Origin of the sequence: Phenylobacterium sp. (assembly GCF_041691455.1) — a bacterium.
Lineage (GTDB): Bacteria > Pseudomonadota > Alphaproteobacteria > Caulobacterales > Caulobacteraceae > Phenylobacterium.
Genome location: NZ_JBEPUO010000008.1, coordinates 53,579 through 106,505, shown reverse-complemented (window position 1 = coordinate 106,505; position 52,927 = coordinate 53,579). Strand labels below are relative to the sequence as shown.

Here is a 52,927-nt window from a genome sequence, read left to right as displayed (position 1 = left end):
TCGCGGCAGCGGCCTCGGCGTTCGCCTGCATGTCGCGGGTGTCGAGCCGGAACAGCAGCTGGCCCCGCTTCACATATTCGTTCTCGTGGACGTAGATGTCGGTCACCCGCCCGGCGATCGAGGGCGCGACCGGCGCCTTGGCGATCTGAACGTAGGCGTTGTCGGTGGTCTGGGTGCGGCCGCCGGTGACGATGAAATAGGCGACGACCAGCAGGATCAGCAACGGGCCGCCGACGATCAGCGGCCAGCGCCAGCGGCGCAGGAAGCTCGGCCTGGGCTTCGCTTCGACCTCGGCGTTTCCGCGAAGGGGGATGACGTCAGGTTCGCTCACGTGGCGAGCCCCTTTCCTTCATAGATGCCGCAAATGGGACAGCGGACGCTGGCCTCGCATGGCCGCGCCGGCGTTCCCGTCGAGACCTGAGATAGGGCTGCCCCGTCGATGATCCAAATGATATGTTGTCACGCAACAAATGAACCTGATTCATGATCCAAGACCTCAATCTGCTGCGGGTGTTCGACGTCCTGCTCGAGGAGCGGAGCGTCACGCGGACCGGCGCGCGGCTCGGCCTGACCCAGTCGGCGGTCAGCCACGCGCTCAACCGGCTGCGCTACATGATGAGCGACGAACTCTTCGTGCGCGGACCGGGCGGCATGCAGCCGACGCCGCGCGCCGTGGAGATGGGGCCGCCGGTGCATGCGGCGCTCAACCAACTGCAGGCCGCGCTCGCGCCCTCCGACTTCGACCCGGCGACCAGCGAGCGGCGGTTCGCGGTGGTGACCGGAGCCTATGCCAGCGCCATCCTGGCGCCGCCGCTGGCGAGCCGGCTGGCCGAGGTCGCCCCGCAGTCGGAGCTGATGATCGCCGAGCTGGCGCTCGACGTGCTGGAGCGGTTGGACGCCCGGCGGGCGGACTTCCTGGTCGGCAGCGTGCTGGCCGCGCCGGAGCGCTTCGCGCGCGAGACCATCCTGACCGAGACCCTGGTCTGGGTCGTGCGCGCGGCTCACCCGGCTTTCCAGGGGGAGACGATCGACCTTGAGACCCTGGTCTCCACGCCGCACGTGGTGATCGCGCGGAACCTGCCGGGCCTGATCGAGGAAGGCGGCGAGCGGCGCCCCTTCGTCAGCCGGGCGAGCTGGGAAGACGCCGGCGCCTTCGAGGCGGCTCTGGCCTCCCGCGGCCTGACCCGCCGCGTCGGCGTCTCGGTGCCCGACACCTATACGGCGCTCGCCGTCGCCAGCCGGACCGACATGGCGACCTTGATCCCACGGCGCCTGGCGATGTTGTCGGCGCAGAGCGGGCGGGTGAGGCTGATCGAGCCGCCCTACGATTCCCCCCCGGTGGACGTCAGCCTGCTCTATCTGACCGAACGCCTGGCCGAACCCGCCATCAGCTGGATGCGCGACCTCATCCGCACCGTCGCCGCCGGCCTCTAGAGGTACAGGATCGCGATGCCGACGCCCTCGCGATCTCGCGGGTAGATGATCTCGAATCCGGTGAGCTCGGCCAGTTGCTCTTCGCTTTCAGGCGAAAAGAACAATCCGATGACCATCTTCTTGCTCGCGCCCAAGCCCATGCGCATCGCGCCCTGGAGCTTCCAGGCGTCGTACCTGAGGCCGTCCACGAAGGCGCGCCAGTTCCTCAGGGACTCGCATTTCATCTCGACGACGATCAGCTCGGACGCGTCGTTCTGGAAGGGGTTGTTGATCAGCAGGTCCGCGCGCGAGCCGTCGAGATAGACCGGCGGCTCGCGGTCGATGAAGGCTTCGGCGACATGGCGGTTGATGTGGCCGGCGATCTCCGCCTGCGCCCACGCCTCCCAGCCGCCCGCCAGCGGCCAGACAACCCGGATCCGGTCCGTGTTCTCGTGGACCCAGCCGATCACCTGATCGCGAAAGTGCTGAACTGTAAGGTTCATAGGCCTGGCTCCATTGGCGAAAATTGGGGCGGACGTCGGCCCGCCGCGACGCGTCTCCGCGCCGGCGAGGCCCGAGGCGGCGTTGCGGCCTTTCGGGCGCTGCGGCTTCGAACGCAGGGACCGTGCGCTCAGCGAGACGCCCGATCCCGGGATGACGGGTCGTCGCATGGATCGGCGCCTCCGCGGCGAGCTCTGACACGCTCGAGTTTGGGGCATGACGCGGCCGAGGCCGGTTTGTGAACGCTCCGCCCGCGGACGCAAAAAATATTCAACCTTTGTTCACAACTTGCCGCCGCGCACGTCGTGGTTGTGGGGTCGCCCTCTCCCGAGGCCACGCGATCCTCGCACCAAAGGGAAGGAGACCTGATGGCTATCCCCACGCCCGTGAACGGTCAGATCACTGACGCGGTCACCCAAACGAACGTTAAGGTCCTGGGCGACGCCCCGGCCATGGCCATGGGCGCGATCTACCAGTCGCTCGCCCATTCCACCGGCATCCTCTTCGAGAACGCGGCCTCTTCGCAACAACAGCTGGCGATCGCGGCGCAAGCCGCGACCAACCAGGGCGTCATCCAGATCTACAGCGTCGACACCATGGCCGGCGCGGTGGCGGCGTCCAAGCTCGCCCAGTCCGACGTCCCCGACAACATGCTCGCGCTGCGCACGGCGCTACAGGCCGTCGGTCCGCAAGGCTGACGCGCCGGGACATTCCCTCCGCGGGCGCCGTCCGCCGGCGCCGAACTCCCCACAATGGCAATTGAGGACACGAAATGGCGCTTCCCACACCCGTAAACGGCATGATCACCGACGCCGTCACCCAAGCCAACGTCAAGGTCCTGGGCGACGCCCCGGCCATGGCCATGGGCGCGATCTACCAGGCCCTCGCTCACTCCACGGGCATCCTCTACGAGAACGCGGCGTCCTCGCAGCAACAGCTGGCCATCGCCGGCCAGGCGGCGACGAACCAGGGCGTGATCCAAATCTACAGCGTCGACACCATGGCCGGCGCCGTGGCGGCGTCCAAGCTCGCGCAGTCCGACACGCCGGACCAGCTCCTGTCCCTGCTCAGCGCCGTGAGGGCGACCTCCACCTGACGGCGTCGGATGTCCGGCGCCGTTCGAGGCGCCGGACATCGGGCCTTCGTGGCGGCGCCGGCAAGCACCTGCGCGGATCAGGCGATTTCAGGGGATGAACATGGCCGACAGAAAGAAATCTGCGGGCGGCGCTTCCCAGAGCTTCGGCTCGATCGAAGACGCCTTGCGGCTGACGATGGAACTCTGCCGGGACCCGAAGATGGCACCCATCGCCGACTCCGTGGCCAGCACGCTGCTGGCGGTGATCGCCACCGGCCCGAGCGTGGCCACGCTGCAGAGTCTGATCGCCGCCAATCAGGCCAGCGGCGCCATGTTCCACAACGCCGTGGCCAACCAGCAGATGACCAATGTGCTGGGAATGGCCGCCACCATGAGCTGCGTGCAGACGCTGCTCGACAGGCCCGGCAACGTGCCTTGGCCGGATATCGCCGAATGGGCCGGGGGGGCATCCGATGACGAAGGCTGAGACCGACTCCAGCCGGCTCGACGTCCTGGCCGAAGCGCTGTTCCTCTGCGCCGGCGCGGGCCTGCTGAGTTCCGGCCTGACCACGCTGATGGCGGCGTCGGACACCTTCTCCGCGCGCCTGGCCAGTTCGGCGGCGCACTCGGCCGAGCTATCGGCCCTGCAGATCCGCAGCCTGGCGGCCTGCTTGGCCGACATGCGCGCGGCGGGACAGGTCTCCAGGACGATGACCCGCACGCGCAGCGGCACGACCGTGGTCATGCCCCCTGGCGCGCCGGTGGTCACCTAGGCTCTCGCGGACGGACAGCAGCTCATGGCCGATCCCAGCATCGTCAATCCGCAGATCACGGACGCCGTAACCCAGACCAATGTGAAGGTGCTGGGCGAAGGGCCCGCCGAGGGCGCCGACATGGCGATCCAGGCGGCCGCCCACGCCACCAGCCTCGCGATGGAAAACGCCAGCCACACCCAAGGGGGAATGCAGCAGATCAACAATGCCGCCGTCGCAGCCCTGATCACCCTGATCACCGGCGTCCAGAGCACATGACCCAGCCCGACCATGACCCACATGACACGCGTCAACCGTCAGATCACCGACGCGGTGACCCAGCAGAACCTCATGGTCCTGGGTTCCGCCTCGGCGATGGCCACGGGCTCGATCTACCAGAGCGCCGCCCATTCCTTGGCGATCGCGTTCGAGAACGCGGTGCAGGCGCAGAAACTGGCGTCGATCTCCGCCCAGGCCGCGACCAGCCAGGGGGTGATCCAGCTCTACTCCATCGGATCGGCCGCGGCGGCGGCGGCGTCAGTGAAACTGGCGCGGCCCGATCCGCTCAAGACGGCCCTCCTCCTGCTCATCGCCTCCAAGGCGCTGAAGCAGTGCTGATTGAATCGGGAAGGACGGTGACAGCATGGCTCTAGTTACCCCGGTCAACGAACAGGTCACCGATGCGGTCACCCAGACCAACGTCAAGGTCCTGGGCGAGGCGCCTGCCCAATCGATGGCTCTAGTCTACCAGAGCATGGCTCATTCGATCTCGCTGGCGATGCAGAACGCGCAACAGGCGCAGGGCGGTCTTCAGCAGATCGGCAACGCCGTGACCTCGAGCGCCGTCACCATGATCATGAACGCGGTTCAGAAATAGCCGCTGACCCGAACCGAAAGGCTCATCGCCGTGTCCGAAGCCCCGCAGACCGCCGTGAACCCGCAGATCGTCGACGCGGTGCAGCTGTCCACGGAATACGCCCTGGGCTTCGGCGCTCTGAACACCCAGGACGCCGATCCTTCCACGGCCGTGTCCGCCGGCGCGGCCATCGCCTACGACAAGGCCGTCCAGGCCGCGGCGCTCGCCGTGCAGGACGCCGCCGACTATCAGCGCAACGTCCTCGCCATCAGCACCGCCGTGCAGGGCAAGGCGATGGCCCTGATCCTCGCCAATCCCGCCGCGGTCGACCCGGACTCCGGCCCGGTCTGGGCCTTCGGCATGGCCGTCCTCAGCTCGCTCGTCGCTCCGGTGACCGCGGGACTCGCGTCCCTCGCCATCACCGAGGCGGTGACCAAGTTCCCCAGGGCCTGAAACCAGGAGACTTTCGATGCCCATCCCCTACCCCCGTCCGCTTCCGCGCCCACTGCCGCGTCCCCGCCACCACCATCGCCCGCTCAGCGAAGCCGACGCCGTCGTCTTCGAAGCCGAAGTGCTTGAGGCGGAGACCATCGCCGAGACCGACCGGCTCGCCGCCTACATCTACGGCGCGGCCTGGCGCGAGATCTTGGAAGCCGAGGAAGAAGAGGCGGAAGAGGCGGAAGACGACGGCGACGACCGCGATGCGCAGTACGTCGTCCTGACCGAGACGGCCGAAGCGCTCGTCGCGGTCAGCGAGAGCATGGCGGATCCCGCGGGGAACGACCCCTATGCGGTCCTGGGCGCCAGGATCCTGAAGAAGGCCGGGCCGCTCCTGGAGGAAATCCGCCTGTTCAACCCGTTGCGGCCGCTCGGGCCCGTGGCGGACGATCCCAAGGCCTGAAGCGGACACCGGCAGATGTCCGTCTTCCCACCCCCGCCGCAATCTCCGCCACCGCCGGATTCCGACGAAGCGCTGGCCGATGCCGAGGCCCTGCTCTCACCCGGCCTCATCGTCCAGGCCGCCTGCAAGACGGTGATCGGGGTGTTCGACACCGTGGCGGCTCAGTTGCCGGAGCTGATCCGCGCCCAGGCCCCGCCGGAGAGCCCGGTTCCGCAGTTCGCCGCCGAGATGGTTGAACTCATGCAGCGGCAACTCCGCCGCGCCATGGGCGATCTGCCTGGTAAGGCGGGGCCGAAATGAGCGAGGCGCCGCCCCCTGGCAGCGGCGCGGAGCCGGTCCCGACGCACCTCTATGACGAGGTGGCCTCGCAACGGGACAAGGTGGTCAGCGGCTTTGCCGAACAGCGCGAGGTGCTGGCCCGCGCGGTGCGGGAACAGCGGCTCGCCGCCATGCCCGAGCACCTGCGCGCCGCCGCCCTCAGCCGGTCGGAGCGCACGAGCGCCGAGATCGTGGCGGCTCTTCAGCAGTTCGTCTCGCGGGAGGTCACGCGCCAGCTCGAACTGGCGATCAAGGCCATGATCGCCAATACAACCCCCAAGGAGTCCGAGGTTCACACCAAGAATACATCGTGATGTAATCGGACGATCGTAAATTCGTCAAAGATAATGTCTGACTTCGTGAAGCGAAAATCTAAGTATCCGATCGCAAAGTCGTAATACGCGCGATAAGCCGTATGCGTCTTTGCCAATACGGGGGCGGCTGCGATCGAATCGCAGTTGCTATGGGCGTGACGAATTCTGGGCCGACGCCACGAGCGGCGGCGGGCTGCATGACAGCCTGCCGACGCGCGCTCCAGTCGTGTCCGTTTTCCTGGCTGCGGGGTTGGGAATGAACGTGGTCAAATTGTTTCCCGCCGCCGCGGATCCGGCGGAAGACGAGGCGGCGGACGGAGCGCTTCCGGCGCCTTGCGACACCGCCGCCTCGCCTGGACGAAGCGCCGCCCGCCAGGAGAAACGGCGCGGCCCGGCCGAGGTCGCCAGCCGCCGTCGCGCGGCCGCGGCGCCGGCGTCTCCGGCGGAAGTCCTGGCCCGCGCGGCGCTCCGCGGGACGGGTCGGCGTCTCGGCGGCGCCCGCCTCAGCCCGGCGGCGGTGATCGCACAGGCGCTGGATCGGCCGGCCCACCTCGAGGGCTTCTGGGCGATGTGGTTGGCGCACCAGGACGTGCTGCGTCATCGCAGCTTCCGGCTATCCGGCGGCAATCGCGCGAACGCCGAAGATGCGCTGGGCAACGCCATGGTGCGCGCCGCCCAGGCCTATCTCAGCCAGCAGGTCCGCAACCCGCGCGCCTGGCTGCTCACCATCCTTCACAACACCTGCATGGATGAGCACCGGCGCGACGCGTCACAGACCGCGATCGAGGACCCGGCGGGGGAAACTGCGTCACCGTCTCCCGCCTGGGCGGGCGTCGCGCTGTCGCCGGAGGAGGAGCTGTCGCAAGCTCAGATGGATCAGGCCTGGCGCCGGGCCATGGGCGCCCTGCCCGGTCTGCTCAGCCATCCGCTGCGCCTGCACCTCGAAGGCTGGTCCGATGACGATATCGCCGAGCGCCTGGAGATCAGCCGCGAGGTGGTCCGCAAGCGCCGACAGCTCGCCAAGGACCGGCTTCGGGCGCTCCTGAAACTCTAGTTTCCTGCCGGACGGAGCCGGCGCGCTCGGATTTCCGCGTGGCGAACGGAGCCGAATCGAGACGCTTTCAGGCCTCGGTCCAGAGGTCCCCAATGCCGACGCGCCTGTCCCTCGCCGCGCTCCTCGTCCGCGACTATGACGAGGCGATCGCCTTTTACGTCGGCAAGCTCGGCTTCACCCTGACCGCCGACACTGACCAGGGCGGCGGCAAGCGCTGGGTGGTGGTGACGCCTTCGGGCGGCGGCGCGGGCCTGCTGCTCGCCCGGCCCATCGACCCGACACAGACGGCTCGGATCGGCGACCAGGGCGGCGGGCGGGTCATGCTGTTCCTCGAGACCGACGACTTCGCCGGCGGCCACGCCCGGATGCAGGCGGCCGGGGTCCGATTCCTCGAAGCGCCGCGCCACGAGCCCTATGGCGTGGTCGCGGTCTTCGAGGACCTCTACGGCAACCGCTGGGACCTGATCGAGCCCCAGGCCTAGGCCGGGACCGTCTGCGGCTGGGCCGGCATCAGGGCGTCGTCGATCTCGCGGGCGCGGACCGCGGCGGGCCGGTTGCTGATCTTCTCCCAATAGGCCTCGAAGGCCGGGCGCTTCTCGAGGGAGCCGAACTGCATGCCCCAGCCGATCTGCGATCCGACATAGACGTCCGCGGCGGTGAACTTGCCGCCGGCGATGAAATCGCGGCCGGAGACCGCGCCCTCCACGGCGTTCATCACGTCGTCCAGGCAGCCGAAGCCAGCCATGCGCCGCTGCTCGGGCTTGGGCTCGAAGCCGAGGCTCCTGGCGGTGACCGCCGCCTCGATCGGGCCCGCCGTGAAGAACAGCCAGCGATAGTAGTCGCCGCGGTCGGCGAGCGGCGGGGCGAGGCCCGCGTCCGGGAAGGCGTCGGCCAGATAGGCGCAGATCGCCGCGCCCTCGGTGATCACGGTGTCGCCGTGCTTGAGCGCCGGGACCTTGCCCATCGGATTGACCGCCAGATAGGCCGGGCTCTTCAGGCCGTGCTCATAGTCGAGGATCTCGGTGCTGTAGGGCTGGCCGACCTCCTCCAGCATCCAGCGCACGATGCGGCCGCGGGACATCGGGTTGGTGTAGAAAACCAGGTCGTTGGACATCGGGGAGCTCCGTCGGCGGGGCCGCGTCGAGCGGCGGAAAACGGACCCTATTGTGAGCCTGCTGACAGCACTCTGTCAGCAGTGCGGTTCGCCATTGCCCGCAGGGCCGTCCAGCTCAGGAACAGTTCGACGACCAGAAGGTTCGACGTCCAGGAAAACCACGAGATGATCCGGTAGCCCTCGAGGAAGCTCATGTGCAGGAACATCGGCGGGATCGGCAGGTAGAGCCTGAGCGTCACCGCCGCGAAGGTCATGGCGAAGGAGCGGATCATCCAGCGGCGGTGCTCGGCGATACGGCCCTGGGTGGCGAGCCAGAAGGCGTAGGCGGTAGCCGAGAACCACAGCACCCCTAGCGTCCCGAAGCCCCACTGGGCGATCGGGCCGGCGTCGGTCCCCCAGGCCAGCAGCAGGCCGGCCGGCGCGGAGGCCAGGCAGGCCGCCACATAGATCTTGCCGATGGTCCGATGCAGCTTCGGCGCGCTCAGGCGCAGCCGCGGCAGGAACTGGAACGGCCCCACCAGCAGGGCGGTGGCCGCGAAACCCGCATGGATCGGCAGCCAGGGCCGGCGCATCAGGTTGGCCAGCACGTCGTCGCCCACCGCCGGCGGATCGGGCGCCAGCAGGCGATAGGAGAAGAGCGCCACGCCCAGGCTGAGGAAGGCGGCCAGGCCCCAGAGGCCTTTGGAAACACGGGACATCGTTGAACTCCGTCGAGGACACCGCCGGGTTGCCAGCCCGGCGCGGACCCCGCGAGCGCCAACCCGCGAACGGCGCGCTTTCTGCGCGAACGGATACGCGGCGCCGTTCGCGCGTGCCAAACTCCACCCGATGCCGAATCCCAGGACCCCGCTGCTCCTGCGCCGCGCCGCCGCCGAGACCGGCTTGCTGCTGGCGGCGGGCCTGTTCATGGCGGTGCTGGGCCCCTTCGGGACCGCGGAGCGCGCCACGCTCGTGCGGATGGCCTATTGGCCGACGGTGATCGTCGGCGGCGGGGTCATCGGCATCGCCATCGACATCCTCGTCCGCCGCCGGGTCGCGGGTTTCTGGCTGCGGCTGGGGCTGGTGACCGCGCTGATGACGGCGCCGGTCGCCGCGCTCGTCTGGGCCGTCTCCTGGGTGATGCTCGGGCCGCAGTCGAACCAGCCGCATCTGGTCGCGCTGTTCTTCCAGGTCGCGGTGATCAGCCTGGGCGTCATGGGCCTGCGCCAGGTCGCCTGGCGGGGCGTCTGGACCGAGCGCGCCGCGACCGACGCCCAGGCCGAGCCGATCGATCCGTCAGGCGTCTTCCGCCAGCGACTCTCCGCCAAGCGGCGCGCGGCGCGGCTCTTGGCCGTCGAGGCGGAGGACCACTACCTGCGTGTCCACACCGACGCCGGCGACGAGCTGATCACCCTGCGCTTCAGCGACGCCCTGCAGGAGCTCGCGGGCCTCGCCGGCTACCAGACCCACCGCTCCTGGTGGGTGGCGGCCGGGGCCATCGAGGCGGTGCGCTGGCGGCGCGGACGCGGCGAGCTGCGTCTCGTGTCAGGGCTGACGGCGCCGGTCAGCCGCACGCACACCGCGGTCCTGAAGCGCGAAGGCTGGTTCTAAGCCTGGGTCGCCACCCACTCCGACACATGCCGCTCCAGTACGGTGAGCGGCATGGCGCCGGAGAGCAGCACGGCGTCGTGATAGGTCTTGAGGTCGAACTTCGGACCGAGCTTGGCCTTGGCGTCGGCGCGAACCTTCGCCCAGACCGTGTGGCCGACCTTGTAGCTGTTGGCCTGGCCGGGGCCGGCGAAATAGCGCTCGACCTCGCGCTGGGCGCGGCTCGGCGTGTTGCCGATGGTGTCGACCATGTACTGGGTCGCCCGGGCGCGGCCCCAGCGCTTGGCGTGGATGCCAGTGTCGGTGACCAGGCGCGCGGCGCGGAACAGGAACGACTGCAGGAAGCCCGCCTCGCCCCACGGGTCCGCGTCGTTGGCGCCCATCTCCTGGGCCAACTGCTCGGCATAGAGCGCCCAGCCCTCCGAGAAGGCCGAGAAGCCGAAGCCGTAGCGGCGCAGCGGCGGGATGAGCGTCGATTCCTGGGCGAGCGCGATCTGCAGGTGATGGCCGGGCACCGTCTCGTGGTGCGCCAGCGTCCACAGATTGTAGCGCGGCCAGTCCGACGTCTCTTTCAGGTTGATGTAGAAGGCCGCCGGGCGCGAGCCGTCGGGGGCCGCGGAGTTGTAATAGCCGTTGGCCGCGCCGTCCTGGATGAACACCGGCACCCGGCGGACCTCGACCTTGGCCTTGGGCAGGGTGTTGAACGCCTTCGGCAGCAGTTTGTAGACCTCGCCGATGTGGTCGTTGAGGTACTTCAGCATCTCGGCGCGGCCGGCGTCGTTGGCTGGGAAGACCTGTTCGGGCTGGTTGTTGAGCGCCATCAGCCGCGCCCCCACCGAGCCCTGGGTCATGCCACGGCCCTTGAGGATCGTGTGGAGCCGGCTGGAGATTTCCGCGACCTGGTCGAGGCCCAGCTGGTGAACCTCCTGGGGGCTGTAGTTGGTGGTGGTCGAGGCCTTCACGGCATCGGCGTAATAGGCGTCGCCGTTCGGGAGGGCCCAGGCGCCCACGTCCGGCCTGGCCTTCGCGCGCACCGCGCGCATCGCGGCGATCTGGCGGTCGAGCGCCGGGAAGACCTCGGCGGTGACGATCTTGGTCGCGCGGCTCTCCCAGTCGCCCGGCAGGTTCGCGGCCTTGGCCTTCTTGACGATCGAAGTGACCAGGATGGTCTGGGCCGCCGGCTGGTCGCGCAGCGCCTTCATCTGGCCGATCGAGAGGTCGCAGATGAAGTCCGGCGGGATCACGCCCTGGGCCACGTCGGCCCTCTGGCGCGCGAGATCCTCGTCCATGGAGCCGGCGAAGGCGTGCAGGCGCGAGAGATAGGCCTCGGCGTCGGCGGCGTCGGCGACCCTATGCTGGCTGTCCAGGAAGTCCGGCACGCTCGAATAGGCGCCGCTCTGCTGGCTGATCACATAGGGCCGGAAGTTGCCGCCGACGTCGCCGAACTTCCACCTGTCGCCGTTCCGGACCGACTGATCCTGCTGGTAGACGACCACGTCGTAGTCGACCTTGGAGGCCGGCGAGAGCTTCGCCCTGTCCATGGCCTTCAGTTCCTTCAGCCAGGTCCGCGACCGCTCCAGCCGGCGCGCCTTGGCGGCGTTGGAGTTGTCGTCGAGCTGAGACTTCAGCGCCGCGCGCTTGCCGTTGTCCTTGCCGAGCGAGGTGGCGAAGCGCGGGCTGTCGTCGACCAGGGTTTCGAAGATGGCGTCGAGCTTGGCGCGCAGCCGGGCGTCCTCGGAGCCGGCCTGGGCCAGGGCCGGGGCGGCGGTCAGCAGCGCCGCGCCCGCGGTCGTCGCGAGGAAACCGCGGCGGTCAAGATCGTTCATGTTTTCCGTCCCCCAGAAGGAAATGCTCAGGCTTTGTGCGAGGCGATATAGCTGTCGACCACGCGTTCCAGCACGGTCAGCGGCATGGAGCCGGCGAGCAATATGGCGTCATGGAACTGGCGGATGTCGAAGCGCGGGCCGAGCGCGGCCCTGGCCTTCTCGCGCAGCCGCAGGATCGTCACCTTGCCCACCATGTAGCTGCAGGCCTGGCCCGGCGTCACCGCATAGCGCTCGATCTCCTGGCCGGCGTAGGCGGGCGGATCGCCCTCGATGCCGCTCAGGGTCTCGACCGCCTTCTCGCGGCTCCAGCGCAGGGCGTGGATGCCGGTGTCGGTGACCAGGCGGCCGGAGCGCAGCAGGGCGTCGTGGATGTAGCCGAGCTCACCCGCCGGATCGTCGGCGTAGAAGCCCATCTCCTGGGCGAGCTGTTCGGAATAGAGCGCCCAGCCCTCGATATAGGCCCCGAAACCGCCGGCCTTGCGGATCATCGGCAGGTCGGCCGCCTGCTGCAGAGTGAGCTGCAGGTGGTGGCCGGGAATGCCCTCGTGGAAGGTGGTGGTCGGCATGTCCCAATAGGGCGCCTCGCCGGTGTCGCGCAGGTTCAGCCAGTAGATGCCGGGCCGCGTCCCATCGAGGCTGCCGTTGGTGTAGTGGGTCGAGGCGCCGGCCTCCGTCGAGGCCGGGATGCGGCGGATCTCCAGCGGCGTCTTCGGCAGCGCGCCGAAGTATTCCGGCAGGCGCTTCTGCATCCGCTGGACCAGCAGATTGAGGTCGGCGACCTCCTTGGCCTTGCCCGCGTCGGTGTTCGGATAGAGGTACTTCGGGTCCTTGTAGAGCGCCGCATAGCGCTCGCCGACCGTGCCCTGGCTCATGCCGATCTTCTTGAAGAGCACGTCGGCGCGGGCGGAGAGGTCCTTGGTGATGTCGAGCCCGAGCTTGTGGACCTCGGCCGGCGTCATGGTCGTCGTGGTCCGCGCCTGCAGCGCCAGCGCGTAGTAGGCCTCGCCGTCCGGCAGGCGCCAGACGCCGGCGTCGTGCACGGCCTTGGGCTGCAGGCTGGCCATCAGCGCCATCTGCCGCTCCAGGGCCGGCAGCACCTTCTGCTCGTAGACGCCGGTCGCCTGGCGGCCCCAGTCGCCGTCGATCCCCTTGGCCTTGGCGCGATCGACGAGGGAGGAAACCAGCGTCGACTTGTCGGCCGGCGCGTGCAGCACCTTCATCTGGGCGATGGCGCCGGCGATGGAGAAGTCCGGCGGGATCACGCCCAGGCCCGCGTCGCGGCGGACCCGCTCGCACTCTTCGTCCATCTCGCGCGCGAAGGCGTCGAGGCGCGCCAGATAGGCCTCGCAGTCGGCCTTGGTGGCGATGGTGTGCTGGCTGTCCAGGAAATCCGGGACCTGGCTCCAGGCTCCGTCGATCTGGCTGATCACATAGGGGCTGCCGGCCCCCGTGCCGCCGTAGACGAACCGCTTGGCCGCCCGGTCGGTGGTTTCGAGGTCGTAGAGCACCGAGTCGTAGTTCACCGCGGCCATGCCGGTGAGCGGCTTGCGGTCGACGCCGTGCAGGCGCGTCAGCTGTTCGGCGTTGAGGCGGCGGCTGTGGTCGAGGGCGGCGATCGAGGCGCGGCTGAGCTTCGACTTGTCCGGGGCGCGGGCGCCCACGTCGAGGCCGAGCGAGGTCGAGACCTCGGGAACCTCGTCCAGCAACTGGGTGAAGAAGTCGGCCAGCGCCGTGTCGAGCTGCGCCTCGGGGCCGGCGGCGGCCCCGATGGCGGAGGTTGCGGCGGAGGTTGCGGCGAGCGCGGCGGTCGCGCCGGCGGACAGGAGGATGTGACGACGGCTCAGCACAGGCGCAACTCCGGTAAAGCTCAGGCCGCAAGGCTTAGGGGGTCCGGACCGACGCGCCAAGCCGGCGGGGGTGAAATTCCGGTAATGCGGGCTCGCGCCGGGTGAGATATGCCGGGGCCTGCCGTCCAGGGGGTCCGCCATTCCATGTCCGTCGCTCGTCTAGCAACCGCCGTTCTTTCGCTCGTCATGCTGGCGGCGGCCGCGCCGAAGCCCGCGGATCCGGCCGACAAGTCGGTCCAGGCGATCGTCCAGAGCCCGGCCTTCAAGACCGCCGTCGCGACGCTCGACCGCGAGCACGACCGCACGGTCGCCGACATCGTCACCCTGACCGAGATCCCCGCTCCGCCGTTCAAGGAAGCCGCCAAGGGCAAGGCCTTCATGGCGATGCTGAAGGCGCAGGGCCTGGCTGACGTGGAGATGGACCCGGAAGGCAACGTCATGGGCCTGCGCCGCGGGACCGGCCCGGCCGGCGGCCCGCTGGTGGTCCTGGCCGCGCACCAGGACACGGTCTTTCCGGAAGGCACGCCGGTGAAGGTCCGGCGCGAAGGGACCAGGCTCTATGCGCCCGGTGTCGGCGACGACAGCCGCAGCCTCGCCGTGCTGCTGGCCTATATCCGCGCGCTCGACGCCGCGAAGATCCGGACCAAGAGCGACATCCTCTTCGTCGGCGACGTCGGCGAGGAAGGCCCGGGCGACCTGCGCGGCATGCGCTACCTGTTCGGCGAGGGGAAGTACAAGGACCGCATCAAGGCCTTCTTCTCCATGGACGGCAATGAGGCGGCCCGCGTGACCTATGGCGCGGTGGGCTCGCGGCGCTATCGGGTCGCCTTCCATGGACCGGGCGGGCACAGCTACGGCGCCTTCGGCATCGTCAATCCGATGGCCGCCATGGGCCACGCCATCGACCAGCTCTACGAGGTGAAGGTCCCGGCCAAGCCGCGGACGACCTTCGCGGCCAGCGTCGTGAGCGGCGGCGTCAGCGTCAATTCGATCCCGGCCGACGTCTGGCTGGAGGTCGACATGCGCTCGGAGAGCAAGGACGAACTCGCCAAGCTCGACGCCCGCTTCCAGGATATCCTCAAGGCGGCGGCCGAGCATGAGAACACCGCCCGCGACACCCGCTTCGGCAAGGTCACGGTGACGCCGAAGCTGATCGGCGAACGTCCCACGGGCGAGACCAGCGAGGATGCGCTCATCGTCCGCACCACGGCCGCCGCGGCGCGGGCCGCGGGCTACACGCCGGACCTCGGCGCCTCCTCGACCGACTCCAACATCCCGATCAGCCTGGGGATCCCCGCGGTGACCATCGGCTCGGGCGGGACCGGCGGGCGGGCGCACTCGCTGGACGAATGGATCGACGTGGCCAAGCCCGAGAGCCTGCGCGGCATGACCGTGGGCCTGGCCGCCCTCCTCGCCATGGCCGGCGTCTAGCGGTTGGCGCCCTCTTCGGCGGCTCGCGTCGCCGTCATCGGAGCCGGACCCGCCGGCCTGATGGCGGCCGAGGTGCTGGCCGAGGCCGGCTGCACGGTGACCGTCTACGACCGCATGCCGTCGGTCGGGCGCAAGCTGTTGATGGCCGGCCGAGGCGGTCTCAACCTCACCCACTCCGAGCCGCTGGAACGGTTCCTGCCGCGCTATGGGGCCGCCGCCGCGCGGCTCGCGCCGCTGATCGAGGCCGTCCCGCCGGAAGCGCTGATCGCCTGGGCCGAGGACCTTGGCCAGGCGACCTTCGTGGGCTCGTCCGGCCGGGTGTTCCCCAAGGCGCTGAAGGCCTCTCCCCTGCTGCGGGCCTGGCTGGCAAAGCTGCAGGGCCTGGGCGTTGAGATCCGCACCCGCCACGACTGGACCGGTTGGAACGCCAAGGGCGCCCTGACCTTCGCGACGCCTGGGGGCAAGGCGACCGCCAGCCCTGACGCCACGGTCCTGGCGCTCGGCGGGGCGAGCTGGCCCAAGCTGGGCTCGACCGGGGCCTGGGCCGAGGTGCTGGCGAAGGCCGGGGTGGCGGTGAGCCCGCTCAAGCCCGCCAATGCCGGCTTCGATGTGGACTGGAGCGAGGTCTTCCGCGACCGCTTCCCCGGCGAGCCGCTGAAGGGCGTGGCGCTGACCTTCGGGCGGGTCCGGGTGCGCGGCGAGGCCATGGTGACCCGCCACGGCCTGGAAGGCGGGGCGATCTACGCGCTCTCAGCCGACATCAGGGACGCGATCGCCCGGGAGGGCGCGGCCCGGCTGTGGATCGATCTGCGGCCGGACGCCCGGGTCGAGGAGCTGCAGGCCAAGCTCGCCCAGCAGCCGGCCAACCAGTCCGCCGCCAACCGTCTGCGCAAGGCGCTGCGCCTGACGCCGCTGGAGACCAACCTGCTGCGCGAGGCGCACGGCAAGGACCTGCCCTCGGACCCCGCCGCCCTGGCGACCGCGATCAAGGGCGCGCCCCTGCAGCTCACCGCCATCCGGCCGATCGCACGCGCGATCTCCACGGCGGGGGGCGTGGCGCTGGGCGCCGTCGACGCCGACCTGATGCTGACCGCGAAGCCCGGCGTCTTCGCCGCCGGCGAGATGCTGGACTGGGAGGCCCCGACCGGCGGCTATCTGCTGCAGGCGAGCTTCGCGACCGGCGTAGCGGCGGCCCGGGGCGTCCTGCGCAGGCGGGCCGCTAGCTGACCGCCTCGGCGCGGCGAGCCGTCTTGGAGGCGGCCTCCACCGGCCACGGATCGACGGTCACACGGCGCATATGGCGGCGCTGGCCGGGATAGTCGTTGAGCGCGAAGTGCCAGACCGAGCGGTTGTCCCAGAAGGCCACCGAGCCCGGCCGCCAGTTGAACCGGCAGGTGAAGCCCTCGTAGCGGCAATGCTCGAAGAGGTAGCTCAGCAGCGCCATCGACTCGCGGGTCTTCCAGCCTTCGATGCGGATCGTGAAGGCCGGATTGACGTAGAGCGCCTTGCGGCCGGTCTCCGGGTGGACCAGCACCATCGGGTGGACATATTCGCCGACCAGGCCGTCGGCCTCGGCGATGGCCATGGACTTGCGCTTCTGGGCGGAGTGGCCTTGCGCGGAATATTCCCGCGCCGCGGAATGGATGGCGTTCAGGCCCTCCAGCGTCACCTGCAGGCCGGGCGACAGCGCCTCGAAGGCGGCAGCCTGGCTCGCGAACAGGGTGTCGCCGCCGAACTCCGGCGTCTCCACCGCATAGAGGATCGAGCCGATGGCGGGCCGTTCCAGGAAGCTCATGTCGGAGTGCCAGCCGCCGCCGAAGTTCACCCGGTCGCCCGGCTCCTTGACCACCTCCATCACCTCCGGATGCCCGGCCATGCCGGCGACATAGGGGTGGATGTTGAGCGGCCCGAACCGCGCGCCGAACGCCACCTGCCGCTCGGGCGTCAGGGTCTGGTCGCGGAAGAAGATCACCTGGTGGTCGAGCAGCGCCTGGCGGATGGCGGCGATGGTCGCGTCCGGCGCCTCCTGGGCGAGGTCGACGCCTGAAATCTCGGCGCCGAGCGCGCCGGCCAGGCGGCGGATCTTCAGGGTCTCGGGCATGGCGGTCTCCGGAACGGCGGGCGGGCCATGCTACAATAGGAGTTCGGAGGCCGCGACATGGATACACAGACCGCCCGCTTCGACGCCGACGCCCATGCCGCGGAGATCCGCGCGCAGGGCTATACGGTGATCCGCGATTTCCTCGACGAGGACGGCCTCTCCGCCTTCCGCACGGCGCTGGCGCCGTTCCTGGGCGCACATCGCGGGCGCAACGACTTCGAGGGCTTCGAGACCGAGCGGGTCTACACCCTGGTGGCGCGCGGCAAGGTGTTTGAGAATCTGGCGACGGACGAGCGGTTGATGGCGCTACTCAGCCGGTTCATGGAGGGCGCCTTCCTGCTCTCGGCGACGCATGCGATCAACCTGATGCCCGGCGAGACGGCGCAGGGCATCCACACCGACGACGGCTTCTATCGCCAGCCGCGGACCGGGACGGCGGTGGGCTACTCGGTGATCGGCACCATCGACGCGTTCACGGAGGCCAACGGCGCCACTCAGGTGATCCCGGGCAGCCATCTGTGGAGCGAAGAGGAGATCGCCGAGCGGCGCAAAGCGCCGGGCGGTCTGGAGGCCCTGCTGGTTCCGCTGGAGGTCCCGGCGGGGGCGGCCTTCGTGTTCCCGGGCAAGCTGCTGCACCAGGGCGGCGCGAACCGGACGGAGAGGCCGCGGCTCGCCTTCACCAACCAGTATTGCGCCGGCTGGGCCCGACCGCAGGAGAATTTCTTCCTGTCCGTGCCGAAGGACGTGGTGCGGGCCATGTCGCCGCGCGCCCAGGCCCTGCTCGGCTATGAGCTCTGGCCGAGCTTCATGGGGATGGTCACCGGCTCGCACCCGGCCAAGGCGCTGGATCCCGACTGGGTCCCGCCCATCGTGGCCCAGCGCCCATAGCAAAAGTCCCCCCGCCTGGCGGCGGAGGGACCTTGAGCCCGTTCGGGCCTAGTGGTTGGCGGCGATCAGCGAGGCGATCAGGCCGGTCGTGATCGCGACCATGGCGAAATTGTTGTCGTCGGTCTGCACCCAGCGATAGCCGCGGGGCGGGGCGCGCAGGTGATGGGAACGATAGTCCACGTAGTGGCTGCGGTCCTGGTAGTAGTCGCGCGGCAGTCGCTGGCCGCGGGCCCAGTGATGGCCCCCGTTGTGACGGTCGTTGCCATAACCCCGGTTTTGATCCTGGCTGTAGCCGCGACTTTGATCCTGGTTGTAGCCGCCGTGGTCGTTGCGGTTATCGTGCCGGTCGGGCTGGGCCATCGCGGCGGTGCCGGTCAGCAGCGTCAGCGCGAGAGCGCCCGTAAGCAGACGTTTCATGGTTGGACTCCTTATCCACGACCACAAGGTACTGCTCGCGGCCTGAGCCCGATCTGAACGCTGCGGCTCAGCCAGGGTTCATCGTATGTCGGCTTGGAAACACAATACCTAGCCGATGCGGCGCCGCCAGAGCGCGAACAGGCGTTCCCAGTGCCGCTCGGCCGCCGGCTTGTCGTAGACCGTCCCCCGTTGCGGGAAGGCGAAACCGTGGTGGACGCCCGGATAGAGCTCCACCTCGGCGTTGAGGTTCTTGGACTTCACCGTCTGGTCCAGCGCCTCGACCATCTCGAGCGGCGCGTAGGGATCGTTTTCGGCGCAGGCGAAGTAGAGCTCGCCCTTGGCCTTCTGGGCGGCCAGGTGCGGGCTGTCGGCCTGGTCGGTGACCAGTTGCACGCCGTAGATCGAGGCGGCCGCGGCCACCCGGTCTGGATAGCGGGCGGCGAAGTTGATCGCATACTGGCCGCTCATGCAGTAGCCCAGCGTCGCGATCTTGCCGTTGCTGGCCGCCGGATCGCGGTCGGCGAAGTCCAGCAGGGCGTCGGCGTCATCCATCACCAGCGCGATGCTGAGCGAGCCCATAAGCTCGAACATCCGCGCCCGCGCTTCGGCGTCCGGCAGCTTTGGCAGATCGGCCAGCTCCATCACGCCGGAGCGGTAATAGAGGTTCGGCAGCATGACGTAGTAGCCGGCCGAGGCGATGCGCCGGGCCATGTCGCGCAGCTCCTCGCGGATCGCCGGGGCATCCATGAAGAACATCACCACCGGATGCGCCCCGTCGCGCTCGGGGTGGGCGATGAACGTGGTGGTCGCCCCGTGCTTGGTGGCGATCTCGATGGTCTGTTCGATCATGCGCTCGTCCCTCAGACCAGTTCGGCCGGCTGCACGCCCTGTTCCTTCAGGAACGGCTCGGCGTAGTTGATGGTCCCGGTGAGGGTCTTGGGATCGCCCGAGGCCAGCCGATAGACCGCTTCGGCGATGAACTTGATCGGCTGCACGCGATCCTTCGTCGCCTCATTGATCAGGCCGTGCACGGCGACGCCGGGGGTGTCGACGAGGCCGGGCGAGACCACGTTCACGGCGATGCCGTCGTCATAGACCTCCGAGGCGAGGCCCGTGGTGAACCGCTCCAGCGCGGCCTTGCACATGCCGTAGACCGTGCCGCCGCCGCGCCGCGTGTAGGGGGCCTTGGGATGCAGGCCGGCGCCGGAGGAGATGTTGACGATCCAGCCCTGCTTGCGCTCGCGCATCGACGGCAGGACCAGCTGCGACAGGTGGAACGGCGCATAGACCTGCACCTCCATCATCAGCTTAAAGCGCTTCTCGGGAAATTCGGTGACCGGCATGAAGTAGGTGATCGCCGCGTTGTTCACCAGGATGTCGATCGGCCCGTAGGTCGCCACGGCTTCCTCGATCAACCGCTCGCGCTCGACCGCCTGGGCAAGGTCGGCCTTGATGAAGGCGGCATGGCCGCCGGCCTTCTTGATGCGGTCGACCGTCTCGTGGAGCGTGCCCGGCAGCCGGCTCTCGCCGCTCTCCGCGGTGCGGGCGGAGACCACGACATTGGCGCCTTCCATGGCGAGCCTGGCGGCGATGGCCTCGCCGATGCCGCGGCTGGCGCCCGTGATCAGCGCGTTTTTGCCCTTCAGCGGGCCATTGGGATTGATGCGGGGCTCACTCATGGCCGGTCCTCCAAATGTATTTTGTTCTAATGTCGCAAGGCTCGCGCGGCTGGCGGCCCAAGGCAAGGCGGGAGAAGCGCAAGGCCGGTTGCGCCAGCGGCTCGGGGGCGGTTGACTGGCGCCATGCGTATTCCTGACAAGAACCTGGCTGAGGTGTTCGACCGCGGCTTCACCGTGGTCGAAGGCTTTCTCGACAAGACGACCCTGAGCGACGCCCAGGACGCGCTGTGGGAGATTTATCCACGGCCCGAAGCCTATTTCGCCGATCCCGAGGCCCATCCGAAGTTCGCCAAGAGCCAGTTCGCGGGCCTGCGGTTCTTCCCCTACCCGTCCTGGGCGCTGAACAAGGTGACCGTCTATCCCGACCTGATCGATGCGGCCGAGCGGTTCCTGCGGACCACCGAGATCGACTGCTACAAGATCGAGCTCTGGGCCAAGTACGCCGGGGCCATCGACTACGACCAGCACCATCACCGGGACTACGAGAACCACACCATCGTGGTGCCGCGCGCCGACCAGCTGATGCCGCAGATGACCTGCTTCATCCTGCTCTCCGACGTCACCGAGCTCGACGGCCCGACCAAGGCGGTGCCGCTGGAGAAGACCCGCCAGGTCCCGATCGGCGTCACTCAGACGGAGATGGGCGACTTCTTCGAGGACGAGGTCTCGGTGACCGGGCCGGCCGGCACGATCCTGATCTACAAGACCGACGTCTTTCACCGGGGCTCGAACTTCAAGGCGCCGGGGCGTTCGCGGTTCGTGATGCCGATCGATTTCAAGCCGCGCGGCTGGCGCTGGCAGGGCAAGCTTGCCTGGCCCGACCGCACGCTCAACCCCGGCTGGAAAGAGGCGATGGTCAACATGACGCCCCGCCAGCGCGACCTCTTCGGCTGGCCGCCTGCCGGCGATCCCTACTGGAACGCCCAGACCCTGAGCGACGTGGCGCTGCGCTATCCGGGGATCGACTTGTCGCCCTATGGCGGGCAGGTACGCGCGACGGCGGGACTGAATCCCGCGTGACGCGTCAGGGAACCGAAGCGTGCTGAAGTTCAACATGGGCAGCGGCCAGAACCCGCGGCCGGGCTATGTCAACGTCGATGCGTCCCCCGCCTGCCGGCCGGATGAGGTCTGGGACCTCGAGCAAACGCCCTGGCCCTGGCCCGACAACTGCGCGGAGGAAGTGCTCTTCATCCATTCGCTGGAGCACATGGGCGGCGATCCGAAGGTGTTCCTCGCCATCATGCGCGAACTCTACCGGATCTGCGCGCCGAACGCCTCGGTGATGATCCACGTGCCGCATCCGCGCCACGACAACTTCATCAACGACCCGACCCACGTCCGGGCGATCTCGCCGCCGATGCTGACCCTGTTCGACCGCGAGGCCAACGAGGAATGGCGGGAGAAGGGCGCCGCGAATTCGCCGCTGGCCCTCTACAACGGCGTGGATTTCAAGGTCGCCGCCTATCGAGGGGTGCTCGCGGAGCCCTATCGCACCCAGGTCGAGGCGGGAGAACTCACCGAGGCCGCGATCGAAGAGATCGTCCGGTCGCGCAACAACGTCCTGACGGAATGGCGCATGCAGCTTCTCGTGCGGAAGTCGCAGCCGGCGGAGGCCTAGTCGTCGCCGAGCACGTTCAACCGCTTCACCGTCAGCTCGTCGATCTCCAGCCGCCTGACGCGAACCCGGCCTACCGCGAGGCGGCCGATCGCCAGCGCTCCGATGGAGACGGCCCCCACGGCCAAGGCGCCGACCGCGGTGGCGCCCACGGCCGCGGCGATCCAGGCGGCCAGCGGCCACGGGCGCTTCGTCGGGACGGGTTCGCTCATGTGGCCTCTCCTTGCGGCGCAGCCCGCTCAAGCTCGTCGCGCGGCCAACTCGCCAGGTCGGCGGCCGCCTCATAGGTCGATTGGAAGAACTCCAGCAGGGCCGCATCGGGATCGCGGGCGGTCCGCACGGCCTCGTAGGGCAGCACGAACTCGCCCAGGCCCGCCGACCAGTCGGCCTCCGCCGGCCGCGCGCGCACGTCGGCGAACCCCGGCGGCTCGGGATAGGCGTAGGCGTAGAACAGCGGCGGGATGCCCGGCGCGCCCGGCCAGAAGCCGCAGCTCGAGACCTCGTGCGAATAGGCCTCGACCGCCACCGACGCCGGCGCGAGCGGAGACCCCGGATGCCGCGGTGCGCGGCGGCCGGAAAACCGCGTCACCGCCAGGTCGAAGCTGCCCCAGAAGAAGTGCACCGGGCTCGCCTTGCCGATGAACCGGGCGCGGAAGGCCTTCATCACCCGGTCTGCCTGCACCAGCGCCCGCCAGAACCGCTGGGCGGCCGCGCCGTCATAGGCGCAGTGGACCTCGTCGGCCTCGAACGGGATCGCGCCTTCGATCTCGCAGGGCGTGGTCCAGATCTCCGCCTCGACGCCGAGGCGGCCGAGCGCGGCCATGGTCTCGCGATAGAACTGGGCGACGCTGATCGGCCGCAGGGGGATCGCCTCAAGCTGGCCGTCGCTGCAGGTGATCCGCAACTGGTGTTCGAGGAAATCGAAGACGATCTCGATGCTGCGGCCGCCGACCGGGATCGGCGAGGTGGTGAGGCCCCGCGCGCTGACATAGAGCGGGACGTGCCACCAGTGGTTCACCGGCGGCGTCAGGGCCATGCGGACCTTGCCGACCACCTGGGTCCAGAGGTGCAGGGTCCCGGCCGTCTCGGCCCAGTCGTCATAGGCGAGCGCAGGCCAGTCGTCGGAGGCGCTCAGATCGCTCATGCCGCATGATTGGGGCGGCGACGCCGGTAAGGCAAGACGGGCCTCAGGCGGCCTTCTGCAGTTCCTGCTTCACCCGCTCGGCCAGGGTCTTGATGTCGATGGGCTTGGGCAGGAAGGAGACGTTGGCCTCGCCCTCCAACAGGTCGGAGAACTCGCTCTCCGCATAGCCCGAGATGAACATCACCGGCGCGGCGCCCAGATAGCAGCGGGCCTGTTTCAGGAGGTCGGGGCCCTGCATCCCGGGCATCACCACGTCGGAGATCATCAGGTCGATGGTTCCGGCGTGGGTCTCGGCGAGCAGCAGGGCTTCCTCGCCGCTGGCCGCCTCGATGACCTCGTAGCCGCGGGCCCGCAGCAGCTTGGCGGCCACGCCGCGCACGGCGTCCTCGTCCTCGACGAAGAGGATGCGGCCGGCGCCGGAGAGGTCGCGGGCCACCGGCCGCTTGGGCGCGGCGGCGATGGCGACCGGCGTGGTCATGGCGCTGGGGATGTGAACGGGCAGGAAGATGCGGAAGGCCGCGCCCTCGCCAGGTTTGGAGTCGACCGCGATCCAGCCGTCCGACTGCTTGACGATGCCGTAGACGGTGGCGAGGCCCAGGCCCGTCCCCTCGCCCACCGGCTTGGTGGTGAAGAAGGGGTCGAAGATCTTGTCCAGCACCGCCGGCGGGATGCCGGGCCCGTCGTCGGAAACCTCGATCAGCGCCTGGTCGCCCTCGGCGGTCGGATAGCCGAGCCCCTGGGCCTGTTCCTGGGTGACGCGGGCGGTGCGGATCCTTACCGAGCCGCCGCCGTGGGCGCGGACGGAATCGCGGGCGTTGACCGCCAGGTTCATCACCGCGGTCTCGAGCTGGCCACGGTCGGCGCGCACCAGCGGCAGGTTGCGGCCGTAGTCGGTGGTCAGCTTGACGTCCTCGTAGAGCACCCGGCGCAGCAGCACCTCGAATTCGCTGATCAGCTCGCCCAGGTCGAGGATCTCGCGCTGCACGGTCTGCTTGCGCGAGAAGGCCAGGAGCTTGCGGACCAGGTCGGCGGCGCGCGTCGAGGTCTGCTTGATCTCGTTCAGGCCCTCGTAGGAGGGGTCGCCCACCGGGTGGCGGGTCGCCAGCACGTCGAGCTGCATGAAGATCGCGGTGAGCAGGTTGTTGAAATCGTGCGCCACGCCGCCGGCCAGCTGGCCGATGGCCTGCATCTTCTGGCTCTGGGCGAGCTGCAGCTCGATCTGCTTCTGCTCGGAAACGTCCACAAGATAGGCCACCCAGCGGCCGTCGCTTTTGGAAAGGTAGAGGTGGGCGATGCGGGTGGGGTCGTAGGCTAGGCGGATCTCCACCGGGGCGCCGGAGCCCTGGCCGGCCGCCAGCTTGTGGGCGGCGTCCGCCCGGCTCGCCGGTTCGATGAGGTCGCCGAAGGCCTGGCCCTTCTCGCCGCCGCCGGCCACCGCCTTCAGCGCCGGATTGGCTTCGACGATCTTGGCCTCGAAGGGGTCGTCGCCCTCCAGCAGCGCCGCGCCGAACGGCGAGGCCGCGGCGAAGGCGTCGAGCACCTTGGGCGGCGGCGGGACCGCGCCGGAAAACGCCGTCAGGACTTCCAGGGCCGCCGAGGGCAAGGCCAGCGCGCCGGTGGCGCTGCCGGTCAGGCGCACCAGGAAGCGCCGCGCGCCCAGCGGCGAGACGATCGCCTCGTGCTCGACGCCGCCGGCCTTGATCGCCGCGCGGCTGATCTCCCCACGGCGGGCGGCGGTGAGCGCGGCGAACAGGCTGGAGCCCGAGGCGCCGGACTTAGGCAGGCGGTTGGCGAGGCCGATGGCCGATTTCCAGGCCGCATTGGCCGCCTGCACCCGTCCGTCGGGCGCGGCGATGGCGGCGGGCTCGCTCAGGGCGTCGATGAACCCCGTCCCAGCGGGCTCACTCTCGCTGGAGGCCTCGGCCGATCCGCGCAGGACGAAGAGGCCGAGGCAGGCGAAGAACGCCAGGCCGATCAGCAGCAGCAGGCCGGCGAGCGTCACCGGCCCGGCGTTCATCGCCGGCGCGGCCGCGAAGACGACCGCCATCAGGAAGAAGACCACCGCGGCGGCCGTCAACGGGTCGAACCGGCCCTTGCGGGCTTTGCGGACCTGTGGCTCGGCCATGGCCGGCGACGGCGCCTCCTTGCGCACCCGCCCTCCTTTTCCCGTCAGAGGGGGCTGTCGGGCGGCTTCGCCCAGCGAATCACTCATATGCATTCTCTCACAGCGGTCGTCGCGTTACAGGGCGCCGCTGCGAAGCGTCCGGGCCGCGGCCTTGCGCCCGGCGTTGAGAATGAAGCCGATGATCTTGGCCACCGCCTCGTAGTGCGCCGGTGGGATCACTTCGTCCACATCGACGGCGGCATAGAGGGCGCGCGCCAGCGGCGCGTCCTCGATCACCGGCACCCCGTTCGCCTCGGCGACCTCGCGGATCTTCAAGGCCAGGCTGTCCATGCCCTTGGCGACGCACATCGGGGCCGGGGTCTCGTCCGCGTCGTATTTCAGCGCCACGGCGTAGTGGGTCGGGTTCATGACCACCACGGTCGCGCCGGGCACGGCCTGGATCATGCGGCGGCGCGAGCGCTCGTTGCGCAGCTGCCGCTGGCGCGCCTTGATGTGCGGGTCGCCTTCGGAGGTCTTGAAGTCCTCCTTGACCTCTTCCTTGGTCATCCGCATGCGGCTCATGAACCGCTGGCGCTGCCAGAACCAGTCGGCCCCGGCCACGATCAGCAGGAACGCCACCACCGCGAACAGCAGGCGGCGCAGGATATCGGTGGCGAAGCCCATCATGGCGACGGGCTCCATGCCCGAGAGGTTCTCCAGCTCGGGCAGATGCGGATGCAGCACCCACCAGGCCAGCACCGCGGTCAGAAAGACCTTGACCAGCGACTTGAAGAACTGCGCCGCCCCGTCGAGGCCGAAGACCCGCTTGAACCCCGCGGTCGGGGATAGCTTGCTGAAGTCGAGGGCCAGCTTCTCCGGGTGGAACGAGAACCCCGTCTGGACCAGGTTGGCGGCCACGCCCGCGACGCAGGCCGCGGCCAGGACGGCGGCCATGGGCGGGGCGGCGGCCATGAGCGAGATATAGAGCACGTGCATGCCACCCTGGCCGCCAAGGACCATGGTCTCGGGCTCGGCGAGGAAGGGTTTCAGCGCCACGACCATGTGGTTGGCGAAGCCGCCGCCGCCGAGGGCGACCACGCTGGAGGCCGCCGCCAGCGAGGCCAGGGCGGGCAGATCCGGGGTCTTGACGACCTCGCCCTTCTCGGCGGCCTGCTGCAGCCTGCGAGATGTCGGTTCTTCTGTTTTTGATGCCGCGTCAGCGTCGCTCATGGCGTCACGCAAACACCGCGAGGAGGTCGCGGTAGTGGTCGACCCAGACCATGCCGATGACGCCCAGGCTGAGCGCGAAGACCGACAGGCCGAGCAGCACCATCAGGGGCGTGGCGACAAAGAAGATCTGGAACTGCGGCATCACCCGCCCGACGAGGCCGGTGGCGATGTTGAAGATCAAGGACAGCGCCACCACCGGCGCGGAGAGTTGCAGGCCCAGGGCGAAGGACCGGCTCATGGTCTGCACCGCCAGGTCCTTGGCGTCCGCCAGCGGGATGTCCTTGCTGAACGGGAAGATCGTGTAGGAGCGCACGATCGCCGACAGGAACAGGTGGTGCAGGTTGGTGGTCATGATCAGCAGGATGCCCATCAGGCCAAGGAAGGTGCCTAGCGAGGTGGAGGGCGAGGCCTGCGTGGGGTTCGCGGTCTGGGCGAAGGCGAGCGTCGTCTGGATCGACATGATCTCCCCGGCCGAGGCCAGCGAGGCCATGAACATCCGCAGGATGCCGCCGATCATCAGTCCGATGGCGGTTTCCTTGATGACCGCCAGCGCCACGCCGCTGACCTCGGTCGGGACCGGCGGCGTGCCCCCCTTGAGAATCGGAAACAGCACCAGCGCCAACAACAGGGCCAGCGACAGGCGGATGCGCACCGGAATGAAGGTCTCGCCCAGGCCCGGGATCAGCATGACGATGGCGCCCACCCGGGCGAACACCAGGCCGGCGACGAACACCTGCTGGGCGGTGGCGTAGTGTTCCATGGGGCGCGGGCTTGCCCGGCCGCTACATGGCCGCGATGCGCGCAGCGATTTGGCGCATGAAGCCGCTCATCAGGGCGCCCATCAGCGGCAGGAAGATCAGCAGCGAGATGAAGATGGCGACGATCTTCGGGGCGTAGACCAGGGTGGCTTCCTGGATCTGGGTCAGCGCCTGCAGGAGGCCAATTCCGACGCCGACCACCAGGCCGACGATCAGCACCGGCGCGCACAGCTGGATGGTGAGCCAGATGGCGTCGCGCCCGACGTCAAGAACCTCGGCGCCGCTCATGAAGACCTCTTGGAATGCTTGACGAATTCGCGCACCTGCGAACCTCGCCACCATGGTCGGGCATGGTTAATGAAAGGCTACGGACCGGGCAGAAATTGCCGCCTTTCCCCTAGCGCGGCGGCGCCGTGATCGCGGTCTCCAGCGCCCGCGCGGCCTCTGCCGGACTGGCCTTTCCCTGGTCGCGGTCGACGCTGTAGTTGGCGGCCTGCATCGCCTGGACCGGGATCCTGCCGACCAGGGGCTTGAGCGCTTCGGTCAGCCGGCGGTCGCCGGCGCGCTTCGGCGAGATCAGCACCACCGCGTCGTAGGGTGGGATGGCCCCCTTGGGGTCGCTCAGGATCATCAGCCTGTGCGCCGCGATCCGGCCGTCGGACGAAAACGCGCTGATCACGTCGGCCTCGCCACCCTGGAGCGCGCGGTACATGAAGGTCGGCTGGTAGGACCGCTTGGTCTTGAACCGCAGGTCGTAGGCCGTCTCGACCGCCTTCCATTCCGGCCGCGACAGGAACTCCAGGTCCGAGCCCAGGGTGAGCTTCGGCGCCTCGCGGGCGAGGTCGGCGATCGAGGCGACGCCCAGCGCCTTTGCCCGGTCGGCACGCATGGTCAGGGCGTAGGCGTTCTCGAAGCCGAGCGAGCCCAACACCACCACGCCGTCCTGCCGCTTCAGCTCGGCGGTAAGCTGTTTCAACACCTCAGCGCGACCGGGATTATCCTTCCGGTTCAGGACGTTGGTCCATAAAGTTCCGGAGTAATCGACGTAGACGTCCAGCTCACCGGCCGCCAGCGCGCGGTAGGCGACGGCCGAGCCGAGGTCCTCCTTGCGGCTGACCTGGGCGCCGGCCTTCTCCAGCCGGCCGGCGATCACTTCCGCCAGGATGTACTGTTCGGAGAAGTTCTTGGCCCCGACCACATAGGACCCGGTCTTGCCGAGCCCGAGCAGCGGCGCGACCGCCAGCGCCACGCCGATCAGCAGGCCCACGGCGCCCAGGGCCACCAGGCGCAGGTCGCGGCGGCGCGCCCCAGCCTCGATCAAGCCGAGCAGCTGGTCGGCGATCAGGGCCAGCCCGGCCGAGGCCGCGCAGCCGAACAGCACGAAGACCCAGTTCTCGGTCTGCAGCCCGGCGAAGATGTAGTTCCCGAGGCTCGTCTGGCCGACCGGGGTGGAGAGGGTCGCGGCCCCGATGGTCCAGACCGCCGCGGTCCGGACGCCGGCCATGATCACCGGCGCGGCCAGCGGCAGCTCGACCTGGAAGAGCCGCTGGCGGGCGGTCATGCCCACGCCGTCCGCCGCCTCGCGGATCGCCGGGTCGACGCCGAGAATCCCGGCCGCCCCATTCCTGAGGATCGGCAGCATGGAATAGAGCGTCAGCGCCAGCAGCGAGGGCAGGAAGCCGAGCGCCGAGAAACCCCGGCCGAAGGTCGCGAGACTGAGCGCAGAGAGCGCCAGCAGCAGAGGATAGAACAGCGCCAGGAGCGCCAGGCTGGGGATGGTCTGGATCAGGCTCGCGCCGGCCAGCACCGGCCAGCGCAGGCGCGCGCTGCGGCTCGCCGCCACCGCCAGCGGCAGGCTGATGGCGACCCCCAGGACGAGCGCGCTGAAGCTCAGCAGCACATGCCAGCCGAGGTACTCCGGCAGCAGCGCGAAGGCCGAGGCGAGCCGCGGGCTCATGCCGCCCCGCCGAGCTTGGCGCGCAGCCGTTCGGCCTGGCGCTTGGGCGCCTCCAGGAGCGCGCGCACGCCTTCGTCCTGCGTCTGGGCCAGGAGGTCGGCGGGCTTGCCGTCGGCGACGATCCGGCCATCGCGCAGCACGACGATGCGGTCGGCCAGCAGCACCGCCTCGCCCATGTCGTGGGTCACCATCACGGTGGTCAGGCCCAGGCGGTCGTGCAGCGCGCGGTAGTCGGTGCCCAGCGCATCGCGCGTCAGAGGATCGAGGGCCCCGAACGGCTCGTCCATCAGCATCAGGCCGGGCTCGGCGGCGAGCGCGCGGGCGACGCCCACGCGCTGGCGCTGGCCGCCGGAGAGCGCGGCGGGGGGCCGTCCGGCCACCTCCAGCGGCAGGTCGACGAGGCCCAGGAGGTTGGCGACGCGGGCGTCGATGCGCTTGCCCTCCCAGCCCAAGAGCTTCGGGGTGATCGCTATGTTCTCCGCGACCGAGAGGTGCGGGAAGAGGCCGACTTCCTGGAAGACGTAGCCGATCCTTCGGCGCAGCAGGTGCGGCGGGCTCGCGGCGACGTCCTCGCCCAGCACTCGGACCTGGCCGGCGTCGGGGACCACCAGGCGGTTGATGGTTTTGAGCAGCGTGGTCTTGCCGGAGCCGGAGCCGCCGACCAGCGCGGTGAATTCGCCGCGTTCCACCGACAGGCTGACGCCGGCGAGCGCGGCCAGCGCGCCGTACCGCTTCTCGATCCCGCTAAGCTCGATCGCCCCCGCCATGGGCCAAGGCGTAGCACGCGGAATCGGAAGCGGCGACGCCTCGATCAGGCGGCGGGGACCTGGTCGAGGAAGCCGGTCACCGACTTGAGCCGGCCGCCCTCCACCTGCACGAAATCGGTTCCCTTGATGGGGGCGTCGGCGCCGTCGGGGCCCAGACCCCAGGAGAACCGCACGCGGTCTCCGAAGCCGTCCGGCTTGCCGATCAGGGCGAAACGGAAGTCGGGGAAGCGCTGTTGGACGCCGGCCATCAACGCGCTGACCTCGGCATGGCCGCGGCCCGCCATCAGCGGATCGACGTAGGTCGCGTCTTCCGACCAGGTCTCGGTCAGGAGCGCGCGCCGGCGCTCGGCGTCGGTCTCATTCCAGGCGGCGATATAGTGCTGGGCGATCGTGTCGGGGGTCATCGCTGAACTCCATGCTTGCGGGTTACGAGCCTTGAAGGCGTCGCGATCCTGGAGCGGACGGAGCGGCGAAGCGATTACGTGCGAGGTAACGGCGCGGGCGCCGTCAGATCGGCATCCGCATGATTTCCTGATATGCGCCGATCACCTGGTCGCGGATGGCCATGACGGTCTCGAGACTGGACTGGGCGGACGACACGGCGGTCACCACATCGACCAGCTGGGCCTTGCCCTGCACCTGGTTGGCCATCTGGGTTTCGGCGTTCTTCGAAGCCTTCATGGCGTCGGTCATGGCCGTTTTCAGGATGTCGCCGAAGCTCCCGCCGGCGGAGGCGGCCTCGGATCCGCCCATGCCGGGATCGACGCCGGCCGCCTTCTGGACGTTGGCGTAGGCCTTGGCGGCGGCAAGCGCGGTCATCATGGCTTAGGGCCCCTAGCGCTTCAAAAGATCGAGGGTGCGCGAATCCATCGAACGCACCGTTTCGATGACATTGAGGTTGGCTTCGTAGGCCCGCTGGGCGTCGCGCATGTCCATGGCCTCGACCAGCGGATCGACGTTGGGCTTCTTCACGTAGCCCTGGGCGTCGGCCGAGGGATTGCCGGGGTCGTAGTCGGACTGGAACGGCGTCGGATCGGGCGCGGCCCGGGTCATCTTGACCCCGACGCCGCCGGCGACCTTGGCCGCCTGGAACACCGGCGCCTGACGCCGATAGGGGTCGCCGCCGGCGGTGCGTGAGGTGGAGTTCGAATTGGCCAGGTTCTCGGCGATGATCCGCATGCGCGACTGCTGCGCGCGAAGGGCGGAGATCGCGATCGACTGCGATGAGCTGGAAATGGGGTCGGCCATCTAGGTTGCGCCTCTCATCAGCCGGCGCCCGGCTTGCGGATCGCGATCTTCAGCATGTCGAGCGACTTCTGGTAGAAGCCGACAGCCGCGTCATAGTCCATCCGCGCGTTGCTGAGCTTCAACATCTCGTCCTCCAGGACGACGGAGTTGCCGTCCATGGTGGTCTCGGAGTCCTTGGCCTTGACCGGCTTGACGGCCATGCCGCGCTTGGCGCCCGGCGGCAGCATGTGTCCGGCCTGGGTGACGGTCATGGTCCCGGGCCCCACGACAGCCTCCATCTTGGCCTGGAAGCTGAACGGCTTCAGGTCGTGCGGCGCATAGCCGGGCGTGGAGGCGTTGGCGACGTTCTCGGCGATGACGCGCTGCTTCTCGGACAGGTATCCCATCCGGGCGCGCAACATCGAGAAGATCGGAATGTCCGCAAGGTCCATGAGGCCCAATCTAAAGAAACAGGGTTAACCCCGGTTTAAGGGACTCACATGTTTCCTGGGCTCCGATCCTGATCGGAAGCCGCAGAAGCGCCCCATGACCTTCGCCGATTTCGCCAGAGCCATGTTCGCGCTCGCCCTTACCCTCGGCCTGGTGGGGCTGGGCGCGGTGGCCCTGCGCCGTTTCGGACCGGACGCCATCGCCCGTTTCGGCGCCAACCGGAAGGAGCGCCGGCTGGCGATCGTCGAAAGCCTGGTGCTCGATCCGGCGCGGCGTCTGGTCATCGTCTCCTGCGACGGCAAGGAACGGCTGCTGCTGCTGGGCGAGGGCCAGCTGGTCAGCGCCCTCGACGTTCCGAAGGGACGCGGCTGATGCTCGGACTGCTCAAGGCCATCCGCACCCTGCCCGCCGAGGACTGGCGCCGCGCCGCCATGCTGGCCCTGGTCGCCACGCTCGCCAGCCTGGCCTTCCCGGCCGCCGCCCTCGCCCAGGCGCTGAACATCAACCTCGGCACCGGCGCGGGCCTGACCGAGCGCGTGGTGCAGCTCATCGGGCTGATGACCGTGCTCTCGCTGGCGCCGTCCATCGTCATCATGACCACCTCCTTCGTGCGGATCGTGGTGGTGCTCTCGCTGCTGCGCACCGCGATCGGCCTGCAGCAGAGCCCGCCCAACGCGGTGATCATCTCGCTGTCGCTGTTCCTCAGCGCCATCGTCATGGGGCCGACCCTGCAGCGATCCTACGATGAGGGCGTCAAGCCCTTGATGAACCAGAAGATGGAGCTTCCCGCCGCCTTCGACGCCGCCGGCGCGCCGCTGAAGCAGTTCATGCTCGGCCAGGTCGACCGCGAAGACCTGGGCCTGTTCATCACGCTTTCCAAGATCCCCAAGCCGGCGAGCGCCATGGACACCCCGATCCGGGTGGTGACGCCGGCCTTCATGATCTCGGAGCTGAAGCGCTCCTTCGAGATCGGCTTCCTGCTCTTCGTGCCCTTCCTGGTCATCGACCTGGTGGTGGCGAGCGTGCTGATGAGCATGGGGATGATGATGCTGCCGCCGGTAGTGGTCAGCCTGCCGTTCAAGCTGATCTTCTTTGTCCTCGTCGATGGCTGGCGCCTGGTGGCGGGCAGCCTGGTGGAGAGTTTCCACCACGGACCGGGGACATAGGGGCGCATGCCCGAAGGCGGCCCCTGGGATCCCAAGGAGCCTGAGACGCCACCGCCCCGGCGGCCGCGCGGCCCGGGGCTCCTCTGGCTGGTCATGCTGGCCGTCGTCGCGGCGCTGGTCCTCCTGCTGTTCAAGGCGTTTCCGGGGGCGGTTCAGTCCACCGACGACTGGAGCCGCGTCGCCTATGCCGCCGGACTGGTGGCGCTGGTCTCCGCCGGCCTGATCCGGACGCGGCGGATCGACTGGGGTCAGCGCGCGCGGCAGATCGCCGGCTGGATCGGCGTCGTCGCGGTGCTGGCCGTCGGCTTCGCCTACCGCGACGAGCTGGGCGCCGTCGGCCAGCGGGTGCGCAGCGAGTTCTCTTCGGGCTATCCGGTCGCCACCGCCCCGCGAGAGGTGGTGGTCAGCCAGGACGACAACGGCAGCTTCTTCGTCATGGGCCGGGTCAACGGCCAGCTGGTCCGCTTCCTGGTCGACACCGGGGCCAGCGACACCGTGCTCAGCCCGGCGGACGCCGAACGGCTGGGGATCGACACTTCATCGCTTAGCTTCGACCGAGCCGCCGAGACCGCCAACGGCGTCGGCTATGGCGCGCGGTACAAGGCCGACAGCCTCGCGGTCGGCCCGATCCTTCTCTCCGACGTGCCGATGGTCATCAACAAGGCGCCGATGACCAGCTCCCTGCTGGGCCTGACCTTTCTCGGCCGCCTGGACTCCTTCCAGGTGCGTGGCCACCGGCTCTACCTGAAGGGCCGCGCTGGCGCCTCCTAGAGGTCGGGCGTCTCGCCTTTCGCCCGCGCCATCCGACGGCTGGGCATGGCCGCCGCCATCTCCTTGGCGTCCAGGACCCCGTCGTGATTGGTGTCGAGTTCGGCGAAACGGGCGCGCAGGCCGGCCAGCGGACCCTTTAGCTCGGCGGGCTCGATCTTGCCGTCGAGGTTCGAGTCCAGCGAGCCGATGACCTGCGAGGCGAACAGCTTCTGCTGCAGGTCGCCGCGGACATGGGTCACGGTCTCGTCGGCCCAGCGGTAGTTGACCCGGAAGTACATCATCTCGTCGGGGGTCTGTTCGCCCCAGGTGACGTTGCGCTTCGGATCCGGGTTGGCCGGATTGTGCTCGGAGTTGTCGTAGACCCAGGTGGCGACCAGTTTGGTCCCGGCCTTCACCAGGATCGGCTTCACCGGGTCGTAGTCGCGCTGCCAGTTGAAGTCGTATTTGGGCAGCGACAGCAGCATCGTGTCCTTGCCGTCCGGCGTCACCGCCTTCAGCTCCACGTGGTAGCCGCGGTAATGCGAGTGCGGATAGAGCGTGTAGAGATAGGCGTCGGCCGGGAAGGTCAGGTAGGCGATCTCCTGGTGCCGCGCCTCGCCCGCCGGGATGTAGAGCGAGAAGGTCGAGATCACCGCCGAACGCTTGATGTACTCGGGCGGGGTCTTCAGCGTGTAGAAGCCGACCTCGGTCTTATCGACCGTTTCCTTGCCCATCGTCGTGTAGTGCATCTGGAAATGCAGCTTGCCGCCCGCGGGCACCGGCGCGCCGGAACCGTCGGCCATGACCTGCGGCTCGGCGCCGGGCGTGTAGGAGCCGACCGAGCCGCCAGGGATCGCCGCGGCCGGCTGGTTCGGATCCGGGATATGGTTGGAGACCACGTGGTGCAGCACCCGCCGGTCGCCGGGCTTCATGGCGATGGCGCGCAGCCAGGTGTCCTGGGTGAACGGGTTCGCCACCTGCTGGTTCTGGTATTCGACGAGGCCGGTGGCCGGCACCTTGAAGGCCGGCAGCTCGACGATCACGTCGGGCTTGCCGAGGTCGGCCGGCCAGTCCGGCGCGTGTTTCGAGGCGTTGGCGAGCAACGGGTCGGGACCGTTCCCGCGCGGCGCGCCGGCCTCGATCCAGTGGACCAGCGTCTTGGTCTGGTCGGAGGTCAGGCCCTGGTCGTTCTTGAACACCCCGATGTGCGGGTCGGCGAAATAGGGCGGCATCCGGCGCGTGCGCACCGTCTCGCGGATCATCGGCGAGAAGCCCTTGATCACATCGTAGCTGTTCATCGCGAAGGGGCCGATGCCGCCGTTCACGTGGCAGGAGACGCACTTCTCCTGCAGGATCGGCGCGACCTCCTTGGAATAGGAGATGTTGGCGAACTCCGCGGCGTGCGCGCGTTCGGGGAAGGCTACGGTCTTGCCGGCGGTGGACGCCTCGCGGGTCACCGCGGGCTGATGGCCGGCCAGCAGCGCATCGACAGCCTGTCCGGCATGCGCGTCCAGCGGCCCGCGGTAGGCCACCGTCCAGGTCTTCGGATTGATCACGAAGACCTCGCCCTCGCGCTGCACGCCGAGCGATTCGCCGACCAGCTGCTGCTCGTCCATCAGGACGGGGACGCTCAGTCCCTCCTTGGCGGCCTCGGCGGCGACCGCGTCACGGCTGTCGGCGAGGTTGGAATCCAGCGCCCAGACCACGACGCCCTTGTCCTTGTAGGCGTCGGACAGCTTCTGCAGGGCCGCATCGCCGGTGCGCGCGGCGGCGCCGTTCGAGCGGGTCATGACCACGATCGCCGGCGTGTAGCCGAAGTAATAGAGGTGCTGCGCCAGCCGCGTGTGGTCGGTGAGCTGGAAGTCGTCGACCCGCTGCGGGGTGGCCGTGGGCGTGTCGGCGGCGTTCCCGGCGGGCGCGGCCAGACCGGCAAGCGCGACCCCGGCCATGACGGCGGCGGAGGCCAGAAGGGCTCGTTTCATGCCAGTTTCTCCCAGCTTGGCGCGGTTCGCATACCATCGGTTCCGTTCAGGATTGTTGCAGTCCGGCGGGCCGGACAGCGGATGGCGGCCGCATCGGTGAAAGTCATCAAAAGCTCTATCGGGTATATGTTTATTGATTTTGTTATATTTTCAGGCTTTTCGCCGCAAATCAGGCCCGGCTAGGCGCCCAGTCTGAAGGTCTCTGACCGGCGCGTCAAAACTTTGCGCCCGCAGCTTGCGGCGCGGGCCTAGCCCTTGGCCGCCGGCGTCGCCGGCGCGGCCTGGGCCTGTTTCGCCGGACCGGCGGGCGGCGTGACGGACTTGCCCGTGCCGATCGGCGCGGGACGGGTCTTGAAGCGCACCTTCATCTTGTCGACCCAGCCCGTGAAGGCCTCGTTGTCGGCGCTAACCCGGCTGAAGTCGGCGACGCTCAGGCGGTTGGTCGAGACGCCGGTCAGCGCGATGCGCAGGGCCTCGGGATTGTGCGCGGCGTCAAAGAAGCCCTTGTACTGGCTGTTCAGCCGCGTCAGGGCCGCATCGTCGCCGGCCAGGCTGTAGGCCACCCCGGCGCGGAGCAGCCTGCCCTCCTCCTCGGCGCTGAGCTGGGTGGGATCCTTCCAGCGGGTCCCGAGCGCCTTTTCGAACTGCGGTCCGGCCTTGGCCCAGTCCTTCTGCTGCCAGTTGATCTCGGCGCGCAGATCCTGGCCTTCCTTGGTGTTATCCTTCTCGATGATCTCGAGGGCGGCGTCATAGCGGCCGACGCCGGCCCAGGCGCGCGCCTCGATCAGCCGCCGCTCGGCGTTCAGCGCGACCGGCAGGATCGTCGTGCGCGAGCCGTTGATCGCCTGGATCGCCTGCTCCGGCTTCTTGTTCATCAGATAGATGACCGCCAGGTCCGTGGCGACCTGGGCGCGGGGCACCCCGTCGAGGCGGTTGTCGGCCTGGTATTTCAAGAGCTCGGCGGCCTGGTCCAGCAGGTCGACGTCGACCAGCCGGCGCACCAGCTTGCGCACCATCAGGTCGCCGTCCGAGCCGATCGGGGTCAGCTCCTTGAAGTCGTAGAACAGCGCCAGCGCCTGGATCGGCTCCAGACCGTCGGCGTTGCCGTCCAGGAACAGCGACCGGAAGGCCACCGCCAGGTCGGACTGCAGCTGCAGCGCCTCGGGCAGGTCCGGCAGGCGCGACCCGGCGGAGCGCAGCGCCTCCAGCGCCTCGCGGTAGCGGCCCTGGCTCAGGTAGAGCTGGCCGAGCGCGCGGATGGTCTCGAGCTCCGTGGCGTCGCCGCGCCACCGGTAGCGCAGGCCGTCGAACACGGTCGCCGCCTGCAGCGGCGTCACCTTGTTGAGTTCCAGCTTGATCTGGGTGGCGCGCAGCAGCGCCGGCGAGGCCAGGGATTGCTTCGGAACCGTGGCGATCGCCGTATACATCTTCAGCGCCCGCTCCTTGTGCCCCTGCTGTTCGATGACGCGGGCCTGGATGAGCCGGGTGGCCAGTTCCTCATAGACGTCGGTCTTGTCGGCCAGCGCCAGCTTGATGCGCGCCTCCGCGCTCGGCAGGTCGCCCTGGGCGAGCGCGGCCTGGGCGTCGGCGCGGGCGAAGCGCGCCTTCCACAGGACCGGGAACTGGGCCAGCGTCTCCGAACCCTTGGCGAACTGCGCGCGGGCTTCCGCCCACTGGGCGAGCTGGACGGCGACGTAGGACCGCCAGAGCGCGCTCGACCGGTCCTCGGACAGCACCGGCGCAGAGAAGTCGGCCTCGGCCTCCTTGTAGCGACGCGCCATGACCCGGGCCATGCCGCGCAGGCCGCGGAATTCCGGGGTGTCCATCAGCTGCGGGCTGGCGCGGGCGGCGTCGTTGAGCACGCCGATGGCCTCGAACGACAGCTCCGAGCCCACCAGGAAGCGGGCCAGCGCCATGCGCGCGCCGGTGGCGGCGTTCTTGTCCTTGGCCGAGCTTTCGATGGAGGCGGCGGTGAGCAGCTGGTTGTAACGGGCCAGGAAGCCCTTGGGACCGGTCTTGGGCCAGTTCACATAGTCGATCAGGCCCGGCATGGCGGCGGGCTTGGGGGCGTCGATATCGAGGCGCGCGACCTGCTGGCTGGCCAGGCTCGGCGAGAGCGCCAGGCCGAGCGGCCGGCTGATGCGGACGATGTCGCCGTCGCGCGCGACGGTCAGGTTCTCGATGTAGGATTCGACCGCCAGGCCCTGCACCGAGGGCAAGGCGGCGAGCTGCACATAGTCGCGCCGGCTGGGGACGCCCTTTGAGGGGCCAAGCGCGGTGACCACGCTGACGGTGTCGCCGGCCTGCGGGTCGGCCATCTGCACGACCTTGGTAGCGCCGGCAACGGCGGCCTTCAGGGTGGCGGGCCCTTCGGCTTCGTCGCGGGTCATCCTGACGACACTGGGCTGGCTCTGGTCGCCGGGCCCAAGCGCGATGGTCCAGGTGGGGCCGACGGCCGTCGCAAACACTGGCGTCCCGTGCGCCGCCTCGATGCGAAGCGCGCTGTAGTCGGCGCCGCGCGTCGACTGGACCCCGGAATATTGCACGAGGCCGCGCGGCGCATGGCTGACGTCGAGGGTGGCCGGCGCGTCGAAGACGACCCAGACCGCGTCGCCGCGCCGGAACACCGCCGCCCCCGCCGGATTGGCCCAGGTGAAGCTGAACAGCACCTGGGAATTGACGACCTTGGACTCCATGCGCACGACGCCGCCCGCGGGAATCGGGTTCGGGCGCTGCGGTTCGGGGGTCGCCGCCGCGCGGGCCGCGGCCAGCTCTGCCTCCGTGGGCGGGGCCTTCTGGAAGACGTTGACGAAGGCCGCGCCATCGGCGGAATCCACCTTGGCGTCCGCGTCATCGGTCAGGGTCAGGACGATCTGCAGGTGACCGCCGGCGTGGCGCTTCTCGGCGGTCTTGATCCACATCGGCGGCGAGGTGCGTAGGCGCGCGATGTCGGGGTCGGCGTCGTGTGGGAAGGTCAGGGTCAGGACCTGGCCCTTGCGGGTGGCGGCCGCGTTCGGCGCGCCGTGGAATTCCACACGCGAGAAGCCGTTGGCCTGGGCCACGCGCACGTCGATGCTGAAGCCGCCAGGGGCCGCGCCCGCGGTCGCGCCGGGCGCGGCGCCGGCGGGCGCGACGACGCCCGCGATGGCGACCGCCGCAACGCCCGCGCGCAGGACCTGGCGCAGGTTCACCGGTTAGCCAGCCTTGGGCGGCGCAGGCGCGGCGGCGGCGGGAGCTGCGGCCGGCGGCGCCGCGGCGGGCGGCGAGGCGGCGGCCTGTTCGCTCTCCGGCGCGGCCTTGCGCGCCGCGGTCTTCTTGACCGGGCGGGGGGTCTTGGCCTTCGGCGGCGAAGCCTTGGCGGGCGGCCCGCCGGTCGCGGCGGCCGGCGCGTCAGCCTGGGCGCTGGCGTTCTGCGCCAGGGTCTGGGCCGCGGCGAAGCGGTGGGCCAGGGATTCGGTGAGCTTCTTGGCCTCCAGCGGCGGCATCTGGCCGATGATCGCCGAGAGCGAACGTTCCTTCATCTTGGCCGCGATCGGCAGGCGCACGCTGTCCTCGAGGATCGCCATGCGGGCGGCGGAGTCCTTGGGCTTCATGCCTTCGAACACCTTCACCAGCCGGTCGACCTCGCTGGCCTCGCGGCCGTCGGCCTGGGCCAGCAGGCCCTGCACGTCGGCCTTCAGCCCGGTGAGCGCCCGCATCTTGGCGTCCACCTTGGCCTCGGCGGCCGCCAGCAGGGCGATCTGGGTCGACATGTCGGTTTCGCGCTGGTCGAGCTGGGTGCGGCGCGCGCCCAGGTTCTGCAGCTGCTGCAGCTCAGCGGGCGAGAGCCCGGCCTCCTTGGCGAGCTCGGCGGCGGTGGGCGCGCAGACCGCCTTGGGCTGGATGGTCGGCGGCGGGAGGCCGACGCCGGCGATGTTGACGGCCTCGCCCGTGGCGGCGGTCGCGCCGGGGATGGCGGACTTGTCGGCGGCCTTGGACTTGTCGTCGGCCTTGGCCTTGCTCGCGCCCTTGGCGGGCTTCACCTTGGCGGCGGCTTCCTCGGCATAGGCCCGGGCGCCGGAGATCAGGCTCGGCAGGTCACGGGCGCCGGCGAGCGCATTGATCGCCAGGACGCCGCCGACGGCGATGCCCACCAACGGCAGGATACGGGGCATGGACTTCACCGTTGGGCTCCACGGATCACGTTGAGGGTCAGCGGCTCGTCATCGAAGAGGTCGTCCTCGACGGTGCGGCGCAACGGCGGTTCGGGCCGTTGGCGGGGGGCGAGCCGCTCGGTCTGGGCGGCGCGCTCGGTCTGCTGGTAGCGGTCCGGACGCGCCTCGCGCGCCGCGGCCAGGAGGGCGCCCAGCCGGCGTTCGGCGACCGGGTCGGCGACCGCGGCGGCCAGGCGTTGCGGCGCCGGGGCGTGGTCGATCAGCCGCTCCAGCTTCGCGGCCAGCGCGCGGCCCTTTTCGATGCGGTCGGCGAGCATGTCGACGGCCTCGTCGGTCGCGGCGCGCAGATCGGTCAGGCCTTGCTCGGCGCGGGCCGCGGCGGTGTTCAGCTCGCGCACGGCGACCGCGAAGCCATCGTGGCTGTCGCGCAGCGCCTTCAGCCGGCGGTTCAGCCGCCAGCCCATGCCGAGGGCCGCGACCAGGAGTCCGGCGAGGAGCAGGTTGAGGGCGACGCCGATGATGCTCATGGGGTCCTCTGCACGGCTTGCCGGGCGCTGGGCGTCAGGGGCGCTTCGACGCGGACGGCGATGTGGGCGTTACGGCGGCCCATACGGCCGCGGGTGAGCGGGATGACGCCGGCCCTGAGCTCGATCAGGCTGTCGGGCGTAGCGTTGAGCATGAGGGTGTCGCCGACCTTCAGCTCCAGGACCTGCTTGAGGCCCAGCTGCTGCTCGTCGAGCACGGCGCGGACCTCCATCTGGGTGGTCCAGAGCTCGGTGGCCAAGTGGCCTTCCCAGATGTTGTCGCGGCCGAACTTCTCACCCATGAATTGCTGCAGCAGCATCTTGCGGATCGGTTCGAGCGTCGCGTAGGGCAGCAGGAGCTCGATACGCCCGCCGCGGTCTTCCATGTCGATGCGCAGCTTCACCAGGATGGCGGCGTTGGCCGGCCGGGCGATGGCGGCGAAGCGCGGGTTGGTCTCCAACCGGTCCAGCGTGAAGGTGACCGGCGTCAGGGGTTCGAAGGCCTCGCGGGCGTCGGCCAGGACAACCTCGACCATGCGCTCGACCAGCACGCGCTCGATGGTGGTGTAGGGCCGGCCCTCGATGCGCATGGCCGCGGTGCCGCGGCGCCCGCCCAGCAGCACGTCGACGATCGAATAGATCAGGTTCGAATCGACCGTCAGCAGGCCGTAGTTGTTCAGCTCCTCGGCCCGGAACACCGACAGGATGGCCGGCAGCGGGATCGAGTTCAGGTAGTCGCCGAAACGGATCGACGAGATGTTGTCGAGGCTGACCTCGACGTTGTCCGAGGTGAAATTGCGCAAGCTGGTGGTCATCAACCGCACCAGGCGGTCGAAGACGATCTCCAGCATCGGCAGGCGTTCGTAGGAGACGAGCGCGGAGTTGATGATCGCCCGGATGCCGGTGCGCTCGCCGCCCTCTTCCTCGGAAAGGTCGAAGCCCAGCAGGCTGTCGATCTCATCCTGATTGAGGATGCGCTCGGCGCTCGGGTCGCTGTCGGACTCCGGCCAGGCGGTGGTGTCGTCGCCGCCCTCTGCGGGAGCGGCCGCGTAGGCGTCCGCCGCGGCGTCTTGGGTCTGGTCTTCGGTTTCGTCGGCCATGCGTGAAAGCGATCGCGCGCGCTCCTGGATAAGGGCGCTAGTTGATCAGCATCTCCTCGATCAGGACGGCGTTGGCCTTGGAAGGCGCGATCACCAGATTGACGCGGCGCAGGATTTCCATGCGCAGCTGGTAGGAGCCCTGGCTGCCCGACAGGTCCTCCGGGCGCAGTTCGCGCAGGAAGCTTTGGAACATGTCCTGCAGCCTGGGCATGTTCGGTTCGAGCGCGTCGACCGTCGCCTGGTCGGGCAGTTCCAGCGTCAGCTTCAGCTTCAGGAAGGTGGGCCGGCCGTCGGCGGTCTGCATGTTCACGACGACGTCGGGCATGGTGTAGAAAAGGACGCCGTCGGGGCCTTCGGTGACTTGGCCTGCGGCCTTGTCATCCTTCTTGCCCTTTTCGTCCTTCTTGCCCTTCTTCTCGGACTTGGCCTTGCCCGCGTGGGCGGCGTCGGGCTTCGGCTTAAGGAAGATGAAGGCCGCGCCTCCGCCGCCGCCGAGCACCACAAGGGCGCCGGCGCCGGCGATCAGCATGAGCTTCATCGAGAGCTTTTTCTTCGGCTTTGCAGCCTCGCCCTCTTCGCCCTCGGCGACTTCTTCTTCGGGAGCCTCCTGGACCTTGTCCTCGGCCACGCGCGCGTTCCTTAGAAACCTAACCCCCAATCCAATGGCCCAGGTTTGGTTAAGAAGCGGTTTTTAACGGAGATTAACGGGGGCCAACCCTGCCCGGCATTTTCCGCCGCCGCGCGGCCGTTAACTCTATTATTTATTGAAATGTCTGGGTTTTTTAGTTGGCCCGAAGCTTGCAGCCTTGGGAGGCGAAAGTGTCGCGTCTCTAAGGCTCCGAATTAATGGACAACGCTCAATACGTCGGACTGTCCCGCCAGATGGTGCTGCGGCGCCAGATGGACATCGTCGCCAACAACATCGCCAACGCCGACACCAATGGCTTCAAGGTGGAATCCTTGATGACCAAGGAAGTGCCCGGCCCGCCGGCCGTCACCGCCGGGGGCCCCGCGCCGGTCAAGTTCGTGGGCGCCGACGCCGTGGCCCGCGATTTCGGCCAGGGTGGCCTGCGCCGCACCGACTCCCCGTTAGACGTCGCCATCGACGGCCAGGGCTTCTTCAAGATCACCACCAAGGCCGGCGACCGCTACACCCGCGACGGCCACTTCCGCACCGACGACACCGGCCGGGTGACCACCCAGGGCGGCGACGTGGTCTCCGATGACGGCGGCGGCGAAATCACCATCGATCCCGCCAAGACCGGCCAGCTCACCATCGCCCCCGACGGCACGGTCAGCCAGGGCACCGAGCGCATCGGCAAGGTCGGGGTCTTCAAGTTCGACAGCCTGTCGGCGCTGCAGAAGACCGGCAGCAACCAGTACCAGAACCCCTCCAACCAGCAGGCCACCGCCGTCACCGACGTCAAGGTGCGCCAGGGCATGCTGGAGGGCTCCAACGTCAATCCGATCCTGGAGATCACCCGGATGATCGAGGTCAGCCGGGCCTACGAACAAACCACCCAGATGATGTCAGCCGAGGCCGATCTGTCGCGCAGTTCGATCTCGCGTCTCGGCCGCGTCCAATAGTGAGGAAGTAAGCGATGCAAGCCCTTCGAACCGCCGCCAGCGGCATGGCCGCCCAGCAGCTCAACGTGGAGGTCATCTCCAACAACATCGCCAACATGAATACGATTGGCTTCAAGAAGCAGCGGGCCGAATTCCAGGACCTGCTCTACCAGACGCTGGAACAGGCCGGAGCCCAGTCCTCCGATCAGGGCACCATCGTCCCGACCGGGGTGCAGATCGGGGCCGGCGTGAAGGCGGGCTCGGTCTACCGGATCAGCACGCAAGGCTCGACGACCGCCACCGGCGGCAAGTTCGACCTGGCGATCAACGGCCGCGGCTTCTTCCAGGTGCTCACCCCCACCGGCGACATCGCCTACACCCGGGCCGGCAACTTCTCGGTCAACGACCAGGGCCAGCTCGTCACCCAGGACGGCTACCAGGTGCAGCCGGCGGTCTCGATCCCGCAGGACGCCTCGGACGTCACCATCTCCGCCTCCGGCCAGGTGCAGGTCACCCAGCCCGGCAACCCGACGCCGAACGTCGTCGGCACCCTGGAGCTCGCTTCGTTCATGAACGAGGGCGGCCTCTCCGCCCAGGGCGCGAACCTCTTCCTGGAGACCGGCGCGTCCGGCGCGCCCATCACCGGCACGCCGGGCACCGCCGGCTACGGCCAGCTGATGCAGGGCTACACCGAGGCCTCCAACGTCGACCCGGTGACCGAGATCACCGCGCTCATCGTCGCCCAGCGCGCCTACGAGATGAACTCCAAGGTGATCTCCACGGCCGACAACATGCTGGGCGTCGCCAACCAGGTGAAGTCGTAAGCCATGCGGGTTTTCGCCATCCTAGCCCTGGCCCTCGCCGTCGCGGGCCCCGCGCTCGCCGGCCAGGCCGTGACGCTGCGCGCCGACACCGCCGACGCCGACGGGATCGTCACCCTGGGCGACCTCTTCGACGGCGCGGGCGCCTCGGCCTCCGTACCCGTGGCCGAGCGCCAGGGGACCAGCGTCCTGCTCGATGCGATGGCCGTGCAGCGCATCGCCCGCCGGGCCGGCCTCGACTGGCCGAACTCGGAGGGCCTGCGCACCATCGTCGTGCATGCGGGCCTGGTCGGCGGCGGGGCCTCGGCGCCCGGCGCGCGCGGCAATGTCGAAGTCCTGACCTACGCCCGCAGCCTCAGCGCCGGCGAGATCGTCCAGCCGTCGGACCTCGTCTGGGCCAAGGCCGCGGCCGCCCCCAGCGACGCGCCCTCGGACGCCGACGCGATAATCGGCCAGATGGCCAAGCGCCCGGTCCGCGCCGGCAGCGTCGTCCAGGCCCGTGACGTGGGCGCCGCCCAGGTGATCAAGAAGGGCGACCTGGTCACCGTGACCTATCAGGCCGAAGGCATCGCGCTCTCCCTGCAGGGCAAGGCCATGGGCGCCGCCGGCGTCGGCGAGGCGCTCTCCGTCGAGAACACGGTCTCCAAGAAGGTCGTCCAGGCCATGGTCACCGGTCCCGGCCAGGCCGTGGTCGGACCCGAGGCCGACCAGCTCAAATTCAACCGTTCCCTCCGCTACGCCGCCCGTTGAAGGAAGTTTCCATGCGTCTTCGCCTCGCCGCCGCCCTGCTCCTGATCGCCCCGCTTGGCGCTTGCTCCACCGTCCGCGAAGCGGTTCGCGGCCCCGAACTCGCGCCGGTGGGCTATCCCGCGGCGCTCGCGCCGATGGACCAGAAGATCCTGGCCCGCGACACGCCCCAGCCGGCCAGCGCCAATTCGCTCTGGCGGGTCGGCGCGCGCACCTTCTTCAACGACCAGCGCGCCTCGAAGATCGGCGACATCCTGACGGTGCAGATCGACATCGACGACAGCGCCAAGACCACCAACTCCACCTCGAGCTCGCGCACCTCTGGCGTCACCGCCGGCATCCCGCACCTTCTGGGCCTGGAATCGAGCCTCGGGAAAATCCTGCCGGGTGGTTTCGACCCGGCCAACGCGCTCTCGACCAATTCCAAGACCACCAGTGACGGCGCGGGCGCGGTGAACCGGGCGGAGAAGATCAGCCTGACCATCGCCGCGGTGGTCTCGGGCGTGCTGCCCAACGGCAACCTGGTGATCCAGGGCACCCAGGAGGTCCGCACCAACACCGAGGTGCGCCAGCTCACCGTCGCCGGCATCGTGCGGCCGGAGGACATCTCCTCGTCCAACACCATCAAGCACACCCAGATCGCCGAGGCCCGGATCAACTACGGCGGCCGCGGCGACATCAGCCGCGTCCAGAAGACGCCGGCCGGCCAGTCGCTGATCGAACGCTTCTCGCCGTTCTAGCGGGGACGGATCGGGAGATTCCCATGCGCCGCCTGATCCTCGCCGGCCTGTTTGCCGCCGCGCTCAGCGGATGCGCCACGCCGACCGAGCGGCCGGACCGGGCCATGCGCTGGGGCGTCAGCGCCAACGCCGACGAAGGGGCCAAGCTGGTGCTGGGCGTGCCCGACACCGATGACGTCCGCATGATGCTGACCTGCCGGCCGCGTTCGGGGCAGGTGAACGTCACCATCGTGGGCAGGCGCGGCGACCCGGCGGCGGTGGAGCTGCAGTCCGGCAAGATCGTCGGCCGCTATGCCGGCGCGGGCCACGCCGACGAGGAGACGCTGGGCGCGATGGACATCGCGTTCAGCGCGCCGGCGTCGGACCCCCTGCTCACCCATCTGGCCGACACCGGGGACCTCACAATCGTCTTCCCGACCCGACGCATCGTCCTGCCCAACGCCTTTGCCGAGGCCCACGATTTCCTCAGGCTCTGCCGCGCCCGCTAAGCGCGTTTGACACGCCGCGCCGCAAGCCTAGCCTTCGCCCAAGTTCGGGGGGAGACGACATGATGCTGCGCGCCATCGCAACGGTCCTGGCCATGGGGGTGGCGCTCGCGGCCACGGCGGCGGCGAACGCCGAGCCGCTCAAGGTGGTCTCGGAGAACCCGGCCATGCCGCCGGGCTACACGCGGCTGGTGCTGCATTCCGACCGGATCGGCCGCGACTTCGCCGTGACGGTGAACACGCCCTCAGCGACCGTCTTCCTGCCCGGCCAGAAGCTGCCGGCGATCTATGCGCTGGACAGCGGCTACGGCCTGGCCGGGCCGCAGGGCGCGCTGCTTTCGAACACCAGCGCGATGGAGCCCGCGATCATCGTCAGCGTCGGCTACCTGCCGGGACAGGCGCTCTTCCGGAACACCGACCTGCTGCACAACAAGACCACCCAGGACAAGAGCCCCTATGGCGGCGGCGGCGCGGCGTTCGAGGCCTTCCTGCTGGAGGACCTGAAGCCGTTCATCGAGGCGAAGTACCCCGCCGACCCGGCGCGCTCGGTGCTGTTCGGCCATTCGTTCGGCGGCCTGTTCGCGGCCAACGTCTTCGCCGACAAGCCGGACGCCTTCTACGGCTACATCATCGGCAGCGCCTCGGCCTGGGCCGACCCGGCGCTGATCGCCCGCGTGGCCGCCGCCGCGCCCAAGGCGCACGGCCGGCGCATCTACCTGACCGTCGGCGAGAAGGAGGGCGCGGGCAAGCCGGGCGGCAGCGCCCAGATGACGGATGGATACAACGGCCTGCTGAAGGCGCTGAAAGGCCAGCCGGGCGTGATCCTGAAGGCCCGGATCTACAAGGGCGAGACCCACCTCTCCTACTATCCGCGGCTGGTGGCGGACGGCTTCCCCGCCGTGCTGCCGCCGGCCATGGCGCTGGGCGCCTACCAGGCCAAGCTGCCCGCCGCGATCATGGCGAAATACGTCGGCGACTATCGCCTGCCGGACGGGCGGACGTTCTCGATCAGCGTCGACAAGGATGGGTTCGTGAACGGCCACGTGAGCGGGTTCCCGCCGATCGGGCTGCAGCAGAACGGGCCGGATCGGTTCTATGCGGCCGCCGCGGACGCCAACATCACCTTCGATGCGACCGGTGCGACGCTGGCCGGCCTGGACGGCGGGACGATGCGGGCCGAACGGGCGAAGACCCCCTAGGCGCGCCAGCCCTTGGCGACAGCGTTGTCCACGCCGAGCGCGGCCAGCGCGCCGCGGACGATGCCTTCGGCGTCGAGACCGGCCTGGGCGTACATCGCCTCGGGCTTGTCCTGGTCCTGGAAGACGTCGGGCAGGACGAGGCTTCTCACCTTCAGGCCCCGGTCCAGTGCGCCATGTTCGGCCAGTGTCTGCAGCACGAACGAGCCGAAGCCGCCGACCGCGCCTTCTTCGACGGTGATCAGCGCCTCGTGGTCGCGCGCCAGCCGCAGGATCAGCTCGACGTCGAGCGGCTTGGCGAAACGGGCGTCGGCGACGGTGGCGGAGAGCCCGCGCGCGGCCAGCATGTCGGCGGCCTTTAGGGCCTCGCCGAGCCGGGTGCCGAACGACAGGATGGCGACCGCCGTCCCCTCGCGCACGACGCGGCCCTTGCCGACTTCATAGGGCTCGGCCAGCGCCGGGATCTCGACCCCGGTCCCCTCGCCGCGCGGATAGCGGAAGGCGCTCGGCCGGTCGTCGATCTCGACGGCGGTGGCTATGGCGCGGGCGAGCTCGGCCTCGTCGGCCGGGCCCATCAGCACCATGCCGGGGAGCGCGCCCATGAAGCCCACGTCGAACGAGCCGGCGTGGGTCGGCCCATCGGCGCCCACCAGGCCCGCGCGGTCCATGGCGAAGCGCACCGGCAGGCGCTGGATCGCCACGTCGTGCACCACCTGGTCGTAGCCGCGCTGGAGGAAGGTCGAATAGATCGCCGCGAACGGCTTCATGCCGTCGGCGGCCAGGCCGGCGGCGAAGGTCACCGCGTGCTGCTCGGCGATGCCGACGTCGAAGGTCCGCTCCGGGAAACGCGCCTCGAAGAGGTCGAGGCCGGTGCCCGACGGCATGGCCGCGGTGATGGCGACGATCTTCGGGTCGATCTCGGCCCGCTTGATCAGCTCCTGGGCGAAGACCTTGGTGTAGCTGGGCGCGGCGGGCTGGGTGGGCTTGGCCTGCAGACCGGTGACCACGTCGAACTTGACCACCGCATGGTGCTTGTCGGCGGCGTTCTCGGCCGGGGCGTAGCCCTTGCCCTTCTGGGTCACGACGTGGACCAGCACCGGCTTGTCGACGATGTTGCGGGCGTTCTGCAGGACGTGGACCAGGGCGTCCATGTCGTGGCCGTCGATCGGGCCCACATAATAGAAGCCCAGCTCCTCGAAGAAGGTGCCGCCGGTGACCATGCCGCGGGCGTATTCCTCGGCCTTGCGGGCGGCTTCCTGCAGGGGCTTGGGGAAGGCCTTGGCCATCGACTTGCCGACCCGGCGGATCGAGCGGTAGCCGCCGCCGGAGACCAGGCGGGCCATATAGGCGCTCATTCCGCCGACCGGCGGGGCGATCGACATGTCGTTGTCGTTGAGGATGACGGTGAGCTGCCTGGTGGTCTCGCAGGCCTTGTTCATCGCCTCATAGGCCATGCCGGCGCTCATCGAGCCGTCGCCGATCACGGCGACCACCTTGTTGTCCTGGCCCTTCTGGTCACGGGCCGCGGCGAAGCCCAGGGCCGCCGAGATCGAGGTCGCCGCGTGGGCCGCGCCGAACGGGTCGTAGGGGCTCTCGGCCCGCTTCGTGAAACCGGAAAGCCCGCCGCCCTGGCGAAGCGTGCGGATGCGATCGCGCCGGCCGGTGAGGATCTTGTGCGGATAGGCCTGATGGCCGACGTCCCAGATCAGGATGTCCTTGGGCGTCTCATAGACGTGATGCAGCGCCACCGTCAGCTCGACCACGCCCAGGCCCGCGCCGAGGTGGCCGCCGGTCTGGGAGACCGCGTCGATGGTCTCGGCCCGAAGCTCGTCGGCAAGCGTCTTCAGCTGGGCGATCGAGAGGCCGCGCGTGTCGGCGGGCGAGGCGATCGTATCGAGAAGCGGGGTTGCTGGCATGGATTTAAGCGAACCGGACCGGACCAAACTAGTTTCGGCGCTCTAGCACGAAATCGACGCTCGCCCGCAGGAATTCGGCCGCCTCGCCGAAGGGCTCGAGGTGGGCCTTGGTCTGGCCGGAGAGCAGGCTCAGCCGCTCCCGCGCGGCCTCGACGCCCAGCAGGGTGACGAAGTTCGCCTTGCCCTTGGCGGCGTCCTTGCCGACCGCCTTGCCGAGGGTTTCCGCCTCGCCCTCGGCGTCCAGCAGGTCGTCGACGATCTGGTAGGCGAGGCCCAGGTCCTGGGCGAATCCCAGCATGGCGTGCCGCTCGGAATCCTTGGCCCGGGCCAGCACCAGCGGCAGCTCGAAGGCGCAGGCGATCAGGGCGCCGGTCTTCAGCCGCTGCATGCGCGCCACCCCGCCGAGGTCGTCGCGGATCCCCAGGATGTCGATCATCTGGCCGCCCGCCATGCCCTTGGCCCCGGCGGCCTGCGCCAGCTTCATGACCAGTTCGGCCCGGATCGATCCGTCGGAATGGGTGTCGGGATGGGCGAGGATCTCGAAGGCGGCGGTCTGCAGGGCGTCGCCGGCCAGCACCGCGGTGGCCTCGTCATAGGCCTTGTGCACGGTCGGTCGGCCGCGGCGCATGTCGTCGTCGTCCATGCACGGCAGGTCGTCGTGGATCAGGCTGTAGGCCTGGATGCATTCGAGCGCGCAGGCGGCGCGCAGCACGGAGCGTTCCGGCACGTCGAACATCCGGCCGGTCTCGAGGGCGAAGAAGGTCCGAAGGCGCTTGCCGGGGCCGAGCGCGGCATAGCGCATGGCTTCGGTGAGCTGCGACTCAGGCCCGTCGGCGCGCGGCAGGAGCTCGTCCAGCGCCACGGTGACCAGGTCGGCGGCCTCCGCCACCCGCTGAGCCAGCTCCTGTGGCACTAGCTGAACTCGGCGGGCTCGACACCTTGCGCGCCGGCCGCGCCCACCACGATCTTCTCGACGCGCAGACGCGCGGCCTCGAGCCGCGTCTCGCAATGCGCCTTCAGCGCCGCGCCGCGCTCATACATGCGGATGGAATCCTCGAGCGGCGCCTGGCCGGACTCCAGCCGGGCGACGATCTGCTCCAGTTCGGCGAGCGCCTGTTCGAAGCTGAGGGTCGCGATGTCGGCCGGTTCGGACATGTTCTCTTCCTGGCCGCCGCGCGCGGCGGCGGGAGTTCTTCCTAGCTCCGCTCGAAGCGGCGCGTCGACCAGTACTTGTAGCCTTCCCGGCTGGTCCGCCGCCAGCCGCGCTTGCGCAGGGCGCGGTCGATCAGGACGTTGAAGAAGCCGTGCGCCAGGACGACCACATTCTGACCGGTCGCCGCGATCGCCTCCAGCTTGGCCGCGGCCTGGTCGGCGCGGGCCTCGGCCTGTTTGCGGTTCTCCTCGCCCTGGTGATGGTTGAAGAACCACCAGTGGAAGCGGGCCATGAAGCCCCAGATGCGCGGCGACAGTCTGAGCCACGAGGGCCAATTGGGCGGCGGCAGCGGCGCCTCGATCAGCACCTCGTCCTGGGCGAACGGCTTTCCCCGACCGGCCGCCTGGGCGCTCTCGACGGCCCGCAACCGGGTGGACGAGATCAGCACGTCACAGGCGTCGACAAACCCCACGAGATGGGCCGGCGGGCTCTGCCCCGGCGCCAGACCCGCGAGCTCGTAGCGCGCCCAGAATTCGCGGTATTCCCTCGAGGATAGCCTGATCTTGCGCGACAGGGCGGGTTCGCCATGGCGGGCCAGGGTGATGGCCCCCGTCCCGGGCGCGTGGGATGGCGCGGCGGTCAAGGCGCTGGCCAGTCCATCCGAACGGCTGGCGTGCAACCCCTCACCCGCTAGTCCCTACCCCTCGGAAAGGGCCCGCACATGCGCCAGTGCAGAGGAGCCCAGAGCCTCAAGGTCGTAACCGCCCTCGAGCGAGGACACAACCCGGCCCTTGGCGTGGCGATTGGCCACCGAGGCGATGGCGCGGGTGGCCCAGGCGAAGTCCTCGGCCTCCAGCGACTGGCCGCCGCCGCCGAGCGGATCGCGGCGGTGGGCGTCGAAGCCCGCCGAGACGATGATCAGGTCGGGCGCGAAGGCGTCGACCTTCGGCATCAGGCTCTCGAAGGCCTTGCGCCAGACCTCGCGCGAGCCGCCCTCGGGCGCGACGGCGTTGGCGATATTGGCCGAGGTCGGCTCGTCCGGATGGCCGGTGCCAGGCCACATGGGCCACTGCTGGATGGAGGCCAGGAACAGGCCCTCCTCGCCGTCGAACGCCGCCTGGGTGCCGTTGCCGTGGTGGATGTCGAAGTCGACCACCGCCACCTTGGAGAGCCCCGCGGCCTGGGCGGCGCGGGCGGCGATCGCCACGTTGGAGAAGATGCAGAAGCCCATCGGCAGACCGGGCTCGGCGTGGTGGCCGGGCGGGCGGACGGCGCAGAACGCCCGGTCCGCCTGGCCGGCGGCGACGTCGCGCACCGCGGACACCACGGCCCCGGCGGCCCGGCGCGCGGCGTTCAGGCTGCCGGCCGACATGAAGGTGTCCTCGTCGAGCTTCAGCATGCCCGCGCCCGGCTGGGCCGCGAAGATCGCGTCGAGGTAGGGCCTGCGGTGCACGCGGGCGAGATCGGCTTCCTCGGCCAGCGGGGCGTCGCGCACCACGAAGCGCAGGTCGCTGTCGCTCAGCGCATCGGTGACCGCCCGCAGCCGGTCGGGCCGCTCGGGGTGGCGTTCGCCTGGACGGTGGTCGAGCATGTCCACATGGGTGTAGAGCGCGACAGTCATGCTTCATCCTATCCCAGATTCTGCGCCCGCCCGATGCCTCAACCCCTGATCCGCCGCGCGGGGTCCGCCGACGCCGACGTCCTCACCGCCGTCGGCGCGGAGACCTTCGTCGAAACCTTCGGTCACCTCTATCCGGAGACCGACCTCAGACGCTACCTGGCCGAGGCCTACGCGCTGGACCGCACCCGCGCCGACCTCGCCGACCCCGCCAAGGCCTCCTGGATCGTCGAGGCGGACGGCGAGGTCATCGGCTATGCGCTCGCCGGCCCCTGCGCCCTGCCCCATCCCGAGGTGACGCCGGACTGCGGGGAGCTGAAGCGCATCTACCTGCGCAGGGCCTGGCAGGGCGGCGGTCTGGGAGCCCGTCTCTTCGGCGAGACCATGGCCTGGCTGCAGGCGCGGGGTCCGCGCACGGTCTGGCTCGGGGTCTGGTCGGAGAATCACGGCGCCCAGCGTTTCTACGCCCGCCACGGCTTCGAAAAGGCGGGCGAATATGACTTCCACGTGGGCGATACGGTCGACCGCGAATACATTCTGACCCGGCCCCCGGTCAGTTTTTCCACCGTCACCACGAAAACGGCGCTGGATGAACACAATCTCGCCTAAGTCTACTCCAGAAGCGGTCAAATATTGCTTCGATTTAACCTTTGAGCGCTTGGCGCGAAGCTCCGCATTTGGGAGTTTGCAGGCTCAGTCTTTCGACAGGCGTGGAGTGGCGGGCGGCAATGCTCAGGATCGGCTACGTGAGGCTGCATGACCCCGACGGCGCCAGCCGTGCGGAGCAGACGGCTGCGCTGAAGGCCGCGGGCTGCCTGGTGGTGCGGACCGAAGCCCCGCCCGCGCCCGGCGGCCAAGACTTCACGGTCCTCAATTCGATCCTCGATTTCATCGCCGAGGGCGATCAGCTGGTGATCGGCGGGCTCGAACATCTGGGGGCCAGCGGCCGCGCCATGCTGCGGGCGCTGGAGCGCCTGGAGGAACGCGGCGCCAGCCTCTATGTGATCGAGCCGGAACTGCGCAGCACGGGCCCCGGCGGCCCGGCCCTGCACGCCGCGCTCGCGGCGGTGGCCTCGGCCGAACCGATCGTCGCGATCCGCCATCGCCGCCCGGCCGCCAACCAGGAGATCCGCGCCCTGCAGCGCGCCGGCGTCGGCCCGGTGGAAATCGCCCGGCGGCTGGGGGTCTCGCGCATGACCGTCTGGCGCAAGCTCAAGGCCATGGAAGCCTGCGGCTAGCCTAGTCCGCGGCCGCGTGGCTCCCGCCGCCGGCCAGCGCCTTCTTGGTCAGCCAGACGCAGGGCAGCAGGAACACCATCAGCCCGGCGGCGATCCGGAAGATGTCGTCGGTCGCCAGCAGATAGGCCTGGTTGGTCACCTGGTTGGTCACCGCGCCCACCGCCTGGGTCATGCTCAACCCGGCGCCCTGCAGCCTGTGCAGGCTCTGGGTGAAGGCCGGGTCGCTGGCCCCCATCACCTCGGCGAGCCGGCTCTGATGCAGGGTGGCGGATTGATCCCACCAGGTGCTGACCAGCGATGCCGCGAAGCTGCCCGCGGTGATCCGCATGAAATTGTAAAGCCCCGAGGCCTGCGGCACCTGGTTCCCCGGCACGCCATTGAGGGTGAGGGTGACCATGGAGACAAAGAAGGTGCTCATCGCCACACCCTGCACCAGCATGGGGAC

General features: G+C 69.4%; 65 protein-coding genes (2 of these 65 cut by a window edge). 31 read left to right on the top strand and 34 right to left on the bottom strand.

All coding sequences use genetic code 11. From position 1 onward, the window contains the following. Window positions 1-331: the 5' portion of an HlyD family secretion protein gene (locus tag ACESMY_RS12735; protein ID WP_372784962.1), read on the bottom strand. 749 nt of this gene lie to the left of the window's left edge; only the first 331 of its 1,080 coding nucleotides appear in the window; its start codon is at window positions 329-331; its stop codon lies off the left edge, out of view. Between the two features lie 152 nt (window positions 332-483). On the opposite strand from ACESMY_RS12735, the gene ACESMY_RS12730 reads away from it, so the two are divergent. Further along, window positions 484-1,434: a LysR family transcriptional regulator gene (locus tag ACESMY_RS12730; protein ID WP_372784961.1), complete on the top strand. Its 951-nt coding sequence runs from the start codon at window positions 484-486 to the stop codon at window positions 1,432-1,434. On the opposite strand, the gene ACESMY_RS12725 is transcribed toward ACESMY_RS12730, so the two are convergent. Beyond that, window positions 1,431-1,916: a hypothetical protein gene (locus ACESMY_RS12725; protein ID WP_372784960.1), complete on the bottom strand. Its 486-nt coding sequence runs from the start codon at window positions 1,914-1,916 to the stop codon at window positions 1,431-1,433. The two genes, ACESMY_RS12730 and ACESMY_RS12725, sit on opposite strands and share 4 nt — an antisense overlap. Before the next feature lie 366 nt (window positions 1,917-2,282). On the opposite strand from ACESMY_RS12725, the gene ACESMY_RS12720 reads away from it, so the two are divergent. The 13 genes from ACESMY_RS12720 (at window position 2,283) to ACESMY_RS12660 (ending at window position 7,666) form a co-directional block, all read left to right on the top strand. After that, window positions 2,283-2,612, top strand: a complete 330-nt coding sequence (locus ACESMY_RS12720; protein WP_372784959.1) for a RebB family R body protein — start codon at window positions 2,283-2,285, stop codon at window positions 2,610-2,612. A gap of 74 nt (window positions 2,613-2,686) precedes the next feature. Then, window positions 2,687-3,010: a RebB family R body protein gene (locus tag ACESMY_RS12715; RefSeq protein ID WP_372784958.1), complete on the top strand. Its 324-nt coding sequence runs from the start codon at window positions 2,687-2,689 to the stop codon at window positions 3,008-3,010. A 100-nt stretch (window positions 3,011-3,110) separates the two neighbouring features. After that, a complete protein-coding gene (locus ACESMY_RS12710; protein WP_372784957.1) occupies window positions 3,111-3,476 on the top strand; it encodes a RebB family R body protein in 366 nt (121 codons plus the stop codon). Beyond that, window positions 3,463-3,762 (top strand): hypothetical protein, encoded by a 300-nt coding sequence (locus tag ACESMY_RS12705; RefSeq protein WP_372784956.1) that lies wholly within the window; start codon window positions 3,463-3,465, stop codon window positions 3,760-3,762. Before ACESMY_RS12710 ends, ACESMY_RS12705 begins: the two co-directional genes overlap by 14 nt. Window positions 3,763-3,786: 24 nt before the next feature. Beyond that, a complete protein-coding gene (locus ACESMY_RS12700) occupies window positions 3,787-4,020 on the top strand; it encodes a RebB family R body protein (protein WP_372784955.1) in 234 nt (77 codons plus the stop codon). 12 nt (window positions 4,021-4,032) lie between these two features. Further along, window positions 4,033-4,359, top strand: a complete 327-nt coding sequence (locus tag ACESMY_RS12695) for a RebB family R body protein (RefSeq protein WP_372784954.1) — start codon at window positions 4,033-4,035, stop codon at window positions 4,357-4,359. 25 nt (window positions 4,360-4,384) lie between these two features. Continuing rightward, the gene (locus ACESMY_RS12690) at window positions 4,385-4,618 is read left to right on the top strand and encodes a RebB family R body protein (RefSeq protein ID WP_372784953.1); all 234 of its coding nucleotides are present in this window, start codon (window positions 4,385-4,387) and stop codon (window positions 4,616-4,618) included. Between the two features lie 30 nt (window positions 4,619-4,648). Further along, a complete protein-coding gene (locus ACESMY_RS12685; protein WP_372784952.1) occupies window positions 4,649-5,050 on the top strand; it encodes a hypothetical protein in 402 nt (133 codons plus the stop codon). A gap of 16 nt (window positions 5,051-5,066) precedes the next feature. Further along, a complete protein-coding gene (locus ACESMY_RS12680; RefSeq protein ID WP_372784951.1) occupies window positions 5,067-5,498 on the top strand; it encodes a hypothetical protein in 432 nt (143 codons plus the stop codon). Between the two features lie 15 nt (window positions 5,499-5,513). After that, a complete protein-coding gene (locus ACESMY_RS12675; protein WP_372784950.1) occupies window positions 5,514-5,798 on the top strand; it encodes a hypothetical protein in 285 nt (94 codons plus the stop codon). Then, entirely contained in the window at window positions 5,795-6,130 is a 336-nt protein-coding gene (locus ACESMY_RS12670; protein WP_372784949.1) for a hypothetical protein, read from the top strand. Before ACESMY_RS12675 ends, ACESMY_RS12670 begins: the two co-directional genes overlap by 4 nt. A gap of 256 nt (window positions 6,131-6,386) precedes the next feature. Continuing rightward, window positions 6,387-7,184, top strand: a complete 798-nt coding sequence (locus ACESMY_RS12665; RefSeq protein ID WP_372784948.1) for an RNA polymerase sigma factor — start codon at window positions 6,387-6,389, stop codon at window positions 7,182-7,184. A 92-nt stretch (window positions 7,185-7,276) separates the two neighbouring features. Continuing rightward, a complete protein-coding gene (locus ACESMY_RS12660; RefSeq protein ID WP_372784947.1) occupies window positions 7,277-7,666 on the top strand; it encodes a VOC family protein in 390 nt (129 codons plus the stop codon). Here ACESMY_RS12660 and ACESMY_RS12655 read toward each other — a convergent pair. Further along, the gene (locus tag ACESMY_RS12655; RefSeq protein WP_372784946.1) at window positions 7,663-8,298 is read right to left on the bottom strand and encodes a glutathione S-transferase family protein; all 636 of its coding nucleotides are present in this window, start codon (window positions 8,296-8,298) and stop codon (window positions 7,663-7,665) included. The two genes, ACESMY_RS12660 and ACESMY_RS12655, sit on opposite strands and share 4 nt — an antisense overlap. Before the next feature lie 47 nt (window positions 8,299-8,345). After that, window positions 8,346-8,996: a DUF2306 domain-containing protein gene (locus ACESMY_RS12650; protein WP_372784945.1), complete on the bottom strand. Its 651-nt coding sequence runs from the start codon at window positions 8,994-8,996 to the stop codon at window positions 8,346-8,348. A 130-nt stretch (window positions 8,997-9,126) separates the two neighbouring features. On the opposite strand from ACESMY_RS12650, the gene ACESMY_RS12645 reads away from it, so the two are divergent. Beyond that, the gene (locus tag ACESMY_RS12645; RefSeq protein ID WP_372784944.1) at window positions 9,127-9,888 is read left to right on the top strand and encodes a LytTR family DNA-binding domain-containing protein; all 762 of its coding nucleotides are present in this window, start codon (window positions 9,127-9,129) and stop codon (window positions 9,886-9,888) included. On the opposite strand, the gene ACESMY_RS12640 is transcribed toward ACESMY_RS12645, so the two are convergent. Continuing rightward, on the bottom strand, window positions 9,885-11,711 hold the full coding sequence (locus ACESMY_RS12640) for a DUF885 family protein (RefSeq protein WP_372784943.1): 1,827 nt from the start codon (window positions 11,709-11,711) through the stop codon (window positions 9,885-9,887). The genes ACESMY_RS12645 and ACESMY_RS12640 overlap by 4 nt on opposite strands. Window positions 11,712-11,737: 26 nt before the next feature. Then, complete coding sequence (locus ACESMY_RS12635) at window positions 11,738-13,558, bottom strand: DUF885 family protein (protein ID WP_372784942.1); 1,821 nt, start codon at window positions 13,556-13,558, stop codon at window positions 11,738-11,740. A 144-nt stretch (window positions 13,559-13,702) separates the two neighbouring features. Here ACESMY_RS12635 and ACESMY_RS12630 point away from each other — a divergent pair, with 144 nt between their 5' ends. Then, a complete protein-coding gene (locus ACESMY_RS12630; protein ID WP_372784941.1) occupies window positions 13,703-14,989 on the top strand; it encodes a M20/M25/M40 family metallo-hydrolase in 1,287 nt (428 codons plus the stop codon). A gap of 3 nt (window positions 14,990-14,992) precedes the next feature. Further along, window positions 14,993-16,216: a TIGR03862 family flavoprotein gene (locus tag ACESMY_RS12625; protein ID WP_372784940.1), complete on the top strand. Its 1,224-nt coding sequence runs from the start codon at window positions 14,993-14,995 to the stop codon at window positions 16,214-16,216. Here the strand turns inward: ACESMY_RS12625 and ACESMY_RS12620 are convergent. Next, entirely contained in the window at window positions 16,209-17,090 is an 882-nt protein-coding gene (locus ACESMY_RS12620; protein ID WP_372784939.1) for a TauD/TfdA dioxygenase family protein, read from the bottom strand. The genes ACESMY_RS12625 and ACESMY_RS12620 overlap by 8 nt on opposite strands. A 57-nt stretch (window positions 17,091-17,147) precedes the next feature. Between ACESMY_RS12620 and ACESMY_RS12615 the strand changes: the two genes are divergently transcribed. Then, window positions 17,148-17,978: a phytanoyl-CoA dioxygenase family protein gene (locus ACESMY_RS12615; RefSeq protein WP_372784938.1), complete on the top strand. Its 831-nt coding sequence runs from the start codon at window positions 17,148-17,150 to the stop codon at window positions 17,976-17,978. Window positions 17,979-18,026: 48 nt separating this feature from the next. On the opposite strand, the gene ACESMY_RS12610 is transcribed toward ACESMY_RS12615, so the two are convergent. From ACESMY_RS12610 to ACESMY_RS12600, 3 genes are all read right to left on the bottom strand, one after another. Further along, entirely contained in the window at window positions 18,027-18,395 is a 369-nt protein-coding gene (locus tag ACESMY_RS12610) for an RcnB family protein (RefSeq protein WP_372784937.1), read from the bottom strand. A gap of 108 nt (window positions 18,396-18,503) precedes the next feature. After that, window positions 18,504-19,244, bottom strand: a complete 741-nt coding sequence (locus tag ACESMY_RS12605) for a dienelactone hydrolase family protein (RefSeq protein ID WP_372784936.1) — start codon at window positions 19,242-19,244, stop codon at window positions 18,504-18,506. An 11-nt stretch (window positions 19,245-19,255) separates the two neighbouring features. Next, on the bottom strand, window positions 19,256-20,074 hold the full coding sequence (locus tag ACESMY_RS12600; protein WP_372784935.1) for an SDR family NAD(P)-dependent oxidoreductase: 819 nt from the start codon (window positions 20,072-20,074) through the stop codon (window positions 19,256-19,258). A gap of 123 nt (window positions 20,075-20,197) precedes the next feature. On the opposite strand from ACESMY_RS12600, the gene ACESMY_RS12595 reads away from it, so the two are divergent. Continuing rightward, a complete protein-coding gene (locus ACESMY_RS12595; protein ID WP_372784934.1) occupies window positions 20,198-21,094 on the top strand; it encodes a phytanoyl-CoA dioxygenase family protein in 897 nt (298 codons plus the stop codon). A gap of 19 nt (window positions 21,095-21,113) precedes the next feature. After that, complete coding sequence (locus tag ACESMY_RS12590) at window positions 21,114-21,692, top strand: hypothetical protein (protein WP_372784933.1); 579 nt, start codon at window positions 21,114-21,116, stop codon at window positions 21,690-21,692. Here ACESMY_RS12590 and ACESMY_RS12585 read toward each other — a convergent pair. From ACESMY_RS12585 to flgB, 12 genes are all read right to left on the bottom strand, one after another. Beyond that, window positions 21,689-21,901, bottom strand: a complete 213-nt coding sequence (locus ACESMY_RS12585) for a hypothetical protein (protein ID WP_372784932.1) — start codon at window positions 21,899-21,901, stop codon at window positions 21,689-21,691. The two genes, ACESMY_RS12590 and ACESMY_RS12585, sit on opposite strands and share 4 nt — an antisense overlap. Then, window positions 21,898-22,833 (bottom strand): DUF5996 family protein, encoded by a 936-nt coding sequence (locus tag ACESMY_RS12580; RefSeq protein ID WP_372784931.1) that lies wholly within the window; start codon window positions 22,831-22,833, stop codon window positions 21,898-21,900. The genes ACESMY_RS12585 and ACESMY_RS12580 overlap by 4 nt, the downstream gene beginning before the upstream one ends. A 43-nt stretch (window positions 22,834-22,876) precedes the next feature. Then, a complete protein-coding gene (gene cckA, locus ACESMY_RS12575; RefSeq protein ID WP_372784996.1) occupies window positions 22,877-24,958 on the bottom strand; it encodes a cell cycle histidine kinase CckA in 2,082 nt (693 codons plus the stop codon). 114 nt (window positions 24,959-25,072) lie between these two features. Continuing rightward, window positions 25,073-26,167 carry a flagellar biosynthesis protein FlhB gene (gene flhB / locus ACESMY_RS12570; RefSeq protein WP_372784930.1) on the bottom strand — a complete coding sequence of 365 codons (1,095 nt, stop codon included), beginning with the start codon at window positions 26,165-26,167 and terminating at the stop codon, window positions 25,073-25,075. Between the two features lie 4 nt (window positions 26,168-26,171). Further along, window positions 26,172-26,927 (bottom strand): flagellar biosynthetic protein FliR, encoded by a 756-nt coding sequence (gene fliR / locus ACESMY_RS12565; protein ID WP_372784929.1) that lies wholly within the window; start codon window positions 26,925-26,927, stop codon window positions 26,172-26,174. Between the two features lie 22 nt (window positions 26,928-26,949). Then, the gene (gene fliQ, locus ACESMY_RS12560; RefSeq protein ID WP_372784928.1) at window positions 26,950-27,213 is read right to left on the bottom strand and encodes a flagellar biosynthesis protein FliQ; all 264 of its coding nucleotides are present in this window, start codon (window positions 27,211-27,213) and stop codon (window positions 26,950-26,952) included. 109 nt (window positions 27,214-27,322) lie between these two features. Next, entirely contained in the window at window positions 27,323-28,882 is a 1,560-nt protein-coding gene (locus tag ACESMY_RS12555) for an ABC transporter permease/substrate-binding protein (protein WP_372784927.1), read from the bottom strand. After that, window positions 28,879-29,649: an ATP-binding cassette domain-containing protein gene (locus ACESMY_RS12550; protein WP_372784926.1), complete on the bottom strand. Its 771-nt coding sequence runs from the start codon at window positions 29,647-29,649 to the stop codon at window positions 28,879-28,881. The genes ACESMY_RS12555 and ACESMY_RS12550 overlap by 4 nt, the downstream gene beginning before the upstream one ends. Before the next feature lie 44 nt (window positions 29,650-29,693). After that, the gene (locus ACESMY_RS12545; protein ID WP_372784925.1) at window positions 29,694-30,053 is read right to left on the bottom strand and encodes a nuclear transport factor 2 family protein; all 360 of its coding nucleotides are present in this window, start codon (window positions 30,051-30,053) and stop codon (window positions 29,694-29,696) included. Window positions 30,054-30,156: 103 nt separating this feature from the next. Next, window positions 30,157-30,471 (bottom strand): flagellar hook-basal body complex protein FliE, encoded by a 315-nt coding sequence (locus ACESMY_RS12540; protein WP_372784924.1) that lies wholly within the window; start codon window positions 30,469-30,471, stop codon window positions 30,157-30,159. Window positions 30,472-30,483: 12 nt separating this feature from the next. After that, window positions 30,484-30,897 (bottom strand): flagellar basal body rod protein FlgC, encoded by a 414-nt coding sequence (gene flgC, locus ACESMY_RS12535; protein ID WP_372784923.1) that lies wholly within the window; start codon window positions 30,895-30,897, stop codon window positions 30,484-30,486. 17 nt (window positions 30,898-30,914) lie between these two features. Beyond that, entirely contained in the window at window positions 30,915-31,328 is a 414-nt protein-coding gene (gene flgB / locus ACESMY_RS12530) for a flagellar basal body rod protein FlgB (RefSeq protein ID WP_372784922.1), read from the bottom strand. A gap of 94 nt (window positions 31,329-31,422) precedes the next feature. On the opposite strand from flgB, the gene ACESMY_RS12525 reads away from it, so the two are divergent. Genes ACESMY_RS12525 through ACESMY_RS12515 form a run of 3 tightly spaced genes read left to right on the top strand, consistent with a single transcriptional unit; the run spans window position 31,423 to window position 33,263 of the window. Then, window positions 31,423-31,698 carry a flagellar biosynthetic protein FliO gene (locus tag ACESMY_RS12525; RefSeq protein ID WP_372784921.1) on the top strand — a complete coding sequence of 92 codons (276 nt, stop codon included), beginning with the start codon at window positions 31,423-31,425 and terminating at the stop codon, window positions 31,696-31,698. Continuing rightward, the gene (gene fliP, locus ACESMY_RS12520) at window positions 31,698-32,492 is read left to right on the top strand and encodes a flagellar type III secretion system pore protein FliP (RefSeq protein ID WP_372784920.1); all 795 of its coding nucleotides are present in this window, start codon (window positions 31,698-31,700) and stop codon (window positions 32,490-32,492) included. The genes ACESMY_RS12525 and fliP overlap by 1 nt, the downstream gene beginning before the upstream one ends. A gap of 6 nt (window positions 32,493-32,498) precedes the next feature. Beyond that, entirely contained in the window at window positions 32,499-33,263 is a 765-nt protein-coding gene (locus ACESMY_RS12515; RefSeq protein ID WP_372784919.1) for a TIGR02281 family clan AA aspartic protease, read from the top strand. Here ACESMY_RS12515 and ACESMY_RS12510 read toward each other — a convergent pair. From ACESMY_RS12510 to ACESMY_RS12485, 6 genes are all read right to left on the bottom strand, one after another. Then, window positions 33,260-35,224: a redoxin domain-containing protein gene (locus ACESMY_RS12510; protein WP_372784918.1), complete on the bottom strand. Its 1,965-nt coding sequence runs from the start codon at window positions 35,222-35,224 to the stop codon at window positions 33,260-33,262. The genes ACESMY_RS12515 and ACESMY_RS12510 overlap by 4 nt on opposite strands. 248 nt (window positions 35,225-35,472) lie before the next feature. Then, window positions 35,473-38,415 (bottom strand): endoglucanase, encoded by a 2,943-nt coding sequence (locus ACESMY_RS12505; RefSeq protein WP_372784917.1) that lies wholly within the window; start codon window positions 38,413-38,415, stop codon window positions 35,473-35,475. A 3-nt stretch (window positions 38,416-38,418) separates the two neighbouring features. After that, the gene (locus tag ACESMY_RS12500) at window positions 38,419-39,378 is read right to left on the bottom strand and encodes a MotE family protein (protein ID WP_372784995.1); all 960 of its coding nucleotides are present in this window, start codon (window positions 39,376-39,378) and stop codon (window positions 38,419-38,421) included. 5 nt (window positions 39,379-39,383) lie between these two features. Then, the gene (locus ACESMY_RS12495) at window positions 39,384-39,905 is read right to left on the bottom strand and encodes a DUF6468 domain-containing protein (RefSeq protein ID WP_372784916.1); all 522 of its coding nucleotides are present in this window, start codon (window positions 39,903-39,905) and stop codon (window positions 39,384-39,386) included. Continuing rightward, a complete protein-coding gene (gene fliM, locus ACESMY_RS12490) occupies window positions 39,902-41,002 on the bottom strand; it encodes a flagellar motor switch protein FliM (protein WP_372784915.1) in 1,101 nt (366 codons plus the stop codon). Before fliM ends, ACESMY_RS12495 begins: the two co-directional genes overlap by 4 nt. Window positions 41,003-41,039: 37 nt before the next feature. Beyond that, window positions 41,040-41,630, bottom strand: coding sequence for a flagellar basal body-associated FliL family protein (locus tag ACESMY_RS12485; RefSeq protein WP_372784914.1), 591 nt, complete (start codon window positions 41,628-41,630; stop codon window positions 41,040-41,042). 218 nt (window positions 41,631-41,848) lie between these two features. On the opposite strand from ACESMY_RS12485, the gene flgF reads away from it, so the two are divergent. From flgF to ACESMY_RS12455, 6 genes are read left to right on the top strand one after another with little or no spacing between them, the layout of a single operon-like run. Continuing rightward, window positions 41,849-42,589, top strand: a complete 741-nt coding sequence (gene flgF / locus ACESMY_RS12480) for a flagellar basal-body rod protein FlgF (RefSeq protein ID WP_372784913.1) — start codon at window positions 41,849-41,851, stop codon at window positions 42,587-42,589. A 14-nt stretch (window positions 42,590-42,603) separates the two neighbouring features. Beyond that, complete coding sequence (flgG, locus tag ACESMY_RS12475; protein ID WP_372784912.1) at window positions 42,604-43,392, top strand: flagellar basal-body rod protein FlgG; 789 nt, start codon at window positions 42,604-42,606, stop codon at window positions 43,390-43,392. Window positions 43,393-43,395: 3 nt separating this feature from the next. Beyond that, a complete protein-coding gene (gene flgA, locus ACESMY_RS12470; protein WP_372784911.1) occupies window positions 43,396-44,139 on the top strand; it encodes a flagellar basal body P-ring formation chaperone FlgA in 744 nt (247 codons plus the stop codon). 11 nt (window positions 44,140-44,150) lie between these two features. After that, window positions 44,151-44,876: a flagellar basal body L-ring protein FlgH gene (gene flgH / locus ACESMY_RS12465; RefSeq protein WP_372784910.1), complete on the top strand. Its 726-nt coding sequence runs from the start codon at window positions 44,151-44,153 to the stop codon at window positions 44,874-44,876. Between the two features lie 23 nt (window positions 44,877-44,899). Further along, window positions 44,900-45,364: a hypothetical protein gene (locus ACESMY_RS12460; RefSeq protein WP_372784909.1), complete on the top strand. Its 465-nt coding sequence runs from the start codon at window positions 44,900-44,902 to the stop codon at window positions 45,362-45,364. A 59-nt stretch (window positions 45,365-45,423) separates the two neighbouring features. Continuing rightward, a complete protein-coding gene (locus tag ACESMY_RS12455) occupies window positions 45,424-46,560 on the top strand; it encodes an alpha/beta hydrolase (protein WP_372784908.1) in 1,137 nt (378 codons plus the stop codon). Here ACESMY_RS12455 and dxs read toward each other — a convergent pair. Genes dxs through ACESMY_RS12430 form a run of 5 tightly spaced genes read right to left on the bottom strand, consistent with a single transcriptional unit; the run spans window position 46,557 to window position 51,247 of the window. Then, the gene (dxs, locus tag ACESMY_RS12450; protein WP_372784907.1) at window positions 46,557-48,473 is read right to left on the bottom strand and encodes a 1-deoxy-D-xylulose-5-phosphate synthase; all 1,917 of its coding nucleotides are present in this window, start codon (window positions 48,471-48,473) and stop codon (window positions 46,557-46,559) included. The two genes, ACESMY_RS12455 and dxs, sit on opposite strands and share 4 nt — an antisense overlap. 28 nt (window positions 48,474-48,501) lie before the next feature. Next, complete coding sequence (locus tag ACESMY_RS12445) at window positions 48,502-49,386, bottom strand: polyprenyl synthetase family protein (RefSeq protein ID WP_372784906.1); 885 nt, start codon at window positions 49,384-49,386, stop codon at window positions 48,502-48,504. Further along, window positions 49,386-49,628 (bottom strand): exodeoxyribonuclease VII small subunit, encoded by a 243-nt coding sequence (locus tag ACESMY_RS12440; RefSeq protein WP_372784905.1) that lies wholly within the window; start codon window positions 49,626-49,628, stop codon window positions 49,386-49,388. The genes ACESMY_RS12445 and ACESMY_RS12440 overlap by 1 nt, the downstream gene beginning before the upstream one ends. Before the next feature lie 41 nt (window positions 49,629-49,669). Further along, window positions 49,670-50,269 carry a histidine phosphatase family protein gene (locus tag ACESMY_RS12435; protein ID WP_372784904.1) on the bottom strand — a complete coding sequence of 200 codons (600 nt, stop codon included), beginning with the start codon at window positions 50,267-50,269 and terminating at the stop codon, window positions 49,670-49,672. A 54-nt stretch (window positions 50,270-50,323) separates the two neighbouring features. Continuing rightward, window positions 50,324-51,247, bottom strand: coding sequence for a histone deacetylase family protein (locus ACESMY_RS12430; protein ID WP_372784903.1), 924 nt, complete (start codon window positions 51,245-51,247; stop codon window positions 50,324-50,326). 33 nt (window positions 51,248-51,280) lie between these two features. On the opposite strand from ACESMY_RS12430, the gene ACESMY_RS12425 reads away from it, so the two are divergent. After that, window positions 51,281-51,853 carry an N-acetyltransferase family protein gene (locus ACESMY_RS12425; protein WP_372784902.1) on the top strand — a complete coding sequence of 191 codons (573 nt, stop codon included), beginning with the start codon at window positions 51,281-51,283 and terminating at the stop codon, window positions 51,851-51,853. Between the two features lie 137 nt (window positions 51,854-51,990). Beyond that, window positions 51,991-52,482 carry an HTH domain-containing protein gene (locus ACESMY_RS12420; RefSeq protein ID WP_372784901.1) on the top strand — a complete coding sequence of 164 codons (492 nt, stop codon included), beginning with the start codon at window positions 51,991-51,993 and terminating at the stop codon, window positions 52,480-52,482. 1 nt (window position 52,483) lies between these two features. Here ACESMY_RS12420 and ACESMY_RS12415 read toward each other — a convergent pair whose 3' ends face one another. After that, window positions 52,484-52,927: the 3' portion of a DHA2 family efflux MFS transporter permease subunit gene (locus tag ACESMY_RS12415; protein WP_372784900.1), read on the bottom strand. The gene runs 1,113 nt beyond the window's last position; only the last 444 of its 1,557 coding nucleotides appear in the window; the start codon falls outside the window, past its right edge — the gene reads right to left on this strand; the stop codon is at window positions 52,484-52,486.

Coding starts and splice junctions, on each gene's coding strand:
- ACESMY_RS12460 (WP_372784909.1), top strand. CDS start 44,900: ATGCGCCGCCTGATCCTCGCCGGCCTGTTTGCCGCCGCGCTCAGCGGA.
- ACESMY_RS12630 (WP_372784941.1), top strand. CDS start 13,703: ATGTCCGTCGCTCGTCTAGCAACCGCCGTTCTTTCGCTCGTCATGCTG.
- ACESMY_RS12525 (WP_372784921.1), top strand. CDS start 31,423: ATGACCTTCGCCGATTTCGCCAGAGCCATGTTCGCGCTCGCCCTTACC.
- ACESMY_RS12500 (WP_372784995.1), bottom strand. CDS start 39,378: ATGCCCCGTATCCTGCCGTTGGTGGGCATCGCCGTCGGCGGCGTCCTG.
- fliM (WP_372784915.1), bottom strand. CDS start 41,002: ATGGCCGACGAAACCGAAGACCAGACCCAAGACGCCGCGGCGGACGCC.
- ACESMY_RS12595 (WP_372784934.1), top strand. CDS start 20,198: ATGCGTATTCCTGACAAGAACCTGGCTGAGGTGTTCGACCGCGGCTTC.
- ACESMY_RS12640 (WP_372784943.1), bottom strand. CDS start 11,711: ATGAACGATCTTGACCGCCGCGGTTTCCTCGCGACGACCGCGGGCGCG.
- ACESMY_RS12585 (WP_372784932.1), bottom strand. CDS start 21,901: ATGAGCGAACCCGTCCCGACGAAGCGCCCGTGGCCGCTGGCCGCCTGG.
- ACESMY_RS12510 (WP_372784918.1), bottom strand. CDS start 35,224: ATGAAACGAGCCCTTCTGGCCTCCGCCGCCGTCATGGCCGGGGTCGCG.
- ACESMY_RS12615 (WP_372784938.1), top strand. CDS start 17,148: ATGGATACACAGACCGCCCGCTTCGACGCCGACGCCCATGCCGCGGAG.
- flgC (WP_372784923.1), bottom strand. CDS start 30,897: ATGGCCGACCCCATTTCCAGCTCATCGCAGTCGATCGCGATCTCCGCC.
- ACESMY_RS12720 (WP_372784959.1), top strand. CDS start 2,283: ATGGCTATCCCCACGCCCGTGAACGGTCAGATCACTGACGCGGTCACC.
- ACESMY_RS12715 (WP_372784958.1), top strand. CDS start 2,687: ATGGCGCTTCCCACACCCGTAAACGGCATGATCACCGACGCCGTCACC.
- ACESMY_RS12675 (WP_372784950.1), top strand. CDS start 5,514: ATGTCCGTCTTCCCACCCCCGCCGCAATCTCCGCCACCGCCGGATTCC.
- cckA (WP_372784996.1), bottom strand. CDS start 24,958: ATGGCCGAGCCACAGGTCCGCAAAGCCCGCAAGGGCCGGTTCGACCCG.
- ACESMY_RS12620 (WP_372784939.1), bottom strand. CDS start 17,090: ATGCCCGAGACCCTGAAGATCCGCCGCCTGGCCGGCGCGCTCGGCGCC.
- flgF (WP_372784913.1), top strand. CDS start 41,849: ATGGACAACGCTCAATACGTCGGACTGTCCCGCCAGATGGTGCTGCGG.
- ACESMY_RS12680 (WP_372784951.1), top strand. CDS start 5,067: ATGCCCATCCCCTACCCCCGTCCGCTTCCGCGCCCACTGCCGCGTCCC.
- ACESMY_RS12555 (WP_372784927.1), bottom strand. CDS start 28,882: ATGAGCCCGCGGCTCGCCTCGGCCTTCGCGCTGCTGCCGGAGTACCTC.
- flhB (WP_372784930.1), bottom strand. CDS start 26,167: ATGAGCGACGCTGACGCGGCATCAAAAACAGAAGAACCGACATCTCGC.
- ACESMY_RS12545 (WP_372784925.1), bottom strand. CDS start 30,053: ATGACCCCCGACACGATCGCCCAGCACTATATCGCCGCCTGGAATGAG.
- flgG (WP_372784912.1), top strand. CDS start 42,604: ATGCAAGCCCTTCGAACCGCCGCCAGCGGCATGGCCGCCCAGCAGCTC.
- flgB (WP_372784922.1), bottom strand. CDS start 31,328: ATGGACCTTGCGGACATTCCGATCTTCTCGATGTTGCGCGCCCGGATG.
- ACESMY_RS12660 (WP_372784947.1), top strand. CDS start 7,277: ATGCCGACGCGCCTGTCCCTCGCCGCGCTCCTCGTCCGCGACTATGAC.
- fliR (WP_372784929.1), bottom strand. CDS start 26,927: ATGGAACACTACGCCACCGCCCAGCAGGTGTTCGTCGCCGGCCTGGTG.
- dxs (WP_372784907.1), bottom strand. CDS start 48,473: ATGCCAGCAACCCCGCTTCTCGATACGATCGCCTCGCCCGCCGACACG.
- ACESMY_RS12605 (WP_372784936.1), bottom strand. CDS start 19,244: ATGATCGAACAGACCATCGAGATCGCCACCAAGCACGGGGCGACCACC.
- ACESMY_RS12690 (WP_372784953.1), top strand. CDS start 4,385: ATGGCTCTAGTTACCCCGGTCAACGAACAGGTCACCGATGCGGTCACC.
- ACESMY_RS12440 (WP_372784905.1), bottom strand. CDS start 49,628: ATGTCCGAACCGGCCGACATCGCGACCCTCAGCTTCGAACAGGCGCTC.
- ACESMY_RS12665 (WP_372784948.1), top strand. CDS start 6,387: ATGAACGTGGTCAAATTGTTTCCCGCCGCCGCGGATCCGGCGGAAGAC.
- ACESMY_RS12730 (WP_372784961.1), top strand. CDS start 484: ATGATCCAAGACCTCAATCTGCTGCGGGTGTTCGACGTCCTGCTCGAG.
- ACESMY_RS12695 (WP_372784954.1), top strand. CDS start 4,033: ATGACCCACATGACACGCGTCAACCGTCAGATCACCGACGCGGTGACC.
- fliQ (WP_372784928.1), bottom strand. CDS start 27,213: ATGAGCGGCGCCGAGGTTCTTGACGTCGGGCGCGACGCCATCTGGCTC.
- ACESMY_RS12655 (WP_372784946.1), bottom strand. CDS start 8,298: ATGTCCAACGACCTGGTTTTCTACACCAACCCGATGTCCCGCGGCCGC.
- ACESMY_RS12725 (WP_372784960.1), bottom strand. CDS start 1,916: ATGAACCTTACAGTTCAGCACTTTCGCGATCAGGTGATCGGCTGGGTC.
- ACESMY_RS12710 (WP_372784957.1), top strand. CDS start 3,111: ATGGCCGACAGAAAGAAATCTGCGGGCGGCGCTTCCCAGAGCTTCGGC.
- ACESMY_RS12580 (WP_372784931.1), bottom strand. CDS start 22,833: ATGAGCGATCTGAGCGCCTCCGACGACTGGCCTGCGCTCGCCTATGAC.
- ACESMY_RS12425 (WP_372784902.1), top strand. CDS start 51,281: ATGCCTCAACCCCTGATCCGCCGCGCGGGGTCCGCCGACGCCGACGTC.
- ACESMY_RS12540 (WP_372784924.1), bottom strand. CDS start 30,471: ATGATGACCGCGCTTGCCGCCGCCAAGGCCTACGCCAACGTCCAGAAG.
- ACESMY_RS12430 (WP_372784903.1), bottom strand. CDS start 51,247: ATGACTGTCGCGCTCTACACCCATGTGGACATGCTCGACCACCGTCCA.
- fliP (WP_372784920.1), top strand. CDS start 31,698: ATGCTCGGACTGCTCAAGGCCATCCGCACCCTGCCCGCCGAGGACTGG.
- ACESMY_RS12670 (WP_372784949.1), top strand. CDS start 5,795: ATGAGCGAGGCGCCGCCCCCTGGCAGCGGCGCGGAGCCGGTCCCGACG.
- ACESMY_RS12645 (WP_372784944.1), top strand. CDS start 9,127: ATGCCGAATCCCAGGACCCCGCTGCTCCTGCGCCGCGCCGCCGCCGAG.
- ACESMY_RS12515 (WP_372784919.1), top strand. CDS start 32,499: ATGCCCGAAGGCGGCCCCTGGGATCCCAAGGAGCCTGAGACGCCACCG.
- flgA (WP_372784911.1), top strand. CDS start 43,396: ATGCGGGTTTTCGCCATCCTAGCCCTGGCCCTCGCCGTCGCGGGCCCC.
- ACESMY_RS12700 (WP_372784955.1), top strand. CDS start 3,787: ATGGCCGATCCCAGCATCGTCAATCCGCAGATCACGGACGCCGTAACC.
- ACESMY_RS12705 (WP_372784956.1), top strand. CDS start 3,463: ATGACGAAGGCTGAGACCGACTCCAGCCGGCTCGACGTCCTGGCCGAA.
- ACESMY_RS12550 (WP_372784926.1), bottom strand. CDS start 29,649: ATGGCGGGGGCGATCGAGCTTAGCGGGATCGAGAAGCGGTACGGCGCG.
- ACESMY_RS12495 (WP_372784916.1), bottom strand. CDS start 39,905: ATGAGCATCATCGGCGTCGCCCTCAACCTGCTCCTCGCCGGACTCCTG.
- ACESMY_RS12455 (WP_372784908.1), top strand. CDS start 45,424: ATGATGCTGCGCGCCATCGCAACGGTCCTGGCCATGGGGGTGGCGCTC.
- ACESMY_RS12650 (WP_372784945.1), bottom strand. CDS start 8,996: ATGTCCCGTGTTTCCAAAGGCCTCTGGGGCCTGGCCGCCTTCCTCAGC.
- ACESMY_RS12600 (WP_372784935.1), bottom strand. CDS start 20,074: ATGAGTGAGCCCCGCATCAATCCCAATGGCCCGCTGAAGGGCAAAAAC.
- flgH (WP_372784910.1), top strand. CDS start 44,151: ATGCGTCTTCGCCTCGCCGCCGCCCTGCTCCTGATCGCCCCGCTTGGC.
- ACESMY_RS12610 (WP_372784937.1), bottom strand. CDS start 18,395: ATGAAACGTCTGCTTACGGGCGCTCTCGCGCTGACGCTGCTGACCGGC.